51 protein-coding genes and 1 pseudogene (1 of these 52 only partly in view) are annotated in these 56,481 nt (G+C 60.7%); 27 read left to right on the top strand and 25 right to left on the bottom strand.

Annotated features, from left to right (window positions below):
• Positions 1–55: 55 nt before the first annotated feature.
• From ACP7CJ_RS09040 to gap, 3 genes are all read right to left on the bottom strand, one after another.
• Positions 56–1,024, bottom strand: coding sequence for a FecR family protein (locus tag ACP7CJ_RS09040; RefSeq protein ID WP_276194658.1), 969 nt, complete (start codon positions 1,022–1,024; stop codon positions 56–58).
• 74 nt (positions 1,025–1,098) lie between these two features.
• Positions 1,099–1,617 (bottom strand): RNA polymerase sigma factor, encoded by a 519-nt coding sequence (locus ACP7CJ_RS09035; RefSeq protein WP_247406377.1) that lies wholly within the window; start codon positions 1,615–1,617, stop codon positions 1,099–1,101.
• A gap of 144 nt (positions 1,618–1,761) precedes the next feature.
• The gene (gene gap / locus ACP7CJ_RS09030; protein ID WP_046490029.1) at positions 1,762–2,763 is read right to left on the bottom strand and encodes a type I glyceraldehyde-3-phosphate dehydrogenase; all 1,002 of its coding nucleotides are present in this window, start codon (positions 2,761–2,763) and stop codon (positions 1,762–1,764) included.
• Between the two features lie 221 nt (positions 2,764–2,984).
• Here gap and edd point away from each other — a divergent pair, with 221 nt between their 5' ends.
• The 4 genes from edd to ACP7CJ_RS09010 all read left to right on the top strand — a co-directional run bounded on the left by edd (position 2,985) and on the right by ACP7CJ_RS09010 (position 8,084).
• Entirely contained in the window at positions 2,985–4,811 is a 1,827-nt protein-coding gene (gene edd / locus ACP7CJ_RS09025) for a phosphogluconate dehydratase (RefSeq protein ID WP_426100152.1), read from the top strand.
• Positions 4,808–5,767 (top strand): glucokinase, encoded by a 960-nt coding sequence (locus ACP7CJ_RS09020; protein WP_426100151.1) that lies wholly within the window; start codon positions 4,808–4,810, stop codon positions 5,765–5,767. The genes edd and ACP7CJ_RS09020 overlap by 4 nt, the downstream gene beginning before the upstream one ends.
• A gap of 123 nt (positions 5,768–5,890) precedes the next feature.
• The gene (locus ACP7CJ_RS09015; protein ID WP_253398529.1) at positions 5,891–6,625 is read left to right on the top strand and encodes a response regulator; all 735 of its coding nucleotides are present in this window, start codon (positions 5,891–5,893) and stop codon (positions 6,623–6,625) included.
• 31 nt (positions 6,626–6,656) lie between these two features.
• On the top strand, positions 6,657–8,084 hold the full coding sequence (locus ACP7CJ_RS09010) for an ATP-binding protein (protein ID WP_276197992.1): 1,428 nt from the start codon (positions 6,657–6,659) through the stop codon (positions 8,082–8,084).
• 138 nt (positions 8,085–8,222) lie between these two features.
• Here the strand turns inward: ACP7CJ_RS09010 and ACP7CJ_RS09005 are convergent, their stop codons facing one another.
• Complete coding sequence (locus ACP7CJ_RS09005) at positions 8,223–9,152, bottom strand: AraC family transcriptional regulator (protein ID WP_426100150.1); 930 nt, start codon at positions 9,150–9,152, stop codon at positions 8,223–8,225.
• Positions 9,153–9,479: 327 nt separating this feature from the next.
• Between ACP7CJ_RS09005 and ACP7CJ_RS09000 the strand changes: the two genes are divergently transcribed.
• A complete protein-coding gene (locus tag ACP7CJ_RS09000; protein ID WP_253398525.1) occupies positions 9,480–9,821 on the top strand; it encodes an antibiotic biosynthesis monooxygenase family protein in 342 nt (113 codons plus the stop codon).
• A 41-nt stretch (positions 9,822–9,862) separates the two neighbouring features.
• Positions 9,863–10,108: a hypothetical protein gene (locus tag ACP7CJ_RS08995; RefSeq protein ID WP_426100149.1), complete on the top strand. Its 246-nt coding sequence runs from the start codon at positions 9,863–9,865 to the stop codon at positions 10,106–10,108.
• A 63-nt stretch (positions 10,109–10,171) separates the two neighbouring features.
• Here the strand turns inward: ACP7CJ_RS08995 and ACP7CJ_RS08990 are convergent, their stop codons facing one another.
• Positions 10,172–10,804, bottom strand: a complete 633-nt coding sequence (locus ACP7CJ_RS08990) for a flavin reductase family protein (RefSeq protein WP_426100148.1) — start codon at positions 10,802–10,804, stop codon at positions 10,172–10,174.
• A gap of 193 nt (positions 10,805–10,997) precedes the next feature.
• On the opposite strand from ACP7CJ_RS08990, the gene ACP7CJ_RS08985 reads away from it, so the two are divergent.
• Positions 10,998–11,753 carry a COG4705 family protein gene (locus ACP7CJ_RS08985; protein WP_276194651.1) on the top strand — a complete coding sequence of 252 codons (756 nt, stop codon included), beginning with the start codon at positions 10,998–11,000 and terminating at the stop codon, positions 11,751–11,753.
• Positions 11,754–11,869: 116 nt separating this feature from the next.
• Here ACP7CJ_RS08985 and ACP7CJ_RS08980 read toward each other — a convergent pair whose 3' ends face one another.
• The 4 genes from ACP7CJ_RS08980 to ACP7CJ_RS08965 form a co-directional block, all read right to left on the bottom strand.
• Positions 11,870–13,189 (bottom strand): MFS transporter, encoded by a 1,320-nt coding sequence (locus ACP7CJ_RS08980; RefSeq protein ID WP_276194650.1) that lies wholly within the window; start codon positions 13,187–13,189, stop codon positions 11,870–11,872.
• 216 nt (positions 13,190–13,405) lie between these two features.
• On the bottom strand, positions 13,406–14,731 hold the full coding sequence (locus ACP7CJ_RS08975) for a sigma-54-dependent transcriptional regulator (protein ID WP_426100147.1): 1,326 nt from the start codon (positions 14,729–14,731) through the stop codon (positions 13,406–13,408).
• Positions 14,725–16,491 (bottom strand): ATP-binding protein, encoded by a 1,767-nt coding sequence (locus ACP7CJ_RS08970; RefSeq protein ID WP_426100146.1) that lies wholly within the window; start codon positions 16,489–16,491, stop codon positions 14,725–14,727. Before ACP7CJ_RS08970 ends, ACP7CJ_RS08975 begins: the two co-directional genes overlap by 7 nt.
• A 104-nt stretch (positions 16,492–16,595) precedes the next feature.
• Positions 16,596–18,119, bottom strand: coding sequence for a fumarate hydratase (locus tag ACP7CJ_RS08965; protein WP_276194647.1), 1,524 nt, complete (start codon positions 18,117–18,119; stop codon positions 16,596–16,598).
• 217 nt (positions 18,120–18,336) lie between these two features.
• Here ACP7CJ_RS08965 and ACP7CJ_RS08960 point away from each other — a divergent pair, with 217 nt between their 5' ends.
• Positions 18,337–19,281 (top strand): iron-sulfur-binding ferredoxin reductase, encoded by a 945-nt coding sequence (locus ACP7CJ_RS08960; protein ID WP_426100145.1) that lies wholly within the window; start codon positions 18,337–18,339, stop codon positions 19,279–19,281.
• A 92-nt stretch (positions 19,282–19,373) separates the two neighbouring features.
• Here ACP7CJ_RS08960 and pyk read toward each other — a convergent pair whose 3' ends face one another.
• Positions 19,374–20,825: a pyruvate kinase gene (gene pyk, locus ACP7CJ_RS08955; protein ID WP_253398501.1), complete on the bottom strand. Its 1,452-nt coding sequence runs from the start codon at positions 20,823–20,825 to the stop codon at positions 19,374–19,376.
• 172 nt (positions 20,826–20,997) lie between these two features.
• Here pyk and ACP7CJ_RS08950 point away from each other — a divergent pair, with 172 nt between their 5' ends.
• Both ACP7CJ_RS08950 and ACP7CJ_RS08945 read left to right on the top strand, forming a co-directional pair.
• Positions 20,998–21,372, top strand: coding sequence for a tetratricopeptide repeat protein (locus ACP7CJ_RS08950; RefSeq protein ID WP_276194644.1), 375 nt, complete (start codon positions 20,998–21,000; stop codon positions 21,370–21,372).
• Positions 21,373–21,599: 227 nt separating this feature from the next.
• Positions 21,600–21,959 carry a PilZ domain-containing protein gene (locus tag ACP7CJ_RS08945; protein WP_276197991.1) on the top strand — a complete coding sequence of 120 codons (360 nt, stop codon included), beginning with the start codon at positions 21,600–21,602 and terminating at the stop codon, positions 21,957–21,959.
• Between the two features lie 60 nt (positions 21,960–22,019).
• Here ACP7CJ_RS08945 and ACP7CJ_RS08940 read toward each other — a convergent pair whose 3' ends face one another.
• From ACP7CJ_RS08940 to ACP7CJ_RS08915, 6 genes are read right to left on the bottom strand one after another with little or no spacing between them, the layout of a single operon-like run.
• Positions 22,020–23,351: a DUF58 domain-containing protein gene (locus ACP7CJ_RS08940; RefSeq protein WP_426100144.1), complete on the bottom strand. Its 1,332-nt coding sequence runs from the start codon at positions 23,349–23,351 to the stop codon at positions 22,020–22,022.
• A 7-nt stretch (positions 23,352–23,358) separates the two neighbouring features.
• On the bottom strand, positions 23,359–24,354 hold the full coding sequence (locus tag ACP7CJ_RS08935; protein ID WP_276194642.1) for an AAA family ATPase: 996 nt from the start codon (positions 24,352–24,354) through the stop codon (positions 23,359–23,361).
• Positions 24,351–25,508 (bottom strand): DUF4350 domain-containing protein, encoded by a 1,158-nt coding sequence (locus tag ACP7CJ_RS08930; protein ID WP_426100143.1) that lies wholly within the window; start codon positions 25,506–25,508, stop codon positions 24,351–24,353. Before ACP7CJ_RS08930 ends, ACP7CJ_RS08935 begins: the two co-directional genes overlap by 4 nt.
• The gene (locus tag ACP7CJ_RS08925) at positions 25,505–27,034 is read right to left on the bottom strand and encodes a DUF4129 domain-containing protein (RefSeq protein ID WP_426100142.1); all 1,530 of its coding nucleotides are present in this window, start codon (positions 27,032–27,034) and stop codon (positions 25,505–25,507) included. Before ACP7CJ_RS08925 ends, ACP7CJ_RS08930 begins: the two co-directional genes overlap by 4 nt.
• Positions 27,021–28,001: a stage II sporulation protein M gene (locus ACP7CJ_RS08920; protein WP_276194638.1), complete on the bottom strand. Its 981-nt coding sequence runs from the start codon at positions 27,999–28,001 to the stop codon at positions 27,021–27,023. The genes ACP7CJ_RS08925 and ACP7CJ_RS08920 overlap by 14 nt, the downstream gene beginning before the upstream one ends.
• On the bottom strand, positions 27,998–28,690 hold the full coding sequence (locus ACP7CJ_RS08915) for an RDD family protein (protein ID WP_276194636.1): 693 nt from the start codon (positions 28,688–28,690) through the stop codon (positions 27,998–28,000). The genes ACP7CJ_RS08920 and ACP7CJ_RS08915 overlap by 4 nt, the downstream gene beginning before the upstream one ends.
• A 167-nt stretch (positions 28,691–28,857) precedes the next feature.
• Between ACP7CJ_RS08915 and sbcB the strand changes: the two genes are divergently transcribed.
• Positions 28,858–30,285, top strand: a complete 1,428-nt coding sequence (sbcB, locus tag ACP7CJ_RS08910; protein WP_426100141.1) for an exodeoxyribonuclease I — start codon at positions 28,858–28,860, stop codon at positions 30,283–30,285.
• A gap of 90 nt (positions 30,286–30,375) precedes the next feature.
• On the opposite strand, the gene mvaT is transcribed toward sbcB, so the two are convergent.
• Positions 30,376–30,750, bottom strand: coding sequence for a histone-like nucleoid-structuring protein MvaT (gene mvaT / locus ACP7CJ_RS08905; RefSeq protein WP_005790963.1), 375 nt, complete (start codon positions 30,748–30,750; stop codon positions 30,376–30,378).
• A gap of 348 nt (positions 30,751–31,098) precedes the next feature.
• Here mvaT and purU point away from each other — a divergent pair, with 348 nt between their 5' ends.
• The gene (purU, locus tag ACP7CJ_RS08900; RefSeq protein WP_247399654.1) at positions 31,099–31,947 is read left to right on the top strand and encodes a formyltetrahydrofolate deformylase; all 849 of its coding nucleotides are present in this window, start codon (positions 31,099–31,101) and stop codon (positions 31,945–31,947) included.
• A 479-nt stretch (positions 31,948–32,426) separates the two neighbouring features.
• Here purU and ACP7CJ_RS08895 read toward each other — a convergent pair whose 3' ends face one another.
• Positions 32,427–33,191: a methyl-accepting chemotaxis protein gene (locus ACP7CJ_RS08895; RefSeq protein ID WP_426100280.1), complete on the bottom strand. Its 765-nt coding sequence runs from the start codon at positions 33,189–33,191 to the stop codon at positions 32,427–32,429.
• 93 nt (positions 33,192–33,284) lie between these two features.
• A pseudogene (locus ACP7CJ_RS08890) lies at positions 33,285–34,316 on the bottom strand (HAMP domain-containing protein); the annotation flags it as partial.
• Between the two features lie 204 nt (positions 34,317–34,520).
• On the opposite strand from ACP7CJ_RS08890, the gene ACP7CJ_RS08885 reads away from it, so the two are divergent.
• Positions 34,521–35,999 (top strand): helicase HerA-like domain-containing protein, encoded by a 1,479-nt coding sequence (locus tag ACP7CJ_RS08885; RefSeq protein ID WP_426100278.1) that lies wholly within the window; start codon positions 34,521–34,523, stop codon positions 35,997–35,999.
• Between the two features lie 4 nt (positions 36,000–36,003).
• Here the strand turns inward: ACP7CJ_RS08885 and ACP7CJ_RS08880 are convergent, their stop codons facing one another.
• Entirely contained in the window at positions 36,004–36,459 is a 456-nt protein-coding gene (locus ACP7CJ_RS08880) for a DUF721 domain-containing protein (RefSeq protein ID WP_017847108.1), read from the bottom strand.
• Between the two features lie 295 nt (positions 36,460–36,754).
• Here ACP7CJ_RS08880 and secA point away from each other — a divergent pair, with 295 nt between their 5' ends.
• The 3 genes from secA (at position 36,755) to ACP7CJ_RS08865 (ending at position 41,796) form a co-directional block, all read left to right on the top strand.
• Positions 36,755–39,490: a preprotein translocase subunit SecA gene (gene secA, locus ACP7CJ_RS08875; RefSeq protein ID WP_276194631.1), complete on the top strand. Its 2,736-nt coding sequence runs from the start codon at positions 36,755–36,757 to the stop codon at positions 39,488–39,490.
• 124 nt (positions 39,491–39,614) lie between these two features.
• Positions 39,615–40,832, top strand: coding sequence for a bifunctional glutamate N-acetyltransferase/amino-acid acetyltransferase ArgJ (gene argJ, locus ACP7CJ_RS08870; protein WP_276194630.1), 1,218 nt, complete (start codon positions 39,615–39,617; stop codon positions 40,830–40,832).
• Positions 40,833–40,851: 19 nt separating this feature from the next.
• Entirely contained in the window at positions 40,852–41,796 is a 945-nt protein-coding gene (locus tag ACP7CJ_RS08865; RefSeq protein ID WP_426100140.1) for a Nudix family hydrolase, read from the top strand.
• 120 nt (positions 41,797–41,916) lie between these two features.
• On the opposite strand, the gene ACP7CJ_RS08860 is transcribed toward ACP7CJ_RS08865, so the two are convergent.
• From ACP7CJ_RS08860 to ACP7CJ_RS08850, 3 genes are read right to left on the bottom strand one after another with little or no spacing between them, the layout of a single operon-like run.
• Complete coding sequence (locus tag ACP7CJ_RS08860) at positions 41,917–42,495, bottom strand: cob(I)yrinic acid a,c-diamide adenosyltransferase (protein ID WP_247401633.1); 579 nt, start codon at positions 42,493–42,495, stop codon at positions 41,917–41,919.
• A gap of 2 nt (positions 42,496–42,497) precedes the next feature.
• Complete coding sequence (locus tag ACP7CJ_RS08855; protein ID WP_276194628.1) at positions 42,498–44,534, bottom strand: sensor histidine kinase; 2,037 nt, start codon at positions 44,532–44,534, stop codon at positions 42,498–42,500.
• A gap of 46 nt (positions 44,535–44,580) precedes the next feature.
• Positions 44,581–45,498 (bottom strand): putative 2-dehydropantoate 2-reductase, encoded by a 918-nt coding sequence (locus ACP7CJ_RS08850; RefSeq protein WP_276194627.1) that lies wholly within the window; start codon positions 45,496–45,498, stop codon positions 44,581–44,583.
• A gap of 123 nt (positions 45,499–45,621) precedes the next feature.
• Here ACP7CJ_RS08850 and ACP7CJ_RS08845 point away from each other — a divergent pair, with 123 nt between their 5' ends.
• Together ACP7CJ_RS08845 and ACP7CJ_RS08840 are read left to right on the top strand one after the other, a co-directional pair.
• On the top strand, positions 45,622–46,107 hold the full coding sequence (locus ACP7CJ_RS08845; protein ID WP_247401629.1) for a YajQ family cyclic di-GMP-binding protein: 486 nt from the start codon (positions 45,622–45,624) through the stop codon (positions 46,105–46,107).
• Between the two features lie 135 nt (positions 46,108–46,242).
• Positions 46,243–47,085: a mechanosensitive ion channel family protein gene (locus tag ACP7CJ_RS08840; RefSeq protein ID WP_276194626.1), complete on the top strand. Its 843-nt coding sequence runs from the start codon at positions 46,243–46,245 to the stop codon at positions 47,083–47,085.
• Positions 47,086–47,276: 191 nt separating this feature from the next.
• Here the strand turns inward: ACP7CJ_RS08840 and ACP7CJ_RS08835 are convergent, their stop codons facing one another.
• Positions 47,277–48,575 carry an OprD family porin gene (locus tag ACP7CJ_RS08835; RefSeq protein ID WP_426100139.1) on the bottom strand — a complete coding sequence of 433 codons (1,299 nt, stop codon included), beginning with the start codon at positions 48,573–48,575 and terminating at the stop codon, positions 47,277–47,279.
• A gap of 742 nt (positions 48,576–49,317) precedes the next feature.
• On the opposite strand from ACP7CJ_RS08835, the gene ACP7CJ_RS08830 reads away from it, so the two are divergent.
• Positions 49,318–49,743, top strand: coding sequence for an HIT domain-containing protein (locus tag ACP7CJ_RS08830; RefSeq protein WP_276194624.1), 426 nt, complete (start codon positions 49,318–49,320; stop codon positions 49,741–49,743).
• Positions 49,744–49,746: 3 nt separating this feature from the next.
• The gene (locus tag ACP7CJ_RS08825; RefSeq protein ID WP_247401620.1) at positions 49,747–49,953 is read left to right on the top strand and encodes a SlyX family protein; all 207 of its coding nucleotides are present in this window, start codon (positions 49,747–49,749) and stop codon (positions 49,951–49,953) included.
• A 71-nt stretch (positions 49,954–50,024) separates the two neighbouring features.
• Here the strand turns inward: ACP7CJ_RS08825 and ACP7CJ_RS08820 are convergent, their stop codons facing one another.
• Positions 50,025–50,627, bottom strand: a complete 603-nt coding sequence (locus ACP7CJ_RS08820; protein ID WP_276194623.1) for a cold-shock protein — start codon at positions 50,625–50,627, stop codon at positions 50,025–50,027.
• Positions 50,628–51,053: 426 nt separating this feature from the next.
• On the opposite strand from ACP7CJ_RS08820, the gene ACP7CJ_RS08815 reads away from it, so the two are divergent.
• From ACP7CJ_RS08815 to ruvA, 7 genes are all read left to right on the top strand, one after another.
• On the top strand, positions 51,054–51,527 hold the full coding sequence (locus ACP7CJ_RS08815; protein ID WP_104902566.1) for a Dps family protein: 474 nt from the start codon (positions 51,054–51,056) through the stop codon (positions 51,525–51,527).
• Between the two features lie 181 nt (positions 51,528–51,708).
• Entirely contained in the window at positions 51,709–52,050 is a 342-nt protein-coding gene (locus tag ACP7CJ_RS08810) for a ribbon-helix-helix domain-containing protein (RefSeq protein WP_247401619.1), read from the top strand.
• Positions 52,051–52,232: 182 nt separating this feature from the next.
• Complete coding sequence (locus ACP7CJ_RS08805) at positions 52,233–52,454, top strand: FmdB family zinc ribbon protein (RefSeq protein ID WP_100938824.1); 222 nt, start codon at positions 52,233–52,235, stop codon at positions 52,452–52,454.
• Positions 52,455–52,563: 109 nt separating this feature from the next.
• On the top strand, positions 52,564–54,339 hold the full coding sequence (gene aspS / locus ACP7CJ_RS08800) for an aspartate--tRNA ligase (RefSeq protein WP_276194622.1): 1,776 nt from the start codon (positions 52,564–52,566) through the stop codon (positions 54,337–54,339).
• Between the two features lie 135 nt (positions 54,340–54,474).
• On the top strand, positions 54,475–55,221 hold the full coding sequence (locus tag ACP7CJ_RS08795; RefSeq protein ID WP_276194621.1) for a YebC/PmpR family DNA-binding transcriptional regulator: 747 nt from the start codon (positions 54,475–54,477) through the stop codon (positions 55,219–55,221).
• Positions 55,222–55,378: 157 nt separating this feature from the next.
• The gene (ruvC, locus tag ACP7CJ_RS08790; protein WP_017847125.1) at positions 55,379–55,903 is read left to right on the top strand and encodes a crossover junction endodeoxyribonuclease RuvC; all 525 of its coding nucleotides are present in this window, start codon (positions 55,379–55,381) and stop codon (positions 55,901–55,903) included.
• Between the two features lie 67 nt (positions 55,904–55,970).
• Positions 55,971–56,481: the 5' portion of a Holliday junction branch migration protein RuvA gene (gene ruvA, locus ACP7CJ_RS08785; protein ID WP_247400514.1), read on the top strand. The gene runs 101 nt beyond the window's last position; the window shows 511 of its 612 coding nt (coding positions 1–511); the start codon lies at positions 55,971–55,973; the stop codon falls past the right edge of the window.

Below are 56,481 nucleotides of genomic sequence, written 5' to 3'. Positions count from 1 at the left end.
CATTGGCTAAGACGAGACGTACCGCCGATCACTATCGAGTAAAAATAATTCTCATTTAGTTCAAGATCACCAGTGCCGGGTATTCAGAGAGCTTGGCCGAGGTGATGTGGGCCAGGGAGCGCACCACGTCCAACGGCTGGTCGAGGCGGTAGTTGCCGGTGACGGCGACGCTGGCGAGTTGCTCGTTGGTGTTGAGGATCCAGCCGGGGTAATAGCGGCGTAGTTCGGCGAGCACTTCGCTCATCGGGCAGTTTTCGAAGATCAGCCGGCCCTGGACCCAGGCCAGGTCTTTGTTGGCGTCGAGTCTGGCGGGTTGGCCGAAGCCCTTGGGGCCGATGCGGATGCTTTGCCCGGCGCTCAGGCGCACGCGGGCATCGTCGAAGGTGTTGCTCAGGTCGACATCGCCGCGCTGCACCTGCACCTGGGCTTCGCCATTGAGGTAACGCACGGCGAACGCGGTGTCGCGCACGCTGGCGCGCACGGGGCCGGCGTCGACTTCCAGGGGCAGGCCGCGGTTGGGCATGACCTCGAAAAACGCTTCGCCCTGGTAGAGGCGGGCGATGCGCTGGTGGTCTTTGATGCTGCTGGAGAACGCCGAATCGGTGTTCAGCAAGACGTTCGAGCCCTCGTCCAATTGCAGGCGCTGGCGTTCACCCACCACGGTGAGGTGGTCGGCTTGCAGGCGTACCGGCAGGTTGCTGAAGCTGAACAGCCCGAGCATCAATACGGCGGCGGTGGCCAGTGGTTTCCAATGTGGCTTGATGCGGCGCCAGGCGCTGGGCTTGCGCGGTGCCGCCAGGGCGACGGCGGCGCTGTGGACGGGCGCACCACCCCAGGCCGCCTGGGCTTTGCCGAAGGCCTGGGCGCGCGCCGGATCGCCGGCCAGCCAGGCTTCGAACGCGGCCTGCTGCCCCGGTTGCGGGCACTGCAAGGCGATCAGCCAGTCGAGGGCCTGGTCCATCGCCGGGTCTTGCAGCACCTCATGAGCCAGCGCATGGGGGCGCAGTTTATTCGGGTCCGTCACGGTGTGCCTCGGGTCTTCGCGGCGTTCTATTTATCTTTCCTACAGCCTGGATCGACATTTCTGTCGGATGAAGCTTAAGGCTGATCCAGCCGTTCGGCCACACCTACACAGATGGCCATGATCAATTTCAGTTCCTTTTGCACCGTACTCAAGGACACTTCCAACTGATCGGCAATCTCCTGGTAGCTGCAACCGTGCAGGCGGCTGAGGATGAATATCTGCTGCTGGCGCGCGCTCAACTGGCCGAGGCTGATGCTCAGGTGCTCAAGCAGTTGCTCGGCCTGGGTCGCGTCTTCGGGCGTGCTGATGGGGGCGGCGACACTTTGCAGGACGTCCAGCGGGACATCTTCCTGCAGTGTGCGGGCCTGTATCCTGCGCGAACGCAAGTGATCCAGCGCGAGGTTGCGCGCGGTCTGGTAGACGAAGGGTTCGAGGTGATCGATCGGCCGCTCGCTCAGGGCCCGGGTAACGCGCAGGTAGGTTTCCTGCAACAGGTCTTCGGCGGTGCTGTGGTTGTTCACCATCCGCTGCAAGGTGCGTAGCAGAATCACCCGTTGGGTGAGAAAGACTTGGTTGAAGCGAGATTGGCTCACAGTAATACCGGACCGATTTGCAGTTAATGATAATGCGTATCATCAGCGCAAATGGCAAGCCGCTATTTCTCTGGGTCTATACAGATCAAATGTGGGAGGGAGCAAGTCGAACCGCTCCTCCCACAAAAGCCCTCCCGCAAGGGCTTATTCGGCGTTGCAGAGTGCCAGGCAGTTATCCAGCATGCGGTTGGAGAAGCCCCACTCGTTGTCGTACCAGGCCAGTACTTTCAGCAGTTTGCCGCTGGACTTGGTGTGGTTGGCGTCGAAGATCGACGACAGCGGGTTGTGGTTGAAGTCACTGGAAACCAGCGGCAGGGTGTTGTAGCCGAGGATTTTCGAGTGCTGGCTGGCTTCCTTGAGCAGCGCGTTGACTTCCTCGGCCGTGGCGTCTTTTTTCAACTGTACGGTGAGGTCCACCAGCGATACGTTGATCACCGGCACCCGCACGGCCATGCCGGTCAGCTTGCCCGCCAGTTCCGGCAGCACCAGGCCGACCGCTTCGGCGGCGCCGGTCTTGCTCGGGATCATGTTCTGGGTGGCCGAGCGCGCGCGGTAGGGGTCGGTGTGGTAGACGTCGGTCAGGTTCTGGTCGTTGGTGTAGGCATGGATGGTGGTCATCAGGCCGCTTTCGATGCCCAGCTCGCGGTGCAGCACCTGGGCCACCGGCGCCAGGCAGTTGGTGGTGCAGGAGGCGTTGGAGATGATCTGGTGGGATTGACGCAAAATGTCATGGTTTACCCCGTAGACCACGGTGGCATCCGCGCCTTTGGCCGGGGCGGAGATGATCACCTTGCGCGCGCCGGCGCTAATATGGGCGGCAGCCTTGGCACGGTCGGTGAACAGGCCGGTGCATTCGAACACCACGTCGATATTGTGCGCAGCCCAGGGCAGGTCGGCCGGGTTGCGAATGGCACTGACGGCGATCCGGTCACCATTGACGGTCAGGCTTTCCTGATCGTGGGCGACCTCTGCATCGAAAGTACCGTGGACGGTGTCATATTTGAGCAGGTGGGCATTGATCGAGCTGTCGCCCAAGTCATTGATGGCGACGATCTGCAAATCCTGGCGATAGCCTTGGGTATACAGTGCGCGCAAGACATTGCGGCCGATACGGCCAAAACCATTGATTGCGATTCGAAGAGTCATTGGAAGCTGCCTGTCGTCGATTTGTTGTAAGAATTACAAGATTATTCGCATAAAAATAGAAAACAAGCCTTTTTAATGGCAATATTTTGTTCAATCTACAACGAGTGACCTGAATCAACTGGTCCGATGATCCAAACGACTCCCTGCCATCCCATGTGCTGCGGGCGTTTGATCAGCATAGACGCTCAGGTCGCCACATCCGCTAGCCTGGAGTTCTACACATGCATCCCCGCGTTCTTGAGGTCACCGAACGGCTTATCGCCCGCAGTCGTGCTACCCGTGAGGCTTACCTTGCGCTCATTCGCGGCGCAGCCAGCGACGGCCCGATGCGCGGCAAGCTGCAATGCGCCAACTTTGCCCACGGCGTGGCCGGTTGCGGCACCGAAGATAAAAATAGCCTGCGCATGATGAACGCCGCCAACGTGGCAATTGTTTCGTCATATAACGACATGCTCTCGGCGCACCAGCCGTATGAACATTTCCCTGAACAGATCAAAAAGGCCCTGCGCGAAGTCGGTTCGGTCGGCCAGTTCGCCGGCGGCACGCCTGCCATGTGCGACGGCGTGACCCAGGGCGAACCGGGCATGGAGCTGAGCCTGCTCAGCCGTGAAGTCATTGCCATGTCCACGGCGGTAGCGCTGTCCCACAACATGTTCGATGCGGCGCTGATGCTGGGCATCTGCGACAAGATCGTCCCCGGACTGATGATGGGCGCCCTGCGCTACGGCCATCTGCCGATGATCTTTGTCCCCGGCGGGCCAATGCCCTCGGGCATCTCCAACAAGCAGAAGGCCGACGTGCGCCAGCGCTACGCCGAAGGCAAGGCCAGCCGCGAAGAGCTGCTGGAGTCGGAGATGAAGTCCTACCACAGCCCCGGCACCTGCACCTTCTATGGCACCGCCAATACCAACCAGTTGCTGATGGAAGTGATGGGCCTGCATTTGCCCGGCGCCTCGTTCGTCAACCCGTACACGCCGCTGCGTGACGCGCTGACCCGCGAAGCCGCGCATCAGGTCACGCGTCTGACCAAGGCCAACGGCAACTTCACGCCGATCGGCGAGATCGTCGACGAAAAATCCATTGTCAACGCCATCGTCGCGCTCAACGCCACCGGCGGGTCCACCAACCACACCCTGCACATGCCGGCTATCGCCATGTCGGCGGGTATCATCCTGACCTGGCAGGACATGGCCGACCTCTCTGCAGTGGTGCCGACCCTGTCGCACGTGTATCCAAACGGCAAGGCCGACATCAACCACTTCCAGGCGGCGGGCGGCATGTCGTTCCTGATCCGCGAAATGCTCGAAGCCGGCCTGCTGCACGAAGACGTCAACACTGTGGCCGGCAAGGGCCTGAGCCGCTACACGCAGGAACCGTTCCTGGTCGACGGCGAGCTGATCTGGCGCGAGGGCCCGATCGAAAGCCTCGACGAAACCATCCTGCGCCCCGTGGCCCGTGCGTTCTCGCCGGAAGGCGGCTTGCGCGTGATGGAAGGCAACCTCGGCCGTGGCGTGATGAAGGTCTCTGCCGTGGCCCCCGAGCACCAGATCGTCGAAGCCCCGGCGGTGGTGTTCCAGGACCAGCAAGATCTGGCCGATGCGTTCAAGGCCGGCCAGTTGGAAAAAGACTTTGTCGCGGTGATGCGCTTCCAGGGGCCGCGCTCCAACGGCATGCCCGAATTGCACAAGATGACCCCGTTCCTTGGCGTGTTGCAGGACCGTGGTTTCAACGTGGCGCTGGTGACAGACGGGCGGATGTCCGGCGCCTCGGGTAAGATCCCCGCCGCGATCCATGTCAACCCCGAAGCCCACAGCGGCGGTCCGCTGGCTCGCGTGCGCGATGGCGATATCATTCGCGTGGATGGCGTCAAAGGCACCTTGGAGCTTAAGGTGGACGCCGAAGAATTTGCAGCGCGCACACCTGCCACGGGCCTGTTGGGCAATAACGTGGGGGCCGGTCGCGAGCTGTTCGCATTTATGCGCTTGGCCGCAAGCTCCGCAGAGCAGGGCGCCAGCGCCTTTACCTGTGCCTTGGAGACGCTTAAGTGAAACTTGCGCTGGTCGGTGACATCGGCGGTACCAACGCCCGTTTTGCGTTGTGGCGGGATCAGGCACTGCATTCGATCCGGGTGCATGCCACCGCGGATCATAATTGCCCTGAGGACGCGATCAAGGTCTACCTCAAGGAAGAAGGCCTGGCGATCGGCGACATCGGCGCGGTGTGCCTGTCGGTGGCCGGGCCGGTGAGCGGTGATGAATTTAAATTCACCAACAACCACTGGCGCCTGAGCAAGACTGCGTTTTGCAACACCTTGCAAGTGGATGAACTGCTACTGGTGAATGACTTCTCGGCCATGGCCCTGGGCATGACCCGCTTGAAGCCCGACGAATTCCGTGTGGTCTGCCCTGGCACGCCGGAACCGTTGCGCCCGGCGGTGGTGATCGGTCCGGGCACCGGCCTGGGCGTCGGCACCTTGCTCGACCTGGGCGGCGGCCGTTGGGCCGCGTTGCCGGGGGAGGGCGGGCATGTCGACCTGCCCCTGAGCAGCCCACGGGAAGCCCAGCTGTGGCAGCACATTTACACTGAGATCGGCCATGTCAGCGCTGAAAGCGCCTTGAGTGGTGCAGGTTTGCCACGGGTGTATCGGGCGATCTGTGCGGTGGATGGTCACACGCCGGTGCTGGATACGCCGGAAGCGATCACGGCGGCAGGCTTGGCCGGCGACCCTGTCGCGATGGAAGTGTTGAACCAGTTCAGTATCTGGCTGGGCCGCGTAGCCGGTAACAACGTGCTGACCACCGGCGCACGGGGCGGTGTGTATATCGTCGGCGGGGTGATCCCGCGGTTTGCCGACTTCTTTATCCACAGCGATTTTGCCAAGAGCTTCAGTGACAAAGGCTGCATGAGCGACTACTTCAAGGGCATTCCGGTATGGCTGGTAACCGCGCCGTATTCCGGGTTGACCGGGGCTGGGGTGGCGCTCGAACAGGCATTCGCCCTGTAGGAGCGAGCTTGCTCGCGAAGAATGTTGACGATAACGAAGCGCATCAGGTGATACGCGGCAGCCTCAGGATTTTCGCGAGCAAGCTCGCTCCTACAGCATGGCCATAACAACAAGGAGGACCCCGTGAGCGTATTCAGTAAATCGATTCTCCTCGTCGACGACGACCAGGAAATCCGCGAATTGCTGCAAACCTACCTCAGTCGCGCCGGTTTCCAGGTACGTGGCGTGCCGGACGGTGCGGGGTTCCGTCAGGCGATGGACGAGGCTCCGTGCGACCTGGTCATCCTCGATGTGATGTTGCCGGACGAAGACGGCTTCAGCCTGTGTCGCTGGATTCGCCAGCACCCGCGCCAGGCGCAGGTGCCGATCATCATGCTCACCGCCAGTTCCGACGAAGCCGACCGCGTGATCGGCCTGGAACTGGGCGCCGATGACTATATCGGCAAGCCTTTCAGCCCCCGCGAGTTGCAGGCGCGGATCAAGGCCCTGTTGCGCCGCTGCCAGTTCGGCCAGGAGCGCAGCGGCAATGGCGACGTGTTGGCGTTCGATGAATGGCGCCTGGACACGATCAGCCACCGACTGTTTCACGTCGACGGCGAAGAGGTGATCCTCTCCGGGGCAGACTTTGCCCTGCTCAAGCTGTTTCTCGACCACCCGCAACAAATCCTCGACCGCGACACCATCGGCAACGCCACCCGTGGCCGCGACCTGATGCCGCTCGACCGGATTGTCGACATGGCCGTCAGCCGCCTGCGCCAACGCCTGCGCGACACGGAAAAACCGCCGAGGTTGATCCGCACCGTGCGCGGCAGCGGCTATCAACTGGCAGCCAGCGTGGTTGCCGGCAATGCCCACTGAACACCTGAGCGAACGGCGCCGCCGCTTGCCGGTGCCGCGCTCGCTGCTCGGGCGCATGCTGCTGCTGACGCTGCTCGCGGTGCTGTTCGCCCAGGCGCTGTCCAGCGTGATCTGGGTTTCGCAATTGCGCGCCACCCAGCTCGAAGGGCTGGTCACCAGCGCCCGTAGCCTGGCGCATTCGATGACGGCCAGCGTGAGCTATTTCCGCTCGTTGCCGGTGGCTTATCGCCCGTTGGTTCTCGACCAATTGCGCAGCATGGGCGGCACACGTTTTGTGGTGACGCTCAATGACCGCCCGCTGGACATGGCGATCTTGCCGCAGACCCCGCGCAAGCAAGCGGTGCTCAAAGCGGTCGATGAAGTGCTGCGCCAGACCTTGGGCGCCGATGTGCATATCTCGGTGGAATTTGTCAGCGCCGAAGACCTGCGCATCTTCAATGCCGGGTTGAAGCTCGATGAACTGCCACGTTCCTGGGCGCATTACGCGCTGACCCTGGAACCGGTGAACCCGCCAGTGCTGGTCACCCAGATCCAACTCGCTCCCGGCGAATGGCTGTACATCGCCTCGCTGTTGCCCGAGCCGTACACCAGTCTCGAGGAACAAGGCCTGCCCTCGCAGCAAGTGTGGTTTATCGTGCTGACCAGCGGCTTTTTGCTGCTGTTCATCGGTCTGTTGGTCCACTGGCAGAGCCGGCCGCTCAAGCGCCTGGCGCGGGCAGCGCGGGACATGTCGCTGGGCGCCGACGTGGAACCGGTGGCCGAAGGCGGCGGCAGTGAAGTGGTCGAAGTGGGGCGCGCATTCAATGCCATGCGCGAACGCATCAGCCGTTACCTCATTGAGCGCAGCCAGTTGTTCAGTGCGATCTCCCACGACTTGCGCACACCGATCACGCGCCTGCGCCTGCGGGTTGAATTGCTCGAAGATGAAAACCTGCAAAGCAAATTCGGCCGCGACCTGGACGAGTTGGAGTTGCTGGTCAAAGGCGCGCTGCAGTGCGTGAAAGACACCGACATCCACGAAAATATCGAACCGGTCGACCTCAACCATGTGCTCGACTGCCTGGTGGAGCCGTACCTGGCGCCCAACGGCAACGGCCGCGTGACCCAGCATGGGCGGGCCTTGGCGCCGTATCCGGGCAAGCCGCTGGCGCTCAAGCGCTGCATCGGCAACCTGATCGACAACGCATTGAAGTACGGGCAGAACGCCCATTTGCATATTGAGGACGATGGCGCGGAGTTCATCCTGCACGTCGACGACGAAGGCCCGGGGGTACCGGAACAGCGCCTGGAGCAGGTCTTCGAACCGCATTTCCGCCTCGCCGGCCAGCAGCAGGGCTACGGCCTGGGCCTGGGCATCGCACGTAACATTGCGCACAGCCATGGCGGCGAAGTGAGTTTGCAGAATTTGCGCGAGGGTGGCTTGCGGGTCACCTTGCAGCTCCCCCGAACCCTCGACTGAAGAACACCATTGGGCAAATGTGGGAGGGGGCTTGCTCCCGATTGCGGTGGTTCAGATAAAATAGCTGTGACTGACACGCCGCAATCGGGAGCAAGTCGAACCGTCGCACCACCCCTCCCACATCTGATCGGCAGTGAATCACACGCTCTGACGCAACCTGGCCAAATCCCTCAGCGGCGGCGCACCAAACAACCGGCTGTACTCGCGGCTGAACTGCGACGGGCTTTCATACCCCACCCGATACCCGGCCGCCGAGGCTTCCAGCCCTTCGGCGATCATCAGCCGACGCGCCTCCTGCAAGCGCAACTGCTTCTGGTATTGCAGCGGGCTCATGGCGGTGATGGCCTTGAAACGGTGGTGCAAGGTCGAGACGCTCAGGTTCACTTCCTTGGCCAGGTCATCGATGCGCAGCGACTGTTCGTAGTTGCCATTGAGCCATTTGATCGCCTGGCTGACCCGATGACTCTGACTGTTGGTCACGGCGATTTCATACAGCCGGTAACCCTGTGGCCCACGCAACAAGCGGTAGAGAATTTCGCGGCTGATTAACGGCGCCAGCATGGCGATGTCTTTGGGCGAATCGAGCAGGCGCGTCAAGCGCAGTACGGCGTCGAGCAGTTGGTTGTCGATGCGGTCGACGTACATCCCACGCGGGGTCGGGCGCGACGGCACGCCCATCGGCCCGGCTTCTGCGATCAGGGCCGTGAGCTGCGCCGGGTCGATGTTGATGCGGATCGACAGGTTAGGGTCTTGCGGGGTGGCATCGATGATCCGTCCGGCCACCGGCATCGACACTGAAAACACCAGGTAATTGAGCGGGTCATAGGCAAAGATTTCGTCGGCCAGGCGCACTTCCTTGCGGCCGTTGGCCAGGATGCATAGGGCGGGTTCCACCAGCACCGGGCTGAAGTCGCGCGGCGTGTTGTGGCGGTTCAGGAACAGTGACGTGATCGCCGTACCGTAGGAGCCGTCTTCCCAGGTATGCCGATGCACGATGCTGGCCAGTTCGGCGCGCTGTTTTTCCATCTCGGCCTCGAGGGGCTCGGACTTAGGTTCGGGCGACGACATGGGACGTCCTCTGCAGGCTTTTTTGATGGGCTCAGCTTAGCGGCGGCTGTTCAAACCGTGGTATGTCGATTCTGCACAATCCTTGCCTGATCCTGCGGAACATCATGAATCAGGCAAGCAGGAGAGCTGTCATCGCCCTGAAACATGAAGTCTGCCTGTGGAATAAAACCGGCGGGCAAGCGTCCTGTCTACGCTTTTCGCAGGATTGTGCAATAAGCCGGCAGGAATCGACTAACCGCGCCTCGACCTGCGCCGTTATCTTTGATCCTGTGGCAACACGCCCTCACCGTGCTTGCCGAGCATCACTTCTCAACGGGAGAGTCGAACATGTCCACCCCCATTCCCGCGAGCCATATGGCCTTTATCCGCGCCCGCAGCGGTTGCAGCACCGAACTCGGTGCTCGCTTGAGCAGTTTGATCGAACCGGGCCGTCAGGCTCAGGGTTGCCTGCAATTTTCGTTGCAGCATTCCCAGGTCGATCCTGATGTCTGGCTGGTCTCGGGCTTCTGGAGCAGCGAACAGGCGATGAGTGCCTACTTCAACTCGCCGGCCCTGATGATCTTCTCCGAGCTGTTGAACGACATGGTCGTGCGCAGCATGGACTTCCAGACCTTCACCGATGCATCCGCCGCTAATGCCTACGGCGAGTACCTGCAACTCGCCGGTTAGGGTTTAGAATGGCCGACTTTCCATTGGCCAGGACCTGCAACATGGCACGTAAACAATTTGCTCACCACGAAGCCGTTTCCGCCGTAGTACCGGGCGAAGAGGGCTACAGCGCCGCCGTCGCCGTCAAGGCGCTGGATGGCATGGGCGCACCGCAGTTTCACAAGATCCTGGATGGACAGACGTTCAAGACGGCGTCCGATGCCGACGATGCGGCAACGCTGCAACTTGAGTTGTTGACTGACGTCGATGCAGAAGGTCAGTTGACCTGGGCAACTGCCACAAATTGACGCACGCCGTCGATCCAGTGTGGGAGGGGGCTTGCCCCCTCCCACATTTTTTCTGCATTGCAGTCAGGGTTTGGTGGCGCCTGGGCGATACATTTTGAACAGCGCCTCAGGGCCCACTTGGAAGTAATCCCCCGGGCCACCGCCACGCAGGATCGGTTCGGCGGCGGCGGTGTCGTAGATCCCATCCTTGAGCAGCCACTTGGCAATATGCACCGCGACCACCTCGCCCAGCACCAGCCAACTGGGTACCAGCACCTGGTCGGCACGCTGCAGTTGGATGATCTGCGTGACCTTGCACTCGAACGACACCGGGCTCTCGCCCACCCGCGGCACGCCGACGATCTTCGAGGCCACTGGCGTCAGGCCGGACAACTCGAACTCATTCACCTCTGGTGGTACGGCGGCACAGCTCTGGTTCATCTGCTCGGCCAACGGGCGAGTGGCCAGGTTCCACACAAACTCGCCGGTCTGTTCGATATTGTTCAGGCTGTCTTTGCGCCCGACACTGGAAAACCCAATGATCGGCGGAATGTAGTTGAACGCATTGAAGAAACTGTAGGGCGCCAGGTTCAGGCGACCTTCGCGGTCGTGAGACGAAATCCAACCGATCGGCCGTGGGCCGACGATGGCATTGAACGGGTCATGGGGCAGGCCGTGGCCCTTGGCGGGTTCATAGTAATAGCTGTCGTCAGACATGGCCGGGGTTCCTGCTGTGCTTTTCTGGGGGCCGTCATAGTGCAAGCCATGGCGGCGAATTTCCATCGGCCCTATGGAATTTTCATTCAGCGCCCACCTATTTTTCACAGCGCCCCGTTCAGTCTGCGCGCCAGGTCGACACCCCCCTATAAGTCGGCCCATTGATAGATTGAGCTTCGGAGCCTTGCACTGCATGAACAAACTTCCTCAGATCACCCTGGCGTTCTGGGTCATGAAAATCTGCGCGACGACCCTGGGCGAAACCGCCGGGGACTTGCTGTCGATGACCCTGAACGTCGGTTATGCCATCAGCTCGATGATCCTGATCAGCGTGTTCCTGGTCACCCTGGTGACGCAACTCTGGTCGAAAGCCTACAACCCGGTGCTGTACTGGATCGTGATCCTGTCCACCAGCACCGCCGGCACCACCATGTCCGACTTCATGGACCGCAGCCTCGGCCTGGGCTACGCCACGGGGTCGATGATCCTGATCGTGATCCTGATGATCATCTTCGCGTTGTGGCACCTCAGCGGTGATTCGCTGAACGTGAACAAGGTGCAAACCTTTCGCGGCGAGTTGTTCTACTGGATGGCGATCCTGTTCTCCAACACCTTGGGCACTGCTCTGGGCGACTTCCTTGCCGACGATTCGGGGCTCGGCTTCGCCGGTGGCGCCTTGTTGATCGGCTCGACTATCGCGGCGGTGGTGGCGCTCAAGTACTTCACGCGGATTTCGTCGGTGTTGCTGTTCTGGGTGGCGTTCGTATTGACCCGCCCATTTGGCGCGACCCTGGGCGACTTCCTGACCAAACCCCATGAAAAGGGCGGGCTGGACTTCGGCACCATCGGCTCGTCGGCGGTGTTGGCGGCGGTGTTGCTGGTGATGATTGTCGGGGCTTTGTATGTTCAGCGGCGCTATGTGCGGCGCGAAGTGGCAGAGTTGTCCTGATTGCACATGTGGGAGGGGGCTTGCTCCCGATGGCAGTGGGTCAGCTTGAGATAAGTTGACTGATACACCGCGATCGGGAGCAAGCCCCCTCCCACATTGGTTACTGCGTTCAGCGGTTAGTTCGTGGTGATCCGCGAATGCTTGCGGGTGTCCTTCATGGTCACGTAGACCACCAACGACACCGCGATACACGCGGTCACGTACCAGTAGTAGCCGGTTTCCATGCCGATGCTCTTGAACCACAGTGCGATGTATTCAGCGGTGCCGCCGAAGATCGATACGGTCAGCGCATACGGCAGGCCCACGCCCAGCGCACGGATTTCGGTGGGGAACAGCTCAGCCTTCACCACCGCGTTGATCGAGGTGTAGCCGCTGACAATGATCAGCGCCGCCATGATCAGGAAGAACGCGCCCCACCAGCTCTGGATGGTGTGCAGGGTGGTGAGGATCGGCACGGTGAACAGCGTGCCGAGGATGCCGAAGGCGATCAGGATCGGCCGCCGGCCGACCTTGTCCGACAGCGCGCCGACCAGGGGTTGCAGGCACATGAACAGAAACAGCGTCGCTGCCGAGATGGTGGTGGAGTCGGAAATGCTCATGCCGACGGTGTTCACCAGGTACTTCTGCATGTAGGTGGTGTAGGTGTAGAAGGCCAGGGTGCCGCCCATGGTCAGGCCGACCACGGTCATCAGTTCCTTGGGGTGGCGCATCAAGGTGCGCATCGCGCTTTCCTTGGCTTTTTCCTTCTTGGTGAACGACTCGGTTTCTTCCATGCCGCGACGCAGGTACAACGCGACCACTGCACACAGGGCGCCGATGGCGAACGGGATACGCCAGCCCCAATCGTACAGTTGCTCGGTGGTGAGGGTCTGTTGCAGCACGATCAGCACCGCCAGGGCAATGAGCTGGCCGGAGATCAGGGTCACGTACTGGAAGCTGGAGAAGAAACCGCGACGTTCCTTGGTCGCCATTTCACTCAGGTAAGTGGCCGAGGTGCCGTATTCGCCACCCACCGACAAGCCTTGCAGCAGGCGGGCGAACACCAGCAGGATCGGCGCACCGACGCCGATGGTTTCATAGCCCGGGCTCAGGGCGATGATCAGCGAGCCGAAGCACATCAACAGTACCGAGGCCATCAAGGCGGCTTTACGACCGGCGCGGTCGGCGTACAGGCCCATCAGCCAGCCGCCGATTGGGCGCATCAGGAAGCCCACGGCGAAGATCGCAGCGGTGTTGAGCAGTTGGGCGGTGGTGTCGCCTTTGGGGAAGAAGGCTTTGGCGAAGTACAGCGAGAACGCCGCGTAGACGTACCAGTCGTACCACTCGACCATGTTGCCGACCGATCCGCTGAAGATCGATTTGATGCGGCTGGAGGTGGTGCGTTCTTTCGCCGGCGCAGCCGCCGACCCCAGAGGCAGGGTATTGGAGTTATCCATTGAAGGATCCTTCAGATAGTTGTTTTTATGGAGCGTGCCTGGGCACAGCCTGATTGGGGCTATAGCAGGAGCTGTGCCAGGCGGGGGAAGGCGCGGTCTAGAAGGGTTTGCAGGTTTTTTTGAGCGGAAAGTCGCTGATGGTTTTGGGCTGGGTGAGCGGAAATCCGCTTATGGCTTGCCTGCGCTGGCGTCTTTGGAAGTAACCCAGGGCATGGCCTAGAGAAACATCTCCCGCACCAACCCATGCCGCTGCATTTTCTCATTGAAGGTGCGCCGGGGCAGTTGCAGTTCGGCCAGCACCGCCTTGATATCGCCTTTGTGTCGGGTCAGTGCGGCTTTCAGGCAGTGGGCCTCGAAGGCTTCCTGTTGTGCCGCCAATGATTGCCCGGCCTCGATGCCTTCGGGCTCTGGCTCGCCAAGCCCCAACACCTGGCGTTCGGCGACGTTGGCGAGTTCGCGCACGTTGCCCGGCCAGTCATGGCTGAGCAGGCGCCCCAATTGCGCGCCACTCAGCGGTTCAACGTGGCGGCCCAGGCGTTCGGCGGCGCTTTGCGCAAAGTGATCGAACAGCAGCGGTATATCTTCACGACGCTCGCGCAGGGGCGGCAGGCGCAGTTGGGCGACGTTCAGCCGATAGGCCAGGTCTTCGCGAAAACGCCCGGCGCGGGCCTCGTCCAACAGGTCCGGCTTGGTCGCGGCAATGATGCGCAGGTCGACGTGGATACTTTGGTTGGAGCCCAGTCGCTCCAACTTTTGCTCCTGCAACACGCGCAGCAATTTGACTTGCTGGGCCAGGGGCATGCTTTCGATTTCATCCAGAAACAGCGTGCCACCGTGGGCGTATTCCAGCTTGCCGATACGCTTGCCCTGGGCCCCCGTAAACGCGCCGCTCTCGTGGCCGAACAGCTCGGCTTCAAACAGTTGCTCGGGGATCGCCGCGCAATTGAGCGCGACAAAGGCTTTTTTCGCCCGCGGGCCGAAGTCGTGCAGGCAGCGGGCGACCAGTTCCTTGCCGCTGCCGGTCTCGCCGCGGATCAGCACGTTGACTGGGAGCGTCGCCAGGTCCAGCACCTGGCGGCGCAGGTTCTGCAAACTGCGGGACACGCCCAGCAGGCTGTTTTCCAATTGTGTCCGATGATCGGCCTGTTGATGCAGGCGGAGGTTTTCCAGGATCAGCCCACGTTTATCGAGGGCGCGGCGCAGGCTGTTGAGCAGGGCTTCGGGGCTGAAGGGTTTTTCCAGGAAGTCGTAGGCCCCGTCGCGCATGGCTTCGACGGCCATCGGCACATCGCCATGGCCGGTCAGCAGGATCACCGGCAAGTCGGCATCGCGCCGCCGCACTTCGGCCAGCAGCTCCAGGCCGCTGAGGCCGGGCATGCGCACGTCGCTCAAAATCACCCCGGGAAAGTCCTTGGGCAGTTGCGCGAGACAGGCCTCAGCGCGACTGAACAACTGCACTTCAAATCCCGACAGGCTCAACCATTGCTCGACGGCCGTGCGAATGCTGGCTTCGTCATCGATCACAATCACCGCGTTCAACATAGCTCCGGCGTCTCCAGCGCGATAGGCAGCGTCAGGGTAAACACCGCGCCGTCGTCACGGTTACCGGCGCTCAGGCGCCCACCCAGTTCGTGCACGATAGCGTAGGACACCGCCAGCCCCAAGCCGAGCCCATCGCCCACGGGCTTGGTGGTGAAGAAGGGGTCGAACACGTTGTTCAAATGTTCCTCGGCGATGCCGCCACCGCTGTCGCTGACGGTCAACTGCCACAGTTGCTCATCGGCGTGCAGGCGGATTTCCAGGCGTTTGCGCGGTTTGTTGGCCATGGCGTCGAGGGCATTGCGCAGCAGGTTGATCAGTACCTGTTCCAGGCGGATCGCGTCGCCACGGACCCAGGCGGGGCGGGTCAGGTCCAGCACGGTGCCGATGCCTTCATCGCGCAGGCGTGCGTCGAGCAACTCCAGGGATTGGTCGACCACCGTGGCCAGGTCCAGGCGTTCGCGCAGGCCGCTGGGGCTCTTGCGGGCGAAGGTCTTGAGATGGCCGGTTAGCGCGGCCATGCGCGTGAGCATGTCGTCCAGTGGTGTGAGCGCCTTGTAGGCATCGCCCACGCGGCCATGGTCCAGCAGCAGACGTAGGGTCGCCAATTGCATGCGCTGCGCGGTGAGTGGTTGGTTGATTTCATGGGCGAGGGCGGCGGACATCTGCCCCAGCGCCGCCAGCTTGGCCGATTGCACCAAACCATCCTGGGCCGTGCGCAGCGCCTGGGTGCGCTCCTCGACAAGCTGTTCGAGCTCTTCGCGGCTGCGCTGGCGCATGCGGGCCAGACGCCAGCGTTGGGTCAGAAACAGCACCAGGAACACCAACGCCAGCCACGAACCGGCGGCAGCGAGGCCGGCGTTGCGTTGGTCTTCGAAGGGGAACTGAGGTTTGCGCAGCAGGTGCAAGGTCCAGCCTTCGGCCTTGAGCGGCAGGGATTCCCAGATGTAATTGGCGTTGCCATCGGGTCCGTTGACGCGCATCAGGTGGCTGTTTTCGTCGAAACGTTGCAGGGCCTGGGTCTCCAGCGGCTGCAATTGTTTCTTGTCGTATTGGCGGGTGGCCTGTAGTTCGGCCAGATCGCTAGCCGACAGCGGGCGCAGGTTGCGATAACGCCAGCCCGGCTGGTTGGCGATAAACACGATACCGCGCGCGTCGCTGACCAGCAGCAGGTCATTGCCTTGGGCCCACTCACGCTCGAGCTCGGGGAATTCCAGCTTGACCACCATGGCGCCGAGGAACTGCTCGTGTTCATCGAGCACCGCGCTGGAAAGGAAATACCCCGGCACGCCGGTGGTCACCCCGACCGCAAAAAAGCGCCCGGTGCCCTGGCTCAACGTCTGCCTGAAATACGGCCGGAACGCGTAGTTATGCCCGACGTAACTGCTCGGCAGGTTCCAGTTGCTGGCGGCCACGGCCAGGCCGGTGCGGTCCATCAGTTCCAATGTGGAGGACTGCGCGGCGCCGTTGATACGTTCCAGTTTACGGTTGAGCACGCCCTGGGTCGCGGCATCCAGCGGGCCTTTCAGCGCGCTGATCATTTCCGAATCCAGCGCCAGCACAGCGGGCAGCGCACGGTAGCGTTCGATCAGGGTGTGCAACGAGTTGCCATATAGCGTGAGCTGCTGATTGGCGCGGGCGGCATCGTCTACCAGGGCCTGGCGTTCAGCGTGGCGTGTGGCCAAGGCGGCGGCCAGCACCGCACCGGCGATGATCAATAGGGAGTAGACGGTCAGGCGCAGGGGACGGGTGATCGCGATCATACGAAGATGAACAGTTGCAATTAGGGGGGGCACCATAGCATGCGCCATAAAAAAGGCGACTGGGCCGTGTAGCCGCAGTCGCCTTTATCGGTACGAAGAAGTGTTTACTGCACTTCTATCGCCAGGCTTTCACTGATCTTTTTCTGCCAGATGGCAGGACCGGTGATGTGGACGGATTCGCCCTTGCTGTCCACCGCAACGGTGACTGGCATGTCTTTGACCTCGAACTCGTAGATCGCTTCCATGCCCAGCTCGGCGAAAGCGACAACGCGCGACTTCTTGATGGCTTGCGCCACCAGGTAAGCAGCGCCGCCCACGGCCATCAGGTACACGGCCTTGTAGTCCTTGATCGCTTCGATGGCGGTCGGGCCACGCTCGGATTTGCCGATCATGCCCAAAAGGCCGGTTTGCTCGAGGATCTGGCGGGTGAACTTGTCCATCCGCGTCGCGGTGGTCGGGCCAGCCGGGCCAACCACTTCATCGCGCACCGGATCAACCGGGCCGACGTAGTAGATGAAGCGCCCCTTGAGGTCCACCGGCAGGGTTTCGCCCCTGTTCAGCATCTCGACCATGCGCTTGTGCGCGGCGTCGCGACCGGTGAGCATCTTGCCGTTGAGCAACACGGTTTCGCCCGGCTTCCAGCTCTGCACGTCTTCCGGGGTCAGGGTGTCGAGGTTGACGCGACGGGCCGACGGGCCGGCTTCCCAGACGATTTCCGGGTAGGCGTCCAGCGATGGTGCTTCCAGCGATGCCGGGCCCGAACCGTCGAGCACGAAGTGCGCATGACGGGTGGCGGCGCAGTTGGGGATCATGCACACCGGCAGCGAGGCGGCGTGGGTCGGATAGTCCATGATCTTCACGTCGAGCACGGTGGTCAGGCCACCCAGGCCCTGGGCGCCGATACCCAGTTGGTTGACCTTCTCGAACAGCTCCAGGCGCATCTCTTCGATACGGTTGGAGGGGCCGCGCTTTTTCAGCTCGTGGATGTCGATGGATTCCATCAACACTTGCTTGGCCATCACGGCAGCTTTCTCGGCGGTGCCGCCGATGCCGATGCCGAGCATGCCCGGTGGGCACCAGCCGGCGCCCATGGTCGGAACGGTCTTGAGCACCCAGTCGACGATCGAGTCGGACGGGTTGAGCATGGCCATTTTCGACTTGTTCTCGGAACCACCGCCCTTGGCGGCCACATCCACTTCCACGGTGTTACCCGGGACGATGGAGTAGTGGATCACCGCCGGGGTGTTGTCCTTGGTGTTTTTGCGCGCGCCCGCCGGATCGGCGAGGATCGAAGCACGCAGGACGTTTTCCGGCAGGTTGTAGGCGCGACGCACGCCTTCGTTGATCATGTCGTCCAGGCCCATGGTGGCGCCGTCCCAACGCACGTCCATGCCTACGCGCACGAACACGGTGACGATACCGGTGTCCTGGCAAATCGGGCGGTGGCCGGTGGCGCACATGCGCGAGTTGATCAGGATCTGGGCGATGGAGTCACGGGCTGCTGGCGATTCTTCGCGCAGGTAGGCTTCGTGCATTGCCTGGATGAAGTCAACGGGATGGTAGTAGGAAATGAATTGCAGGGCGTCGGCAACGCTCTGAATCAGGTCGTCTTGCTTGATCACGGTCATGAGTCGCGCTCCTCTATAAGGGAACATTCAATAAAGGCGGCTTCAGAGGGGTGTATCGGTCGGCTGAAACCACCTTTCCAAGGCACGCCGAGTGATGCTGGCGCGACGCTAAAAAGGCGCTGCAGTATAACCCGGCACGGTGGCCGATACACCCGACTATGGTCAAACTCTGCCGGGCGTGATTCCCTGTGTACGCTTTTTTGATCAGAGACCTTGTATGCCTGAACTGCACGTCGGCGAACGCCACTGGTCGGTCTCCACCGGCAGCAACCTGTTGGATGCCCTGAACCAGGCCGGCGTCGCTGTGCCCTACAGTTGCCGCGCCGGCAGTTGCCATGCGTGCCTGGTACGTTGCCGGGGCGAGGTCGAGGACCAGCAGCCCGACGCCCTCAGCCCGGCGCAACGCGAGGACGGCTGGCGCCTCGCCTGCCAGTGCCGGGTGACGGCGGACCTGCAGGTCGAAGCGTTTGACCCGAGCCGCGACGGCGTGTCGGCCGAGGTGGTGGGCGTGGATTGGTTGAGCGCGCAGGTGTTGCGCCTGCGCCTGCAACCGGAGCGCGGCCTGCGCTATCTGGCCGGGCAGCATCTGGTGTTGTGGGCGGGGCCGGTGGCGCGCCCGTACTCCCTGGCCAGCCTGCCCCAGGAAGATCCGTTCCTGGAGTTTCATCTCGATTGCCGTCAGCCCGGCGCATTCAGCGATGCCGCTCGACAGTTGCGCGTCGGTGACCGCCTGCGCCTGGGCGAACTGCGCGGCGGCGCGCTGCAATACGACCCCGACTGGCAATCCCGGCCGATGTGGCTGTTGGCGTCCGGCACCGGCCTGGGCCCGTTGTGGGGGGTGTTGCGCGAGGCATTGCGTCAGGATCATCAAGGCGCGATCCGCGTGATTCACCTGGCCCACGATGCCAGCGGTCACTACTTGGCCGAGCCCCTGGCAGCGCTGGCCGCCCGCCATCCGAACTTGACGGTGGAGCTGTGGACGGCGGCGGAGTTGACCCCGGCATTGGCGCAACTGCGGCTGGTTTCCCGGCAAACGCTGGCCTTGCTCTGCGGGCATCCGGCCAGCGTCGAGGCGTTTTCCAAGCGCCTGTTCCTGGCGGGGCTGCCGCGCAATCAACTGCTGGCCGATGTGTTCCTGTCCCGCTCGACTGCCGGGCGCTGATGACGCCATCGCAGGCAAGCCCATCACCGTGAGCTGCAAAGCAAAAAGCCCCGCCATTCACAGGGCGGGGCTTTCGTTTTTCAGCGGATCACTCAGACCATTGGGTCGCCAACGTGCAGGATCTTCATGCCGTTGGTGCCGCCGATGGTGTGGTAGCTGTCGCCCTTGGTCAGGATGACCCAGTCGCCTTTCTCCACTACGCCACGCTTGAGCAGTTCGTCGATGGCAGCCTGGCTGACTTGCTCAGGCGGCAACGACGCAGGGTCGAACGGTACGGTGTAGACACCACGGAACAAAGCCGCGCGGGCCTGGGTTTCGCGGTGCGGGGAGAACGCGTAGATCGGCACCGAGGAACGGATACGGGACATGATCAACGGCGTGTAGCCACTTTCGGTCAGGGCGATGATCGCTTTGACGCCAGGGAAGTGGTTGGCGGTGTACATGGCGGCCAGGGCGATGCTCTGGTCACAGCTTTCGAACACTTTGCCGATGCGGTGGCTGGAGGTCTTGCTGGTCGGGTGCTTTTCGGCACCGATGCAGATACGCGCCATGGCCTGAACAGCTTCCAGCGGGTACGGGCCAGCGGCACTTTCAGCCGAGAGCATCACGGCGTCGGTGTAGTCGAGCACGGCGTTGGCCACGTCGGACACTTCGGCGCGGGTCGGCATCGGGTTCTGGATCATCGACTCCATCATCTGGGTCGCCACGATCACCGCTTTATTGTGGCGGCGTGCGTGTAAGATGATTTTTTTCTGGATACCGATCAGTTCGGCATCACCGATTTCCACGCCCAGGTCGCCACGGGCAACCATCACGGCGTCGGACGCCATGATCAGGCCGTCGAGGGTTTCGTCATCGGCCACGGCTTCGGCGCGTTCGATCTTCGCCACCAGCCAGGCAGTGCCGCCAGCTTCGTCGCGTAGCTTGCGGGCGTATTCCATGTCGGCGGCGTCGCGAGGGAAGGACACCGCGAGGTAATCCACTTCCATTTCGGCGGCGAGCTTGATGTCGGCCTTGTCTTTTTCAGTCAGGGCCGGCGCCGTCAGGCCACCACCGCGACGGTTGATGCCTTTGTGATCCGACAGCGGGCCGCCGATGATCACGGTGCAGTTCAGTTCGGTGACGCTGGCGGTGTCGACTCGCATGACCACGCGGCCGTCGTCCAGCAGCAGTTCGTCGCCGACGCCGCAATCCTTGACCAAGTCCGGGTAGTCGATACCCACGATTTGCTGGTTGCCTTCGGTCAGCGGGTGGCTGGTGGAGAAGGTGAACGTGTCACCGATCTTCAGCTCGATCCGCTTGTCGGTGAATTTGGCGATACGGATTTTCGGGCCTTGCAGGTCACCCAGCAGTGCGACGAAGCGACCGTGCTTGGCGGCCAGGTCACGCACCAGCTTGGCGCGAGCCTTGTGCTCGTCCGGGGTGCCGTGGGAGAAGTTCAGACGGGCAACGTCCAAACCAGCCAGAATCAGCTGTTCGAGGACTTCCGGCGAGTTACTGGCCGGGCCAAGGGTGGCGACGATTTTGGTGCGACGGACGGACATGCACAGACTCCTGAGTTCAAGCGCTGAGGAAGGCTACTATGCTCTTTGGTTGTAGTCATTGTTCGTTTGCACTACTTATCGGCGATTCGCTTTTCGCTATGATTGATTAGATGAACATCCTTGAAGATTTTTGACGAGGGGTCGATACACTGCACGAGACAGGAGAACCCTCATGCGAATTTTGCTCATTGCTGCCCTGGCCGTCAGTGTTGTCGGCTGTACCCGTTGGTCGATGGACCACCATTTGAACGACGCCTACCGTGCGTATGGGGCCGGTGACTGCGAGCGCGTTACCCTGGAATTGTCCCAGGTCGACCGTGAAAGTCGCACTCGGCGCTATGTGCAGCCGGAGGTCTCGATGTTGCGCGGGCAGTGCCTGGAGCGGCAGAAGCTGTTCGTCGACGCGGTGCAAACCTATCAGTTCATCATCAACCAGTATCCGTCCAGCGAGTACGCCTACCGAGCCCGCGCGCGCCTCGACACCCTGCAGCAACTGGGGCATTACCCCGGTGCGAGCGTTGCGCAGCCACGTCCTGCGTCGTTGTGATGATATTTGTCATGCTATAGCTGGCTCGTCACCAGTCTTGGGCTATTCTTTGAGCGTTCGTTTGTACAAGTTTGTGTTCGAGCGGATGGAATACTTGGAGTTGGCAAGCGGTAGAGTGGCAAAGCGCTAGCTGTTGTCGCACCGATCTCCAGGGAGAGCGGGGGTGTTAGGCCCGTTCCGAATCACTGGCGCGGCCAGAGTTATGGCCAATGGATGGCGATATCAACATGTTTACCAACCGACGAATTGAGCGGCATCAATTGTCTCGTTTCCTACAAGTGTTCAACCGGCTTACGGACAAGCCCATTGGTTACTTGGGTAACGTCTCTGCAGAAGGGCTGATGTTGATCAGTCAATTGCCGATGATGGTCGACGTGGAGTTCGAGCTGCGCTTGAAGATTCCCACGGCTGGCGGCGATTTCCATGCAGTTGATTTCACGGCGAGCTGTTTATGGAGTCATGAGGACATCAATCCCCAGCATTACGACTCAGGCTTCAGTGTGGTTGAGGCGCCTGCCGAATACGGTCAACTGATCAATGCCTTGCTGCGGTACTTCAGTTTTGACCCCTTGCAGGCGTCTGCTTAGGTATTGCGCGCAGTCGCCCCGACTTGGGTGTGGCGAACCACAGCCTGGAGTTTGCTGCTTTCATAGTACGCCGGCTTTTTTCCAGCCCAGGTAGCGTGTCACCAGGGCGGCGCCCAATTCCGAGGGCGGCGTATCCAGTACCGACAACCCGTGAGCGCTCAGGCGGTCATGCAGTTCGTCGCGTTGATTGAGGTAGTCGACGGCGCCGCTATAGGCCAGCGCTTCGGGCAGGGTTTGCACGGGCGACAGGCGCAGTTGGTCGAGTACTTCTTCACGCAAGCTGGCGACCAGTACCCGGTGTTGCCGGCTGATGCGTTTGACCGCCGTCAGTAACGCCTCATCGTCCTCATCCCGCAGGTTGCTCACCACGATCACCAGCGCCCGGCGTTTCTGCCGAGCCAGCAGTTGGCTGGCTGCGGCCTCGTAGTCGGCCGCGCGTCGGGTGGTGTCAAGGTCGTAGACGGTGTTGAGCAACAGGTTCAACTGCCCGGTGCCCTTGACGGGCGCCAGGTAGCGCGGCTGGTCACAGGCGAAGGTGCATAGCCCGACCGCATCGCCCTGGCGCAACGCGACGTAACTGAGCAGCAGGCAGGCGTTGAGGGCGTGATCGAAGTGGGAAAGTTCGGCATCCTGGCTGCGCATGCGCCGACCACAATCGAGCATGAACACGATCTGCTGGTCGCGTTCGTCCTGGTATTCCCGGGCGATCGGCGTGCGTTGGCGCGCGGTGGCTTTCCAGTCGATCTGCCGCAGGCTGTCGCCCTCCCGAAACTCGCGCAGTTGATGAAACTCCAGTCCCAACCCCCGTCGTTGGCGCTGACGCACGCCCAACTGGCTCAACCAGTTATCCACACCCAATAGCTGTGCGCCATACAGACGGGCGAAATCCGGATAGACCCGGGTTGCATCGCTGACCTCAACAACGCGCCGCGCGGACCACAACCCCAAGGGGCTGGGCAGGTGAAGCTCGCAACGACTGAAGCAGAAGTGGCCACGCCGCAAGGGGCGCAGCCGATAGCCAAGTTCGCTGCGCTCACCGGGGCGCAGTTCGATGGACTGCGGCATGTTTTCCATGCTCAGGCCGTCGGGGACGTGATCGAACACCTGTACAGTCATTGGCTGTGGGTAATCGTGTTCAAGCGTCAGGCGTACTTCGCCCCAGCGAGCCAGTGCCAGGCTGCCGGGCATCTGCCGTTGTACCCGTGGGGACGGACGGCGGCGAAGACGCATGGCGTCCAATAGCGCCAGCAGGAACAGGGCCAGCAGCAGGCCCCAGGCTACCGAATGCAGGCTTTCGGGCACCCCTAGCTGCAACGCCTGTGCAGTGCCCAGGAGGATATTCAGGCCCAGCAGCACGCCGAGCCAGGTCAACAGCAGACGGGTCGGCTTCATGGAGGGTTCATTGCCGAGGTGCCGGAATCTGGTCCAGCAGTTGTTGGAGTACCTGATCCACTTCCAGTCCGTCGATATCCAGTTCGGGGGCGATGCGAACCCGATGACGCAGCACCGCAAGGGCGCAGCCCTTGATGTCGTCCGGGGTGACGAATTCGCCCCCGCGCAGCAAGGCTCGGGCTCGGGCGCCGCGCACCAAGGCGATGGAGGCACGTGGGCCGGCACCGATGGTCAGCCCCGGCCAACTGCGGGTGGCTCGTGCCAGGCGCACGGCGTAATCGAGCACTTGCTCATCCAGCGCCAGTTCGCTGGCGATCTGTTGCAGTTGCAGCACGTCCTCGGCTTGCAGCACGGTGCGCAGCGGCTGTACGTCGAGCATGTCGGCCCGGGATGAGCGCGTGACTTCGCGCACCATCTCCAGCTCTTGCTGGGAATCAGGGTAGTCCATGCGCACCTTGAGCATGAAACGGTCCAGCTCTGCCTCGGGTAGCGGGTAGGTGCCTTCCTGCTCAATAGGGTTCTGGGTGGCCAGCACCATGAACGGTTGGCCGATGGGCAGCGCTTCACCCTCAAGGGTGACTTGGCGCTCCTGCATGGCTTCGAGCAAGGCGGCCTGGGTCTTGGCCGGCGCTCGATTGATCTCGTCCGCCAGCAACAGGTGGGTAAACAACGGCCCCTTGCGCAGCTTGAACTGTTCGGTGTGCAGGTCGTACACCGCGTGGCCGGTGACATCGCTGGGCATTAGGTCCGGGGTGAACTGGATGCGCGCAAAGTCGCCGCCAAAGCAACGGGCCAGGGCCCGTACCAGCAAGGTCTTGCCCAGGCCGGGTACGCCTTCGAGCAGCACGTGGCCGCCGGCGATCAAGGCGGTGAGTACGTCATCGATCACCTGGTCCTGGCCAATCACTGCCTTGCGCAGTTCAACGCGCAAGGCCTGGGCTTGGCGGCTGGCGTGTTGCAGGGTTTCGGTGGTCAGGGCAGTGGCCGTTGGAAGTTCGCTCATAGGGCATTCCTGAGAGTTTGCAGGCACGCCACCTGGCGGCTGAAATCGGCGCTGGAAAGCCGTTTTGCCGCAAGTGGGCCGAGGGCCTGGCTGATCACGTGAGAGGGTTGGCGCGTCAGGTGTTCAAGCACCTGCCACTGTTCTGCGGTGTCGAGGTGTTCAAAGCCTGGGTGGCGCCGCCGGGCAGCGCGCAGGATATCGCGCTGCAAGGCGTGTAACAGGGGGGCCTGGCCGCTGCGGCGCAGCAGGAAGTCGGCGCTGGCCTCCAAGTGTTCCTGCAGTTGCCGGCGTGCTCTGGGCGCTGGCGCCTGGAGCGGGCCTTGGCGCATGCCGGCCTGCCAGAGCGCCAGGGCGATCAGCGCGGCGAGTGCCGCCAGCGCCTGGGGGAAATAGCGCATCAACAAGGTGAACAGATCGTCCACGTCGCTGTTGAACAACAGGGTCACGTGCGTGCCTTGGTTCAGGTACCACAGCAGCCAGGCGTTATCGTGTTTGCCGATGCCTGGGGTTTTCCACAAGTCGCTGTCGGTGACTACTGTCACACTGCCTTGCCCGAGATTGAGTTGCATCAGGTGGCTGGACTTGGCGCTGTTGGCCGAAAACTGGGCCAGATGCTTGGGATCGGTGAGGTTGAAGTCGGTATCGAAGCTGAAGTACGCCGGGGCCGTTTCATTGTCGACATAGAGTTTGGTCAGGTCTGGCCCTTTCTTTTTGCGTGCTGGGGCGAGTTGGTCGGGTTCGTCGCTCAAGGTTTGGTGGATGTACAGGCGATCGAGCAGCAGGTCGCCGCTTTTATCTGTTGCTTCATCCCACAGTGCTTCGGCCACCACCAACAGGTGGCCACCGGACTTTGCCCAGTCCAGCAGTTGATCCACCTGGCGCGGGGTCATGTTGCCGCGTTCGCCCAGCAGCAATAGGCTGCGATCTTTCGGGGGCAGATCGGACAGTCGTTCAAGGCCGTTGGCGTGGTCCACCACCAGGCCTTGCTCGCGCAGAAAGTGTTCGGCCGCCAGGTAGGGATTGCCCAACGCCTCCGGTGAAGGGCCGCGATCCACTACTTCGTCATAAGGAATTGCCTTGTGCCACACGTACAGGCCACCCGCACCCAGCAGGCATGCGAGCAACAACCCCACCCACAACAATGGCCGGTTCATCGGGCTGCTCCCGGGTTGAACAGGGCGCGCCAATCGCTGCACAGTTGCTGCTGCACCACTGCGGGAGGAAGGCGGTGCCCGTAGGCGAGGTTTTGCCAGTGCCGGGTCAGTTCATCGCTGAATGCCTGCAGTTGCGGTTGTTGCAAGCGCTGAACGCGTTCCAGTACCTGGCCTTCGGTGTCGGCGTTTTTCAGTGGCAGGTTGAAGTCGTGCAGCAACCGGCTGAGCAGCCCGCGATACAACAGGCCCAAGGCTTCCCTGGGGTGCGTGGGCCATAGTTGCTCGGCGGTGCTGGCAATGTCAGCGGGCAGGGTTTCGGCGCCCAGTTCCAGGCCGAACAATTGCGTGGGTACCGGTTTGGCGAGCTTGGGTTTGCGTGGCCCGCGCCGGCTGACAAAGGTGTGCAGCCACTCGCGATAACGCCAGATCAACAGGGCCACGCCGCCCGCCAGCAAACTCCACAACAGCAACTCCAGGCCTTGGGCGAGGTGCTTGAAGGTGTTGCTGTTGAAGTTGTCCAGGAGTGTTTGCAGCCAGGCCGGTAGCTTGCCATCACCGTGTGCCTTGGGCTTAATGTTGGTTTTTTCGTCACCGAAGCGATAGCGGGTCACGGTTTCCGGATTTTTGAATGGCGGCTTGTCCAACAGCGCCTTGATCGATTGGCTGGCGGATTGGGGGGTGACTTGCCGGATGGGGGGCGAGTCATCGGCCATAGCGGGCCGGCCCAGCGGCAGCAGTATCAGCCCGATCACCAACAGTACCAGTGGGGTCACGCTGCTCAATCGCTGACGCAGGCGGCGAAATGCCAGCTCCAGGTCCCACGCTTCCAGCACGGTGCGGCGGTTGAGGTACAGGCTGAAACCGCAGGCGACGTAGATCGGTTCCCAAAACACCAGGACCAGCGCGTAGAAGGCGTTGCTCAGGTGTTCCAGCCACAGCCCCTCCGGGCCTGTCGCCAGCGCCAGCCGCTGCCAGTCCCAAGCCAGTTCAACCTGCTGGGGGATGAATAGATAGAACAGTGCCATGCAGCCGAACCACAGGCCGATCTCCAGGTGTACACCGAGGGTGGTCAACCAGCGCGCCGCGCCGGCGCTGTGTTGCTGCAGCACGCCCAGGCGTTTTTGGCGCGCCTTGCCATCCAGGCCTTCGAGTTGGCTGACCGGCATCAAAAAACTGCGGCTCAGGCTCAGTCGCCGCCAGGTCAGGCTGGCCAGGAGTTGGCCTTTGAGCAGGCGCGGCCAGTGACGCACGGCCTGCTTGAGGCTAGGCGTCTCGCCAAACAGGGCCTTGGATAGGATATACAGGGGCAAACGGTCGAAGGCCGGCTTCAACCACCAGAATACGAACATGGCGGTGGACGGGTATTGCCATAACAGAACACTAAGCACGATGAATATCGGCAGGCTCACCAACGCCCAACTGGCCATCAGCAGCAGTCGATGTTCCTGGGCCATTAACACGCCCAAGTCCATGGCTTCCCATGACGTTCGAGGGCGAATCACCACGCTGGAATCACTCAGGCGCATGGCGAGTCCGTCCGGCAAAGGTCAGGTAGGTGGCCACCAGTAGCCAGAGTCCGGCGCCCACCAGGTATTTGACCCAAGGCGCGATCGCGGTGGTGGAGGACCAATAGGCTTCGATAAAAGCGGCGATCAGCAGGAACAGCATGACACCGCAGAGCATCTGTACGCTTTTACGTGCCGCCAGCCGTAGCGACTCCCCTCGTGTCAGGTGCCCCGGAGCGATCAACGCCCAGCCCAACTGCAAGCCTGCCGCGCCAGCCAGCGCAATCGCGCTGAGTTCGAAGGCGCCATGGCCGATGACAAACGACCAGAAGGTCTGGCCGTAGCCGATTTCAGTGAGATGCCCGGAAATCGCGCCGATGATCAGACCGTTGAAAATCAGAAAGAACGCGCTGCCCAGGCCAAACAGCAAGCCGGCGGCAAAGGTCTGGAAGGCGATGCCAATGTTGTGCATCACGTAGTAGCCGAACATCATCCAGTCTTCACTGGATGCACGTTCGGCGACGCGGCCCAGGCGACTGGCGTCGGGGTCATACATGCTCTGCATCTCGGCCACCTGCTGGGGGCTGACGATGCTGTAGATCAGTTCGGGAAACAGGTACACCAGCAGCGCAATACCCACCAGGCTGCCGAAGAACAGCAGGCTGGCGATCAACACGAAGCGCCACTGTTCACGTACCAGCCGGGGGAAATCGGCCAGCAGGAAACTCAATACGTTCGCCGCCAATTGGCTACGGTGGCGATACAGCTGTTGGTGGCCGCGCAGGGCCAGTTGTTGCAGCGGGTCGACCAGGTAACTGCTATAGCCGCGCTCCTGAGCCAGGGCCAAGTGCTGGCACAGGCGCCGATAGTGATGAGGGAAATCAGCCAGCTCACCGGCCTTGGTCTTGCCCTGTTCCAACTGTGTCAGTTGTTCGGCGAATGCTTGCCATTGGGGCTGATGACGGCTTTCGAACAGGCTCTGTTTCATGTAGGCCCCAGCAAACCACGGGCCACGCCGTTGAGCTGCTCGACGGCGCGAGCCGGGGACACCTGCAGTGGCGTGGCGAGGATCGAGGCCAGTTCCTGCACTCGCTCGGCGGACAGTTCGCCCTGGCGCTCGGCGAAATTGAGAATGGCGCGCTGTTCGCTCAGGTCCAGGGCAAATGGCAGGCGCAGGGCAGGGGTCTGCGGCACCTTGGGGCGTGCCAATGGTAGTTCGCGGTAGACCACCAGCGTGCCGGCCGCCAGATCGCCGAGCCGTTTGAAGTTAGGATGCTGCAGGCAACTGATGGCGCCGAGAAAGTAGCCGAAAGGCAGCATGTCGACAAAGCGCAGCAGGTTGCGGATGAGTGAGGCTGACCAGCCGATGGGTGTGCCGTCATCCTGTACCACGCGCAAGCCCATGACTTGCTTGCCCGGCGAGCAGCCCTGATTGAGTACTTCAAACAGCACCATGTACCACCAACTGACCAGGAACAGCAGTAATGAGCCCAGCCCTATGCCGATATTACCGAGCAGGGCCAACGGAACCAGCAGGATGCCCATGAGCAGCCCGCGCACGCCCAGATCGAAGGCGAAGGCCAGCGCGCGTGGTAGCAGGCCGGCCGGGCGCAAGGGTAGGTCGATGCCCTCCGGGGTCTCGATCTGGTAACGGGTATCCAATGGAGCTGATGGCATCGCGATCCTTGGCAGCGCAGGGCGGTTGGAAGACACGGATGCTAGCAGTGTCGGCGATGGAAGCAACCATTCAAGGTTTTGCTGGATATTTATACAGTTAATATGGCTCTGGCCTCGGGCACCTTCCAGCGCCTAGACTTCGTCGATCTTCAGCACAGGAATAGACCGTGACCACTCTTTTTTGGTACGACTATGAAACCACCGGCATCAACCCGCGCAGCGATCGCCCCCTCCAGGTCGCCGGTATTCGCACCGACGTCGACCTCAACGAGGTTGGCCCGCCGGTCAACCTGTATTGCCATCCCAGCGACGATATCCTGCCCCATCCGGCAGCCTGTGCGATCACCGGCATCACCCCGCGCATACTGGCGGAAAAGGGCTTGGCCGAAGCCGATTTCATGACGCGGGTACATGCCGAACTGGCGGTTCCCGGTACCTGTGGGGTGGGTTACAACACCCTGCGGTTTGACGATGAAATGACCCGTTACAGTCTTTATCGAAATTTCTTCGACCCTTATGCGCGTGAATGGCAGGGCGGTAACAGCCGCTGGGACTTGATCGATGTGGTGCGTACCGCCTACGCGCTGCGTCCGGAGGGGATCGTCTGGCCCGAGCAGGATGGGCGTGTGACGCTCAAGCTGGAGCGTTTGACCGACGCCAACGGTATCGCCCATGGCCAGGCCCACGATGCGTTGTCCGACGTGCGCGCGACCATTGCCTTGGCCAGATTGGTCCGTGAAAAACAGCCCAAGCTTTACGACTGGCTATTCCAGTTGCGCAGCAAGCAACGGGTGATGGATCAGGTGCGGCTGTTGCAACCGATGGTGCATATATCCGGGCGTTTTTCTGCAGAGCGCCATTACCTGGGTGTCGTACTGCCCCTGGCCTGGCACCCGCGCAATCGCAACGCATTGATCGTCTGTGATCTGGGCCTTGATCCGCAGGGGCTGCTGGATCTCGATGCCGATACCTTGCGTCAGCGCCTCTACACCCGTCGTGATGATCTGGCCGAAGGCGAGTTGCCGGTACCGCTCAAATTGTTGCATATCAACCGCTGCCCGGTGGTGGCCCCATTGAATGTGCTGCGGGCGCAAGACCGTGAACGGCTGCAATTGGATATGGATGCTTATCAGGCACGGGCGCTGCGGCTAACTGACGCACAGGAAGTTTGGCGCGACAAGTTGGCCGCGATTTATGCCGAGGAAGATTTTGCGCCGAGTTCGGACCCGGAGCAGCAGCTCTATGATGGTTTTATCGGTGATCGCGACCGTCGTTTATGCGAACAAGTCCGCGCGGCAGAGCCGACGCAATTGGCGCTGCAGCAGTGGCCCTTTGATGATCAGCGTTTGCCCGAATTGTTATTTCGCTACCGGGCGCGCAACTTTCCTGAAACCTTGAATAGCGAGGAGCAACAACGCTGGAAACTGTTCTGTCAACAACGCTTGTCAGATGGCGACTGGGGCGCCCCCAATACCTTGGAAGCATTTAAACGGGCGCGTAATGAGTTGGCTGTTAGTGCCACACCGTTTCAGTCTCAGGTGCTGGATCAATGGCAGGAGTATGCCGACTCTTTAGCCGCTCGGCTGAATCTGTAACCGGATAATTTCAGACTATTCAGACAATAAAAAACGCCAGCAAGCTGGCGTTTTTTGTATATCGCGTATCAGGCGAGAGCCTGGCGAGGCTTAGCCCAGCAGGGTAGCCCAGCCTTCAACCACGTCACCGCCCCACTTGGCTTTCCACTCTTTCAGAGTCTTGTGGTTGCCGCCTTTGGTTTCAATCACTTCGCCGTTGTGCGGGTTTTTGTATTGCTTGACCTTGCGCGCACGCTTGGTGCCGGTAGTTTTTACGGCGCCGCGCGGTGCTTTAACTTTCGACTCTGGGTCCAGCAGCGCGATGATGTCACGCAGGGATTTGGAGTATTCGCCCATCAGGGTGCGCAGTTTGCCTTCGAATTCCAGCTCGGTTTGCAGTTTGTCGTCTTGGGACAGATTCTTCAAACGGGCTTGCAGCTCTTTGATAGCTTCTTCGGTGGCACGGTATTCGTTGATCAGGGACATGTGGACTACCTTATGTAGAGCGCAGATTGGCAGGGATAGTGGCCCAATAATAGTCAGGCTATTTCCCCAAGTAAACATTTAAGGGAATATTTATGTGAATTACTTTGAATGTTTGTGGCAAATCTATGCAAACGAGTTAATTGGTGGGGGGATGGCTAAAGATAACCTGCTTAATTTTCGGTAATTGCTTGAGCTTGCCGATGCGCATGCATATAGCGGTGGTAAAACCTTACGCCATTAAGGGGGGGGTGGCCAAGGCAAGGGCAGAATAAGCGTCAACGGATACTGCAGTTTTTCTGCGTAATCGCTAGAATGGCAACCTTTGCGAAGTTCTGGAGTTTTCCCCTAATGCGCACTTTTCGGCTGGTGATTGCTTGCCCGGACCGGGTTGGCATCGTTGCCAAAGTCAGTAACTTTCTGGCCTCCCACAACGGCTGGATCACCGAGGCGAGCCATCACTCGGACAATCTCAGTGGTTGGTTCTTCATGCGCCACGAAATCCGTGCCGATACGCTGCCCTTTGGTCTTGAGGCCTTTCGCGAGGCGTTTGCGCCGATCGCCGAAGAGTTTTCGATGATCTGGCACATCAGCGATACCGAGCAGAAAAAACGTGTGGTATTGATGGCCAGCCGTGAATCCCACTGCCTGGCCGACTTGCTGCACCGTTGGCACAGCGATGAGCTGGACTGTGAGATCGCCTGCGTGATTTCCAACCACGACGACCTGCGCAGTATGGTCGAGTGGCATGGCATCCCGTACTACCATGTGCCGGTCAACCCGCAGGACAAGGAACCGGCGTTCGCCGAGGTGTCCCGCCTGGTCAAACAGCACGAAACCGACGTCGTGGTGCTGGCTCGCTACATGCAAATCCTGCCGCCGGAATTGTGTCGCGAATACGCCGGCAAGGTGATCAATATTCACCACAGCTTCCTGCCGTCGTTTGTCGGTGCCAAACCGTACCACCAGGCTTCCCTGCGTGGTGTGAAGTTGATTGGCGCAACGTGCCATTACGTCACTGAAGAGCTGGACGCCGGCCCGATCATCGAGCAGGACGTGGTGCGTGTGAGCCACAGCGACAGCATTGAAGACATGGTGCGTTTCGGCCGTGATGTCGAGAAGATGGTTCTGGCCCGTGGTCTGCGCTATCACTTGGAAGACCGCGTGCTGGTACACGGCAATAAGACTGTGGTGTTCTGATCAACGCGTTTTGATTGAAGAATGAAGGGCCTGGGCGTTAAATCGTTCCAGGCCTTTTTTCATTGATCTGCCATCAGGACAAGCCCATGACCGACCCACTCGATAAAGCTACATCCAGGGCGCCGGCTACGTTGGGCGAGGGGTGTCTGAGTCGCTATGATCCGGATGCGCTGGAGGCTGAGGACGGTACTGACTTTCCTGGGGCGGCCCAATTGTGGGATGAGTTGCAGAAACGGCCTGCTTCCCCTGAAACAGACGCTTGAGCTGCGGCTTGCCGGCCAGTAGATAGAAGCGTCACCGCCCGCCAGATCAAAATCGCTGCCGCTGCGTTGGATTTCCAGCACAGGAGAACCATGCCGGACATCAGCGACGGCTGGAAAAGGCTTGGGGGCGAAGCGTCCCCACAAAGTGGGCGACTGCCGGGTAGTCGAACGGGAGCAAGCTCCCTCGTCACGGTGAGCGCGCTCCTGCAAGGGTTGTCAGATGCGGAAACTGCCCACCAGATGCTTCAGTCGTGCCGCCTGCTGTTCCAGGTCGGCGCAGGCGCGCAGGGTCGACTGCAGGTTTTCCACGCCTTCCTGATTGAGCGTGTTGATCTCGGTAATGTCCATGTTGATCGACTCCACCACCGAGGTTTGCTCCTCGGTGGCGGTGGCGACCGACTGGTTCATGCCATCGATCTCGCCGATGCGTTGGGTCACGCTGCTCAAACGTTCGCCGGCCAGGTTGGCGATTTCCACGCTGTCGAGGCTGTGGCGCTGGCTTTCGCTCATGGTGCTGACCGAATCCCTGGCGCCGACTTGCAGTTCCTCGATCATCTTTTGCACCTGTTGTGCCGACTCCTGGGTGCGATGCGCCAGGTTGCGCACTTCATCGGCCACCACCGCAAACCCGCGTCCGGCTTCCCCGGCCCGTGCGGCCTCGATGGCGGCGTTGAGCGCGAGCAGGTTGGTTTGCTGGGAAATACTGGTAATCACCTCAAGGATCTGACCGATATTCACCGTTTTGCTGTTAAGTGCTTCGATATTGCTGCTGGACGCGCTGATCATCGCGGACAACTGGGTCATCGCCTTGATATTGCGTTCAACCACCTGCTGACCTTCTTCGGCCAAGTGCCGCGCATCGCTGGCCTGGTTGGAGGCTTGTGCGGCGTTACGCGCGATTTCCTGGGCGGCTGCCCCCAATTGGTTGATGGCGGCGGCGACACTGTTGGTGCGGTTGGCCTGCTCGTCGGAGTTGATCATCGACGAGTTGGAAGCGCTGACCACCCGCAGGGCTACTTCATTGACTTGCCCGGTGGCCGAGGACACTTCGCGGATCGACGTATGAATCCGCTCTACGAAGCGGTTGAACGCATTACCCAGGATGCCGAATTCGTCGTGATTCTGGATGGTCAGGCGGCGAGTCAGGTCACCCTCGCCATCGGCGATGTCCTGCATGGCTCGGGTCATCACGTGCAGCGGTTGCATCAGCACTCGGATCAGCATGCCCAGGAGCGCGATGATGATCACCACGGCGATGATCGTGGCAATGATCGCTGAGGTCCGGAATTCGCTGAGCATGGCAAAGGATGTGGCTTTATCCACGGAAATACCGAGGTACCAGTTCACCGACGGCAGGCCCTTGATTGGTGTAAAGGTCACGATGTTGTCTTTGCCGTTGGCCTCGACTTCGCTGAAGTCGCTGCTGATCTTCGGCGTGTGTTTCGGGTAAACGTCAGCCAGGGTCTTCATCACCAGGTTTTTGTCCGGGTGTACCAGCACCTTGCCGTCGGCGCTGACCAGGAACGCATAGCCCATGCCGCCGAAGTTCAGCGCGCCGATGTTGTCGACCAGGGTTTGCAGGCTCAGGTCGCCGCCGACCACGCCGATGCTCTGGCTGCCCTTGGCGCTGGGTGTGGCGATGGAAATGATCAATTGCCCCGTCGCGGCATCGATATAGGGTTCGGTCAGGGTTGAACCATTGTTGCTCTGGGCGCCTTTGTACCAAGGGCGAACGCGTGGATCGAAACCGTCCGGCATCTTGGTGTCGGGGCGAATAGTGAACGCGCCCTGGCTGTCGCCCACGTAGGTTGCCATGAACGAGGAGGTCAGGGTTTTCTGTTCCAGCAGGCTGGCAACCACCTTCGGTTCGGGGTTGATCGCGATATTTTGTGCAGCGTTTTCAACCAGTGCAATGCGCCCGGTGAGCCAGGTTTGAATATTACTTGCAGTGACATCACCCATTTCATGCAGGTAGTTGTTGAGGTCTTCGCGAATTGCGTTGCGTTGCAGGTAGTCATTATAAAGGGTGAACAATGCGAATGCGGCGATGACGATCAGGGAGGCCGCAAGCAGGATTTTGTGGCTGAATCGCAGATTTTTATTCATGGTTTTATGGGTCCGCTAAGGTCTTAATATCCAAAGCGCGTCCTTATGGGATGCGCAAAATGGTAGCGCCAAAAAAGGTGTGCTACTTCTGGCGATAGCTCTATGGGTCCCTGTAAGAACTATCTGACCTATTTTTAGACTTTGTCGGTCTTACATTTATCTATATCGACCTGGCGGCATGAAAGATTAACCATGGGTGACGAAATGCCTGACTCCACGCAACTCCTTATCGGCGCCGGCCTCGACGGCCAGCCCATCGCCCAGGCCATGCGCCTGGCCAATCGTCACGGGTTGATTGCCGGTGCCACGGGCACCGGCAAGACCGTCACCTTGCAACGCCTGGCGGAAGCCTTCAGCGATGCGGGCGTGGCGGTATTCGCCGCAGATATCAAGGGCGACCTTTGTGGCCTCGGCGCTGCCGCCAACCCTCAGGGCAAGGTGGCCGAGCGCATCGCCGGCATGCCCTTCCTGAATTACGCAGCCAAGGCGTATCCGGTCACGCTGTGGGATATCCACGGTCAGTCCGGTCATCCATTGCGCACCACGATCAGTGAAATGGGCCCGTTGTTGCTCGGTAGCCTGTTGGAACTCACCGACAGCCAGCAGTCAGCGCTCTATGCCACGTTTAAGGTTGCGGACCGTGAAGGCCTGTTGCTGCTGGATCTCAAGGATCTCAAGGCGCTGCTCAACCACTTGCGCTATAACCCGGAGCTGCTGGGTGAAGATGCGGCGCTGATGACCACCGGCTCCAGCCAGGCGCTGTTGCGGCGCCTTGCGGTGCTGGAACAGCAGGGCGCCGAAGCGTTGTTCGGCGAGCCGGCGCTGCAGCTTGAGGATATTTTGCAACCTGCCAGTGATGGTCGTGGGCGTATCCACTTGCTTGACGCCAGCCGCCTGGTACACGAAGCGCCCAAGGTGTACGCAACCTTCCTTTTATGGCTGCTGGCAGAACTGTTCGAGCAGTTGCCCGAGCGCGGCGATGCAGACAAACCGCTGCTGGCGCTGTTTTTCGACGAAGCGCATTTGTTGTTTGCCGATACGCCCAAGGCCTTGCAGGACCGCCTGGAACAGGTGGTGCGATTGATTCGCTCGAAAGGCGTGGGCGTGTATTTCGTCACGCAATCTCCGGGGGACTTACCTGACAGCGTACTGGCGCAACTTGGCTTGCGTGTCCAGCATGGCCTGCGCGCATTCACCACCAAAGAGCAGAAATCACTGCGCGCGGTGGCAGACGGTTTTCGGCCCAACCCGACATTTGATGCCTTGTCGGTCCTGACAGAACTGGGCACCGGTGAAGCACTGGTGGGCACTTTGCAGGAAAAGGGCACGCCGGAAGTCGTCCAGCGCGTGCTGGTCGCACCTCCGCAATCGCGGATCGGGCCGCTCAGCGACGCCGAACGGGTCGCGCTGGTCGCCAGTTCGCCGTTGCAGGGTCGCTATGACAAACCGGTTGACCGGGAGTCGGCCTATGAAGTGCTGATGGCGCGCAAGGCGTTGGGCCCGGCCGAAGAAGCCCAGCCTGTGAGCGATGAGCCGAGTTTTACCGACAGGGCCGGGGCGTTTCTCGGGACTGCGGCCGGCAAGGCGCTCAAGTCAGCCATGCAACAAGCCGCCAATCAGATGGGGCGCCAATTAGTGCGCGGCTTGCTGGGGTCGTTGCTGGGCGGCAGCAAGCGCAAATAGGGGGTCAGGCTTTTGGCTTGGCATGGGCGGCCAGCCGCTCCAGCGCCGCGCGCAAACCCGGATCGCTGATACCGTCGGCCGTTGCCTGGATGGTTTCGGCCGCGTTCGCCGATAAGTCCATGGTGTGCCCCGCTGCGCCTTGCGGAACGGTCGGCGGTTGTACCTTGAACTGGATGCGCGTCAGGCTGGCGAACTCGTCAAATGCCATCAACTGCCGCTGCAAGCGTTTTTGCTGATAGCGCAAGCGTGTTGCCCAATGGCCGTCTGTGACAATAAGCAGCAGGTTGCCCTCGCGCCACGAAGCGACATGGCAGTGTTCCCGTGCCGCCGGTTGCAATTGGCTTTCTACCAGGCGTTGCAGATGGCCCAAGCGTTGCGCATGGCTGAAGATGGCTTTCAACGGCTTGGCTTCGCGAAGCAACACGCTGGGCGCGCGGGCTGTAAGAGGGCGAAACGCCATGGTCAGACACCTTAAGTAACAGAGCCGCCATCTTAGCAGAAACCACCTGTGGACCCCCAGGCAATGCATTTGCGGGGCTTTGCCTACGAAATCAATGTCCCTCCATGGGTTGAAGTTCCGGTAAAAGCCCATATTTTAAACAAGCCCTCTCACGGGCTCATGCCTGCATTGGGGAACAACGCCACTTTCCTCACCCACGATTCCGGGTAGAATGCGCGTTCGCATGCGCCCGTGAGGGCTGCTCGGGCCACTCACGGTGCGCCCTCCATCCCTATGTGTGGAAGAACCTGCCGATATGTTTGCGCCTTTGTTAAAGAAACTTTTTGGAAGCAAGAATGAGCGCGAAGTTAAACGCATGCTCAAGACGGTGCAGCTGGTCAATGCCTTCGAAGAGCAGATGGTTGCCCTTTCGGACGAGCAATTGCGCGCCAAGACCCAAGAGTTCAAGGCCCGCATAGCCAAAGGTGAAACCCTCGACCAGCTGCTTCCCGAAGCCTTTGCGGTCGCCCGTGAAGCCGGTAAGCGCGTAATGGGCATGCGCCACTTCGACGTGCAGTTGATCGGCGGCATGACCTTGCATGAAGGCATGATCGCCGAAATGCGCACCGGCGAAGGCAAGACTTTGGTCGCAACCCTGGGTGTTTACCTCAATGCACTGTCCGGCAAGGGCGTGCATGTGGTGACGGTGAACGACTACCTGGCCCGCCGGGACGCCAACTGGATGCGCCCGCTGTATGAATTCCTCGGCCTGACCGTCGGCGTCGTGACGCCGTTCCAGCCGCCGGAAGAGAAGCGCGCAGCCTACGCTGCCGACATCACCTACGGCACCAACAACGAATTCGGTTTCGACTACCTGCGCGACAACATGGCGTTCAGCATGGAAGAAAAATTCCAGCGCGAACTCAACTTTGCCGTGATCGACGAAGTCGACTCCATCCTCATCGACGAAGCCCGTACCCCGCTGATCATCTCCGGCCAGGCCGAAGACAGCTCGCGCCTGTACACCGAGATCAACAAGTTGATCCCGCGCCTTGAGCAGCACATCGAGGAAGTGGAAGGCGTGGTGACCAAAGAAGGTCACTTCACCATCGACGAGAAGACCCGTCAGGTCGAACTCAACGAAGCCGGTCACCAGTTCGTCGAAGACATGCTGGCCCAGATCGGCCTGCTGGCCGAGGGCGAAAGCCTGTACTCGGCACACAACCTGGGCCTGCTGACCCACGTGTATGCCGGCCTGCGCGCGCACAAGCTGTTCCATCGCAACGTCGAATACATCGTCCAGGACGGCCAGGTTGTCCTGGTTGACGAACACACCGGTCGTACCATGCCGGGTCGTCGTCTGTCCGAAGGCCTGCACCAGGCCATCGAAGCCAAGGAAGTGCTCAACATCCAGGCCGAAAGCCAGACGTTGGCGTCCACCACCTTCCAGAACTACTTCCGTCTGTATAACAAGCTGTCCGGCATGACCGGTACGGCCGACACCGAAGCGTTCGAATTCCACCAGATCTACGGTCTGTCGGTGATGGTTATCCCGCCGAACAAGCCGCTGGCGCGAAAAGACTTCAACGACCTGGTGTTCCTGACCGCCGACGAGAAATACGCGGCCATCGTCGCCGACATCAAGGAGTGCATGACCCAGGGCCGTCCGGTGTTGGTGGGTACTGCCACCATCGAAACGTCCGAGCACATGTCCAGCTTGCTGAACAAGGAAGGCATCGAGCACAAGGTTCTCAACGCCAAGTTCCACGAAAAAGAAGCCGAGATCATTGCCCAGGCCGGTCGGCCAGGCGCGCTGACCATCGCCACCAACATGGCCGGTCGTGGTACCGACATCCTGTTGGGCGGCAACTGGGAAGTGGAAGTGGCGTCTCTGGACAATCCGACACCTGAGCAGATCGCCCAGATCAAGGCCGACTGGCAGAAACGTCACCAGGCCGTGCTGGAATCCGGCGGTTTGCAGGTGATCGCGTCCGAGCGTCACGAATCGCGCCGTATCGACAACCAACTGCGTGGTCGTGCCGGTCGTCAGGGTGACGCCGGTTCCAGCCGTTTCTACCTGTCCCTGGAAGACAGCCTGATGCGCATCTTCGCCTCGGATCGGGTGAAGAACTTCATGAAGGCGCTGGGCATGCAGTCCGGTGAAGCGATTGAGCACCGCATGGTGACCAACGCCATCGAGAAGGCCCAGCGCAAGGTCGAAGGCCGTAACTTCGACATTCGTAAGCAACTGCTCGAGTTCGATGACGTCAACAACGAACAGCGTAAAGTGATCTATCACATGCGTAACACGTTGCTGGCCGCCGACAACATTGGCGAGACCATCGCCGATTTCCGTCAGGACGTGCTCAACGCGACAGTCAGCGCGCACATTCCGCCGCAGTCCCTGCCAGAGCAGTGGGATGTTGCCGGCCTGGAAGCTGCGTTGAAGAGCGACTTCGGTGTCGACTTGCCGGTTCAGCAGTGGCTGGACGAAGACGATCACCTCTACGAAGAGACGCTGCGTGAGAAGTTGATGGCCGAATTGCTGGCCGCGTACAACGAGAAAGAAGAGCAGGCGAGTGCCGAAGCGCTGCGCACCTTCGAGAAACAAATCGTGCTGCGCGTGCTGGACGACCTGTGGAAAGACCACCTGTCGACCATGGACCACCTGCGTCACGGTATCCACCTGCGTGGCTACGCCCAGAAAAACCCGAAGCAGGAGTACAAGCGCGAGTCGTTCACGCTGTTCTCCGAACTGCTGGATTCGATCAAGCGCGATTCGATTCGCGTGCTGTCCCATGTTCAGGTGCGTCGCGAAGACCCAGTCGAGGAAGAAGCGCGCCTGCGTGAGGAAGCCGAGGCACTGGCGGCGCGCATGCAGTTCCAGCATGACGAAGCGCCAGGTCTTGAGGCACCTGAGGAATTGGGCGAAGAGGTCGATGTGGCCCTGGCTCAGACTCCGGTGCGCAACGAACAGAAGTTGGGCCGTAACGAGCTGTGCTGGTGCGGCTCGGGCAAGAAGTTCAAACACTGCCACGGCGAAATCAACTAAGATTTTCGCCTGACGCTGCAACACCCCGCGCCGCGACCGGCATCAGCCGTCGCGGCGTTTTGCCATTAATTCCCACCGTCGAACGCGACGGCACAGACATCATCTATTTTTAAGGAGCGCATTCATGGCTGTTGGTCTTGGTCCTTTGCCCACATTGCACCCGGTTGCCGGTTTTGAACTCGGTATCGCTTCGGCCGGCATCAAACGCCCGGGGCGCAAAGATGTCGTGGTGATGCGCTGTGCTGAAGGCTCGACCGTCGCCGGTGTGTTCACCCTCAACGCCTTCTGCGCAGCGCCGGTGATCCTGGCCAAACAGCGCGTGGCCGGCCCGATTCGTTACCTGCTGACCAACACCGGTAATGCCAACGCTGGCACCGGCGAGCCGGGCCTGGTCGCCGCCGCGCGTACCTGCGCCAAACTGGCGCAACTGGCCGGCGTGGACGCCAACCAGGTGCTGCCGTACTCCACCGGTGTGATCGGTGAGCCGCTGCCTGTGGAAAAAATCGAAGGTGCCCTGCAAGCCGCGCTGGATGACCTGTCTGTGGATAACTGGGCGGCCGCCGCCACTGGCATCATGACCACCGACACCCTGCCAAAAGGCGCGAGCCGCCAGTTCGTGCACGACGGCGTCACCGTCACCGTGACCGGTATCAGCAAGGGCGCGGGCATGATCCGTCCGAACATGGCCACCATGCTCGGCTATATCGCTACCGACGCCAAAGTCTCCCGCGATGTGCTGCACAGCCTGATCCTGGACGGCGCCAACAAGTCGTTCAACCGCATCACCATCGATGGCGACACCTCGACCAACGACTGCTGCATGCTGATCGCCACCGGCCAGGCCAACCTGCCCGAAATCACTGAGGCCCGCGGCCCGCTGTTCGCCGCGTTGAAGCAAGCGGTGTTCGAAGTGTGCATGGACGTGGCCCAGGCCATCGTGCGTGACGGTGAGGGCGCCACCAAGTTCGTCACGGTTGAAGTCAACGGCGGCGGCAACCACCAGGAATGCCTGGATGTCGGTTACACCGTGGCTCACTCGCCGCTGATCAAGACCGCGCTGTTCGCCTCCGACCCGAACTGGGGCCGTATCCTCGCCGCCGTCGGCCGTGCCGGCGTGCCGGACCTGGACGTGAGCAAGATCGACGTGTTCCTCGGTGACGTGTGCATCGCCAGCCGTGGCGCCCGCGCCGAGAGCTACACCGAAGCCCAGGGTTCGGCGGTGATGCAGCAGGAAGAAATCACCATCCGCATCGAGTTGGGTCGTGGCGAGTGCAGCGAAACCATCTGGACCACGGACCTGTCCCACGAGTACGTGAAGATCAATGCGGAATACCGTACCTGAAGCCCGGAGGATAAGCGCGGTGAAACGAGTGCATGTAGCAGCAGCGGTGATCCGCGGCGTCGACGGCAGAATCCTGCTCGCGCGCCGTGCCGATACCCAGCATCAGGGCGGCCTCTGGGAATTTCCCGGCGGCAAGGTGGAGGCCGAAGAGTCGGTCGCCACGGCGCTGTCCCGCGAGTTGCAGGAAGAGCTGGGCATCCAGGTCACCATGGCGCGGCCGCTGATCAAGGTGCAGCATGACTATCCGGACAAGCAGGTGTTGCTGGATGTCTGGGAAGTATCGGCCTTTACCGGCGAGCCCCATGGTGCCGAAGGGCAGCCGCTGGAGTGGGTGGCCGCTCGGGACTTGCTCAACTATGAGTTCCCAGCAGCCAATGCGCCGATCGTTGCCGCCGCACGGTTGCCCGGTGACTACCTGATCACGCCGGGTGAGCTGGAAACCGCGCCGCTGTTGTGCGGTATCCGGAAAGCCATCGCGGGCGGTATCAAACTGGTTCAACTGCGCGCGCCCAACGGTTACGACCCCAAGTACCGTGACCTGGCGGTAGACGCCGTGGGCCTGTGTGCTGGCAAGGCGCAGTTGATGCTCAAGGGCCCGTTCGAATGGCTGGGGGATTTTCCTGCAGCCGGTTGGCACATGACGTCGGCGCAACTGCGCAAATACGCAAGCAAGGGCCGACCGCTGCCGAAGGATCGCTGGTTGGCGGCGTCTTGCCATAACGCGGAGGAACTGGCGCTGGCGGAAATGATGGACGTGGATTTTGTCACGCTGTCGCCGGTGCAGCCGACCCAGACCCATCCCGATGCCCAGCCGTTGGGTTGGGAGCAGGCGGCGGCGTTGATCCGTGGGTTCAGCAAGCCGGTGTATCTGTTGGGTGGGGTTGGGCCGGCTGAGCGCGAGCAGGCGTGGGAAGCTGGGGCTCAAGGCGTGGCAGGGATTCGGGCGTTTTGGCCGCAAGATTGAGGTAGCGTTTGCTGGCCTCATCGCGGGCAAGCCCCCTCCCACATTGGAAGGTGTTCACAAATCCAAATGTGGGAGTGGGCTTGCCCGCGATGGCGCCAGACCAGACACCTAATAATCAGTTCAGTGGGGTTTGGCCGCCGCCTGCCACAACACCTCCGCCACCCCCTGGCGCTTGGCAATCACCCGCGCCGCCACAAACAGCAAATCCGATAGCCGGTTGATATACGCCAAACCCACCCCTTCCAACGGTTCAACCGCATTCAGGTGCTGGCAGCGTCGCTCCGCACTGCGCGCCGCGCTACGGCATACGTGGGCCTGGGCGATCAGCGCTGAGCCACCGGGCAAGATGAAATTCTCCAGGGGGCCGACCTCTTCGTTCCAGCGATCAATCGCCGCCTCCAGCCGATTCACCTCCGCCGCATTCAGCGCCTTGTAAACCGGCATCGCCAGCTCCCCGCCCAGGTCGAACAGACGATGCTGGCAAGGCGTCAGCACTTCGATCACATCCTTCAGGTGCGGATGCTTGCCGCTTTGCTCTTCAAGGCCGGCCAGCAGCAAACCCAGCTGACTGTTCAGGGTGTCGACTTCGCCGATGGCCTCCACCCGTGGGTGGTCCTTGGGCACGCGGCGGCCGTCGCCGAGGCCGGTTTCACCCTGGTCGCCGGTACGGGTGTAAATCTTCGACAGGCGAAAGCCCATGGTCAGTGCTCCAGTTGGGTAAGTTCAGCGGGGGACAATTGGCTGCCGGCCAGGGGCAGGCGCAAGGTAAAGCAGGTGCCTTGGCCCAGGGTGGAATGCACTTCCATCTGCCCTTTGTGGTTGTTGGTGATGATGAAGTACGACACCGACAGCCCCAGCCCGGTGCCCTGGCCGATTTCCTTGGTGGTGAAGAATGGCTCGAAGGTACGTTTACGCACGTTCTCGCTCATGCCGATGCCGTTGTCTTCGACTTGTATCTCCGCCCAGGGCGGGTTGAGGCGGGTGCGCAGGATGATGCGCCCCGGCTCGCGGTCGTCTTCGCGCTGATGAATGGCCTGCGCCGCATTTTTCAGCAGGTTGAGCAGCACTTGTTCCAACTCGTTGGCGGTGCCCGGCACCGGGCCGAGCTGCGGGTCGAACTGGCGGATGATCGCCTGGCCCCTGAAGTCAAAACCGATGGCCAGGTCAAAGTCGTTGCCGGCGATTTCCACCGCCTGGTCGATCAGCGCCGGCAAATCACAAGGGGCCATCTGTCGATTGCTGAGGCGACTGAAACTGAGCATGTGGGTGACGATTTTCGCCGCCCGCGCGCCGGCCTGCTGGATACCGTCAAGCAATTGCGGGACTTCGCGGCTTTGCAGGTAGCGGTTGACCGTCTGCAGTTCGATGCCCACCTGTTCGGCGTGTTCCTGGTTCTTGGGCAGGTCGGGGGACAGGCGGCGGCGGATGTTCTGCACGTTATGCAGGATCGCCCCCAACGGGTTATTGATTTCATGGGCCATGCCTGCGGCAAGGCCGCCGACGGAGAGCATTTTCTCCGACTGCACCATCATTTCTTCCAGGGACAGGCGCTGGGTGATGTCATCGATCCGGATCACCACACCGCGCCCGGCGCCGCCCATCAGTGGATAGAACGTCAGGGCGTAATGCTTGGGCTCATCGTCCTTGACCCAGGTGACGCGCTCGATGCGCTCCACCGTGTGTTGCTCGACCGTGGCCTTGATCTGCGGCAGGTAGGGCTTGAGCGGTTGGAAGGCGAGGAAGATCGGCTGGTTCAGCGCTTCATCCAGCCGCGTGCCGGAAAGCGCAGTGGCTTCCTGGTTCCACTGGGTGACGTAGAGTTGTTCATCCAGGGCGATCAGCGCCGAGGGCATCGAGTCGATAATGCTGTTCAGATAGTTCTGGAAACCGGTGAGTTTCTTCTCGATCTTGCTGCGAACCTGGACTTCCAGCTCCAGCTTGCGGTTGGTATGGCGCGTTTCTTCGGCCAGGCCCTGTGCCTGGTCGTAAGCCGCCTGAGCCTCATCGCGCGCCCGCTTGAGTTGCTGCTCGCGGGCCTCGATACGCGACAACATGGTGTTGAAGGCCTCTGCCAGGCTGCCGATTTCGTCACGATTTCCACGGCCGGCGCGCAGGGCGTAGTTCTCTTCGCGGGTGACCTGGCGCGAGAGCTCTTCCAGCTCATGGATCGGCCGGGTGATCAGGCGTTTGATCTGCCGGGCGATGACCAGCCACAGCAGAACGCTGAAAATCAGGATGCCCAGGCTGGCCGTCAGCGTGCCGGTATAGAACGCCATCGGCAGCTCACTGCTGGCGACCAGCAATAAATGCCCGGAAGGCTGGCCGGGGCGGGGCAGGGTGATGACCTGGTTGCTGCGAAACTCGGTGACGCGCCAGGCCTCGATATGCCGGTAGTTGTCCGGCAGATGCAGGCGGTCGCCGTGTTGCATCTGCGCCAGGCGGTTGCCCTCGGCGTCGTACAGCGCGGCGGCGCGCAGCGGTGAATAGCTGGTCAGCTCATTGAGCAGGGCGTCGGCCTTGTCGGGCGACTCAAGGGCTTCGGCGGCGAGCGCCGGGTTGGACACCAGTCGACCAATCGCCTGCAGCGCCTGGGGCGCCATGCTCTCCTGGGAGATCCAGTAGGCGGCACTGATAAAAGTCAGGTTGGCCACCAGCAAGACGGTGGTTAGCAGCACCAACAGGGCGGCCAGCAGTTTCTGCCCTACCGGTAGGTTTTCAAGACGCTGGCGCAGTGGCATCAGGGGTTTCACAGGTAATAGGCGAGTGGGCAGGGTAGCGCGTGCCTCAGTCGCTGGGCAATCCGCGTGCAATCAGTTGGTCGACGAGGCGCGTCTGCACCTCTTGCAGATGCGGCAGCGTCAACCGGTGCCGAGCGGCGGCCTGGCAGGCATAGCCCAGCAGGTAGCTGATTTCGGTGCGCCGCGCACTGGCCACGTCTTGGTACATCGAGGAGTAATTGGCCGCCGTGGCCTGGATCACCCGTTCCACTTCCGTGTGCAGGTCCTGCGCCGCTGCTGGTTGGCCGCAGCATTCCAGCAACTCGGCCAGTTCGGCGCATAGGGTCGCGACTTCACACTGATGGGCTTGCAGGCCACCATTGCGGCATTCGTACAGCACGGTCAGCGGGTTGATGGCGCAATTGAGTGCGAGCTTGCGCCACAGGCGCGTAAGAATGTCGCTGCTCCATTCGTGAGGAATACCTGCGGCGCACAAGTCGTCCAGCCACAGCGGGGCAGTGGGGTGACTGGCGTCCCCCAGCCAGGTGTAGCCATGGCCGGCAAACACCACGCGCCAATCGCCGTCGCGAAACGCGCCTTCGGTGCTGGAGGCAAAAATGCAGCGGGCCTGGGGTAGCTGCGCGGCGACGGCGTCCTGGCTGCCCAGGCCGTTTTGCAGGAGGATCAATTCGGCGTCCGGCGCGAGACGCGGTTGCAGTTGTGCGACTGCGCTTTGGGCGTCGTAGGCTTTGCACGCTACCAGTAAGCGATGAATCGGCTCGGGGCTGTCGGGCGTTTCGCCGAGTACCGGGTAAGTGTGCGCTACGCCGTGCTCCACCAGGGTCAGCCCGCTGGCCGTCTGATAGCTGGCCAGGCGTGCCGCATCACGCAGGATCAGCTTCACCGGCACGCCGGCACGCGCAAGGCGGGTGGCCCACAACGTGCCAAGGCTGCCGGCGCCGAGAATATGCCAGGTGGTCGACATCAGTTTGTGCTCCGTAGGGTCGCTCACAGCGAATAGGGCGAAAGAACCGCTATAATGCTCCCGCATTTTAGCTTGGGCGCGCTCCATCTCTACTGAGCCCGCCCCTTATATTGGAGAAATGACATGCCTTCGTTCGACGTGGTATCCGAACTGGACAAACACGAAGTCACCAACGCCGTCGAAAACGCCGTCAAGGAGCTGGACCGTCGCTATGACTTGAAAGGCAAGGGCAGTTTCGAATTCAAGGAAAAGGAACTGACCGTCAACCTGACCGCTGAAGCCGATTTCCAACTGGAAGCGATGATCGAGATCCTCAAGCTGGCCCTGGTCAAGCGCAAAATCGACGCACAGTGCCTTGAAGTCAAGGACGCCTACGCTTCCGGCAAGTTGATGAAGCAGGAGGCCGTCCTCAAGGAAGGCATCGACAAGGAGCTGGCGAAGAAAATCGTGGCGCATATCAAGGATGCCAAGCTGAAAGTCCAGGCCGCCATCCAGGGTGAACAGGTGCGCGTCACCGGCAAGAAGCGTGATGACCTGCAAGAGGCCATCGCGTCCCTGCGCGCCAAGACCTTCGACATGCCGCTGCAGTTCAATAACTTCCGCGACTGATGGCATTTTGGGGAACCTGAGGACGTTTTTGACGTCCCACGCCCCAGAAACCGTGCCTCACATTGAGCCCTTCCGGGCTCAATTGCGTAATGGGCACTCAATAACGCCGCACACCCGGTAAACAGGAGCTTGTAGATGGATTTGAACGCTGAAGTGGATCACCTGATCAAGACCTCCCAGTCGTGGATCCCGATGATCATGGAGTATGGCAGCCGGGTATTGCTGGCAATGATTACACTGGCTGTCGGTTGGTGGCTGATCAACCGACTGACCCACCGAGTGGGGCGCTTGCTGGCCATCCGTAATGCGGACCTGGCGCTGCAGCACTTCATCACCAGCCTGGCGAACATCGTGCTGAAAGTCATGCTGATCGTCAGCGTGGCCTCGATGATCGGCGTGGAAACCACCTCGTTCGTCGCCGCTATCGGTGCCGCAACCCTGGCCATCGGCTTGGCCTTGCAAGGCAGCCTCGCCAACTTCGCCGGCGGCGTGCTGATTCTTTTGTTCCGTCCGTTCCGCATCGGTGACTGGATCGAAGCCCAGGGTACCTCCGGTACGGTCGACAGCATCCAGATCTTCCACACCGTGCTGCGTACCGGTGACAACAAGACAGTGATTGTGCCCAACGGCATCTTGTCCAACGGCATCATTACCAACACCAACCGTCAGCCGACCCGCAAGGTAGTGTTTGATGTGGGTGTGGACTACGAGGCTGATCTGCAGAAAGCCCGCGAAGTGCTGTTGGAACTGGCGAAAGATCCACGGGTGTTGGCTGACCCGGCTGCGGTGTCGGTGGTTTCGACCCTGGGCGACAGTTCGATCACAGTGTCTTTGCGCTGCTGGACCAAGACAGCGGATTATTGGGATGTCGTGTTCATGCTCAATGAACTGGCGCGGGATCGCTTGAAAGCGTCGGGGATCGATATTCCATTTCCGCAGCGGGTTATTCGCGTGATGCAGGAAACAGCGGCGAAGTAATGAAAGGCATTTGCACTTAGCTTGGCTGATAGGTCAGGTTAAGTGCGAGAGCGTTACTGTCGTTAGTTAGCTTGCTAGTTATTTCACTGCTGAAATAATACTGCAATAAAAAAGCCGCTCCCTTGCATGCAAGGGAGCGGCTTTTTATTTAAGGCCGAAGCCTTAAGTCATCGTTGTAATCGAACGGGCAATTACAAGATGTTCAGCGGGTATTGCGCGATCAGACGCAGTTCGTCGATGGACGCCGAACCGTAGTACACGCCGTCAGACGAACGATAGGTGGCTTGACGGACGCGCAGGCTCAGGTCTTTCGCTGGGCCGCTCTGGATCACGTATTTGGCTTCAATGTCGCGTTCCCACTCTTTGCCGTTCGACGTGGTGGCGGTGTTGGCGCCGCTACCGTTGACGTAACGAGTCATGAAGCTCAGGCCTGGCACGCCGAAGGTGGCCATGTTCAGGTCGTAGCGAGCTTGCCAGGATTTCTCGTCTTCAGCGTTGAAGTCGGAACGGGCGATGGAGTTGGCCAGGAAAATCGTGCCGCCGCCGTCGATGCCGTAGCCGTAGTCACCGTCACCGCTGACTTTCTGGTAGGCGAGGGTAAAGGTGTGAGCCTGGTAGGTGTAAGCGCCTTGCAAGCTGTAGGCGCGGTTATCCAGTTTGGTGGTGTTGTCTTTTTCTGCGCGTTGCAGGCCGGCACCGTCGCTTTTGGTGCTGTAGATGTTGAAGTCTACGGCCAAGGACTGATCGGCGCTCAGCGCATGGGTCCAGTTCACGTTGGCATAGAGCTTCTTCCAGTAGTCTTCCACTTTCGAGTAGTAGAGGCTGGTGGTGAACTCTGGAGTCCAGGAGTAGACGCCGCCGACAAAGTTTGCTTCTTTCAGGCCTACGTTTCCGACGTTACTGCTGTCGCTGATGCTGTCTTTATAGGTCTGGGATTGAGCAACGATCGAGGTGAAGTGACCGGCTTCAAGCTTCAGGTCCTTGATCTCGTTGCTGGTGATCGAGACACCTTGCGGCAACTCAGGCAGCAAGCGGCTGTCATCGGAGGCGAATACAGGCGCTGTGGTGTATTGATCGCCGATTTTCAGCACGGTATTGGAGAGGCGGAATTTAACTGCGGCGCCGCCTTTGGAGTAGTCGTCTTGCGAGCGACCATCCGAACCTGTTGGGAACAGACCGGTGCCAGCACGGCCCTTGCCGCTGTCGAGCTTGAGGCCCAGCAGGCCGATGGCGTCGACGCCGACACCGATGGTGCCTTGGGTGAAGCCCGACTGGTAGAGACCGTTGAAACCAAGACCGGTTTCTTCGCTGCGGCTTTGGCCGGAGTCATTGTTGCGTTTGTCGCGGCTGAAATACAGCGCACGGGTATTGATGCTGAAAGTGCTGTCTTCAACAAAGCCCTTGGCATCGTCTTGGGCAGACGCCATTGCGAACTGCGAGGTGCCTGCTGAAACAGCGAGGGCGATCATGCTCCACTTCATCACGCGCATCGTGATTTGCTCCTTTGGTTTTAGGAAGAGTACTGCCGTCCCACCTGTATTTTTATCTGGGCGGCTCTTTCTTTTTTGTGTCAGCGCAAAGTTATATCACGCTGACTCTAATGACGATACTTACCCATCTTTCCTTTCAGCTTCTTTACGAGGCTGTCGTAAATTGCTAGATCCGTGTCGCAAATTCACAGTCCGAATGCAACCGGACTGACAACTTCAATGCTCTTTTCAAACCCCTTTCATAGTTTGAATGCGTCCTTGTTCCGCATTGACCCGCTGCTGTTCTTATCGCGAAACACCCGCTTCCTGAAGGGTGCCGTTGCCGACGATGTGGGTGTGAATGCAACAAGCGCGCCCAAACCGGTAACTGAATGTCATTTTTTCGTGAAAAACCTTGCTGCACTGTAAAAAGCGCATAAGCACGGGCTTCTTACGCCGTTTGGTTTGCTCTTGACGGCCATGCATTCCCTTGCTCCTGTGGTGCATGAATCCTGTACCTGAGAGAAACGTTACCGATTCACCCTCATGAGTGGGTACTTGGCGGATCTATTTGATGCACGGGTGGGTCATTTTGGTGCATCCCGGTGAGGCCCGAGTTAGCGTAGCTCAATTATTCGCCTGCCTCGAAAAAGGGCAGGTTTTTTATCGGGATGCGCGCTGGCTTCTGCATTCGAAGTGAAGCCGCAAGCGTTCGAAGGTATGCTGGGCCCCAGAATCTGACCTGCCGAACGGAGTGCCCGCGGTGTTCGCCTTAGATCAACGCCTGCAACAAGACACACTGGCCATCGGGGACTTCCCGTTGTGCCGCCTGCTGCTGTCCAATGACTCGAATTACCCCTGGTACATTCTGGTGCCGCGTATCAACGGTATCAGCGAAGTGTTTCAACTGGGTGTCGCAGATCAACAGAAGCTGTGGGAAGAAACCACGGCCCTGGCGCAATTGCTCAACGAAGGCTTAGTGGCCGATAAGATGAACATCGGCGCGCTGGGGAATGTTGTCAGTCAGTTGCATGTGCATGTGATCGTGCGCAAACGCGACGACATTGCCTGGCCTGCGCCAGTCTGGGGCAAGCACCCGGCGCGGCCGTATACAGAAGAACAAGTGGCTGCCATTCGTGCGCGGTTGCGCGAGCTATTGCCTGCCGACTTCATCTTTACCCAGGACTGAACCATGGATCTGCAAGACCGCGTGACCGACCTGGAAAGCCGCCTGGCCTTTCAGGACGACACCATCGAAACCCTCAACGATATTCTGGTCACCCAGCAGCGGGCGGTCGAACGCCTGCAACTGCAGATGACTGCGCTGCTCAAGCGCCAGGAAGAAATGGGCAGCCAGTTCGAGTCGTCCGAAGAAGAAGCGCCGCCGCCTCACTATTAATAGCCGCGCCATAAAAAAACCGCGATCCAGCCTACGCCGGATCGCGGTTTTTTTTACTGCTTAGCCTGGAATCAGCGACGCGGCAAGGCGGCGATCACGTCTTCGGCTTGCAGGCCTTTGTCGCGGTTCATGACGGAGAATTCCACACGCTGGCCTTCGACCAGAACGCGATGGCCTTCGCCACGGATGGCCCGGAAGTGGACGAAGATATCGTCGCCCGAATCGCGGGAAATAAAGCCGAAGCCTTTGGACGTGTTGAACCACTTGACGGTCCCGGTATCCCGATTGGTCATGTCGTAGTTTTGCGACGCGGCCGTAGGGGACGAACGGTAGAAGCTGATGGCCAGGTGAAGAACGATGGCGACCAGCGCAATCACCAGGCTGAGCAGGATGGCCGGGTGGCCACCGACTTCAGGCATGGGTGCCAGGAGGGTGAGGGTTTGTACGACAACAGTCAGCACCAGCAGCGCGCTGACCAGGTTTTGCAGTTGATGACGCGTGCCTTTGTTCCAGTAAGGAATCACTGGCGCCAGCGTCAGGTTGAGAAGGCCGAACAAGGCCAGGTACAGAGCGTCATGTTGTTGCAGGTAAGGCAGGCTTTCAGGCTGCAGGCTCGGGATAAAGGACAGCAGCAAAGCTGCAACGCCCGTTAGCAGGTGGACGATTTTCAACATTTTGATTAACTCACGTTAAGACGGATCACAAGGAAGAGCTGACTGGCACGGTTCGCTTCTGAACAATGGGAGGCGTTGAGCACGTGCGCGGGTATCAGCCTATGCGCTGGACGAAGAAAATAACGACAGCGACACGCTGCCTATTTAACAGCAAAGGCTGTGCCTACTCAAATCAAGCATTTCCGGGGGGTTGCGAGGGGAGGGGCATTTCTGCGTCAAACGCTTGTCCTAGACAGTTGCAGGTGTTTTGCCTGCTGTCGGGAAACTTCCTACAGCGCCCAAAGCCCTCACCGTCGCGGGCCAGCGAGGCCTAGCAGGGCGATTTGCCGCGCGTGCCTCGGCGTGTTGAGCTGCACACGCTGGTTACTCTTGCTAGAGTGGTCCGGCACCTGGTCAATGAATGCTGTTCAATTGAAGGGGATAAACATGGCAATCGATATCGGTATCAGTGAAGAAGATCGCAAATCCATCGTCGATGGGCTTTCGCGTCTGCTTTCCGATACCTATGTACTGTACCTGAAGACCCACAACTTCCACTGGAACGTCACGGGCCCCATGTTTCGCACGCTGCACTTGATGTTCGAAGAGCAGTACAACGAGCTGGCGCTGGCGGTTGACCTGATTGCCGAGCGAATTCGTGCCTTGGGCTTCCCGGCGCCGGGGGCCTATTCGATCTATGCGCGACTGTCTTCGATCAAGGAAGAAGAGGGCGTGCCCAGCGCTGAAGAGATGATCAAGCAGTTGGTGGCGGGGCAGGAGGCGGTTACGCGCACCGCGCGCGGCATTTTCCCACTGCTCGACAAGGTCAGCGATGAACCGACGGCCGACCTGCTGACCCAGCGTATGCAAGTTCACGAAAAAACTGCGTGGATGCTGCGTTCCCTGCTCGAAAGCAAGTAGACGTCGACCCCGGGTGGCGCCGTCCTGGCGCCGCTCGCTTGTTTCTCCGTGTTTCCTGGCGTTGTCCTACGACTATCAACTCCCCGTCTTCTGGCTGCCCCCGTCTTCCTGCTGTTTGATAGGTCCACCGTCCAATGGGAGAAACCCATGGACCGCTGTTTGGCAATGGAGTGTCAGGTGTATGTCACGTGGAGTGGGTAGTAGAGTGATGGAGACCTGTGGTTTTCAAAAGATAAACGTCGATCCCTTTGTCAAAGGGTTCGATATGGGGCTGGCGCGGCCGCTGTCCCGATCGGTAAGGCTCAATGGGTTTTCGACTTGCTTGCGGCTGGAACAGATCTACTGGAATATCCTCACGGAAATAGCCAGGCTCAATGCCTGTTCAGTCAGTGCATTGTTGTCTTATGTCGATCGGGAAGTGCATTTGCGCTATGGCGGCGTGAAGAACTTCAGCGGGCTGGTCCGGGTAGTTTGCGTGGTTCACGTATTGAAAGGCCGTGCTTGCCTCTCAAACCCTGAGTAGTCCGGTGGTTCCGGGGCCGGCCCAACGTGCAGGCGGGCCGGGCCTCGGGCAGAAAGCCGGCTGCGCTGCCTCGATTTACCAGATATAATCCCGCGCTTTGCTGCTGCCAGCGCTTTCTGCGCGGTGCCCTCTGTTCGGAGGCAGGCGCGGCACAGTAACGATCTGATCGCCGAGACATCTCCATGCCCATGTACGACTATCAATGTGCTTCCTGTGGTCATCAGTTGGAAGCCATCCAGAAGATCAGTGACGCGCCGCTGGTCGATTGCCCAGCCTGCCAGGCGCCGCAGCTTAAAAAGATGTTGTCCATGCCGGGCTTCCGCCTGAGCGGCAGCGGCTGGTACGAGACCGACTTCAAGACCGGCTCGAAGAAGAATCTGGCGGGCGGCGACAAAGCAGACTGAGTTGAACTCTACGCGCAGGCTCCTGCATTATCCGTCCCCTGACTTATGTGCGGTGACTGAGGCCAAGCCTGCCACCGAATTTCGAATTACGAGAAGTGAAACCACTACCATGATGCGCAGCCATTATTGCGGCCAACTGAACGAGACCCTGGAAGGTCAGGAAATCACCCTTTGCGGATGGGTTCACCGTCGCCGCGACCACGGCGGGGTGATCTTCCTCGATATCCGTGATCGTGATGGTCTGGCCCAGGTGGTGTTCGACCCGGACCGCGCCGAGAGCTTCGCCGCGGCCGACCGCGTGCGCAGCGAATACGTGGTGAAGATCACCGGCAAGGTACGCCTGCGTCCGGCCGGTGCGGTGAACCCGAACATGGCTTCTGGCGCGATCGAAGTGCTGGGCTACGAACTGGAAGTGCTGAACGAGTCGGAAACTCCGCCGTTCCCACTGAACGAATACTCCGATGTTGGCGAAGAAACCCGCCTGCGCTATCGCTTCCTGGACCTGCGCCGCCCGGAAATGGCCGAGAAGCTGCGTCTGCGTTCGCGCATGACCACCAGCATCCGCCGCTTCCTCGATGAAAACGGCTTCCTCGACGTCGAAACCCCGATCCTCACCCGTGCCACTCCGGAAGGCGCGCGTGACTATCTGGTGCCGAGCCGTACCCACGCCGGCAGCTTCTTTGCCCTGCCGCAATCGCCGCAGTTGTTCAAGCAACTGCTGATGGTGGCCGGCTTCGACCGTTACTACCAGATCGCCAAGTGCTTCCGTGACGAAGACCTGCGTGCTGATCGCCAGCCTGAATTCACCCAGATCGACATCGAGACCAGCTTCCTCGATGAAAAAGAGATCATGGGCATCACCGAACAAATGATCCGCAATCTGTTCAAGGAAGTGCTGGACCTGGAATTCGGCGAATTCCCGCACATGACCTTCGAAGAAGCCATGCGCCGCTACGGTTCCGACAAGCCAGACCTGCGTAACCCGCTGGAACTGGTGGACGTGGCCGACCAGCTCAAGGATGTCGACTTCAAGGTGTTCAGCGGCCCGGCCAACGACCCGAAATGCCGCATCGCCGCCCTGCGCGTGCCTGGCGGCGCGAGCATGCCGCGCAAGCAGATCGACGACTACACCAAGTTCGTCGGCATCTACGGTGCCAAGGGCCTGGCGTACATCAAGGTCAACGAACGCGCCAAGGGCGTTGAAGGCCTGCAGTCGCCGATCGTGAAAAACATCCCGGAAGCCAACCTCAATGTGATCCTGGATCGCGTGGGCGCGGTCGACGGTGACATCGTGTTCTTCGGCGCCGACAAGGCCAAGATCGTCAGCGAAGCCTTGGGCGCGCTGCGGATCAAGCTGGGCCACGACCTGGATCTGCTGACCTGCAAGTGGGCGCCGATGTGGGTCGTCGACTTCCCGATGTTCGAAGAGAGCGACGACGGCAGCTTCAGCGCCTTGCACCACCCGTTCACCGCGCCGAAGTGCTCGCCTGAAGAGCTCGAAGCCAACCCTGCGGGCGCTCTGTCCCGGGCCTACGACATGGTCTTGAACGGCACCGAGCTGGGTGGCGGTTCGATCCGTATCCACCGCAAGGAAATGCAGCAAGCGGTATTCCGTCTGCTGGGCATCAACGAAGCGGAACAGGAAGAGAAATTCGGCTTCCTGCTCGACGCCCTGAAATACGGCGCACCGCCCCACGGCGGCCTGGCCTTCGGCCTGGACCGTCTGGTGATGCTGATGACCGGCGCCCAGTCGATCCGTGAAGTGATTGCCTTCCCGAAAACCCAGAGCGCTGCGGACGTCATGACCCAGGCCCCGGGTGTCGTGGATGCCAAGGCACTGCGCGAGCTGCATATCCGCCTGCGCGAGGCGCCGAAGGCTGAGTAAGGCCGCTGCGTGAAAGCGCGATAGGGTTTTACGCAGTCAAAAAGGCGCATCTTCGGATGCGCCTTTGCGTTACAAGGGTTGTATCCCGCCGGGTGCGGGGTTGATAAGGTTTTTAGAGAATTTCGGAGTTGTGTTATGGCTGGCCATTCCAAGTGGGCGAACATCAAGCACCGCAAAGAGCGTCAGGATGCCAAGAAAGGCAAGATTTTCACCAAGTGGATTCGCGAGCTGACCGTCGCCGCCCGCCAAGGCGGCGGTGATCCGGGCTCCAACCCGCGTCTGCGCCTGGCGCTGGACAAAGCCCTCGGCGCGAACATGAGTCGCGACATCATCGACCGCGCCGTGGCCCGTGGTGCCGGTGCGGCCGATACCGACGACATGGTCGAGCTGACCTACGAAGGCTACGGCCCGGGCGGCGTGGCGGTGATGGTCGAGTGCATGACCGATAACCGCAACCGTACCGCCGCGGCCGTGCGCCATGCGTTCAGCAAGTGCGGTGGCAATCTCGGCACGGATGGCTCGGTGGCCTACCTGTTCGAGCGCAAGGGCCAGATTTCCTTCGCGCCGGGTGTGGATGAAGACGCGTTGATGGAAGCCGCGATGGAGGCGGATGCCGACGACGTGGTGACCAACGAGGACGCTTCCATCGACGTGTTCACCTCGTTCGCCGGGTTCTATGCGGTGCGTAACGCGCTGGAAACCGCCGGTTTCAAAGGCACCGACGCGGAAATCGTGATGCTGCCGACCACCAGCGCCGAACTGGACCTGGACGGCGCGCAGAAAGTGCTGAAGATGCTGGATATGCTTGAGGACCTGGATGACGTGCAGAACGTCTACTCGAACGCTGACATTCCAGAATCGGTAGCCGAGCAGCTAGGCTGAAGGGCGATGTGGATCAACATGTGAGAGGGGGCTTGCTCCCGATGGCGGTGTGTCAGTCATTTATAAATCGACTGAATCACCGCCATCGGGAGCAAGCCCCCTCCCACATTGGATCTTCCCTGTATCAAAAACTGTGTTTACCCGACCTGCAGGCGTTATGACTTTAATCCTAGGTATCGACCCCGGTTCGCGCATCACCGGCTTTGGCGTGGTGCAACACACCCCGCGCGGCTGCGTGTATGTCGCCTCGGGCTGCATCCGCACTGGCGCGGGCGAGTTGGCCGAGCGCCTGCAGATCGTCTATCGCGGTGTGCGTGAAGTGATCCAGACCTACAAACCGGTGACGATGGGGATCGAAAAGGTGTTCATGGCGAAAAACGCCGACTCGGCCCTCAAGCTTGGCCAGGCCCGTGGCGCCGCGATCGTAGCCGGTGCCGAAGAGGCCATGGAAATCGCCGAGTACACCGCCACCCAGGTCAAGCAGGCCGTGGTCGGCACCGGTGCAGCCAATAAAGAACAGGTGCAGATGATGGTCATGCACATGCTCAAGCTCACCTCCAAGCCGCAGATCGACGCCTCCGACGCCCTGGCCATCGCCATTTGCCACGCGCACACCCGTTCCAGCCTGCTGCCTCACGGCCTGGGTGCGGCGCGCAGTCGTGGCGGGCGGCTGCGTCTCTGATAGCATCGGCGCAATCGTTATTTCCGGTCAGGCCTCGATCTGACCCCAAGCCTTAAGGATCTGAACCGTGATTGGACGCTTGCGCGGCACCCTGGCTGAGAAACAGCCGCCGCACCTGATTCTGGATGTCAACGGGCTGGGGTATGAGCTGGAAGTGCCCATGACCACCCTGTACCGCCTTCCGTCGGTTGGCGAGCCACTGACCCTGCATACTCACCTTGTGGTGAGAGAAGATGCGCAACTGCTCTATGGTTTCATTGGCAAGCGTGACCGTGACTTCTTCCGCGAGCTGATTCGCCTCAATGGCGTAGGGCCTAAACTGGCCCTGGCGCTGATGTCGAGTCTGGAAGTGGATGAACTGGTGCGTGCCGTTTCGGCCCAGGACACCTCGGCGCTGACCAAGGTGCCGGGGGTCGGCAAGAAAACCGCCGAACGCCTGCTGGTGGAGCTCAAGGACCGCTTCAAGGCCTGGGAAGTCGCCCCGAGCATGTTCGCGCTGGTGCCGAACCAGCCGGATCTGCCGGCGGGCCAGGTGGCGAGTGCCGAAAGCGATGCGGTCAGCGCGCTGATCTCCCTGG

The sequence above is a fragment of the Pseudomonas sp. PSPC3-2 genome (assembly GCF_049897085.1).
GTDB classification, from domain to species: domain Bacteria; phylum Pseudomonadota; class Gammaproteobacteria; order Pseudomonadales; family Pseudomonadaceae; genus Aquipseudomonas; species Aquipseudomonas paraveronii.
This window is presented reverse-complemented; position numbering and strand designations above follow the sequence as displayed.

Excerpts from the sequence above, each read along its gene's own strand:
- gap (WP_046490029.1), bottom strand. The coding sequence starts at position 2,763 with ATGACTCTTCGAATCGCAATCAATGGTTTTGGCCGTATCGGCCGCAAT.
- edd (WP_426100152.1), top strand. The coding sequence starts at position 2,985 with ATGCATCCCCGCGTTCTTGAGGTCACCGAACGGCTTATCGCCCGCAGT.
- ACP7CJ_RS09005 (WP_426100150.1), bottom strand. The coding sequence starts at position 9,152 with ATGTCGTCGCCCGAACCTAAGTCCGAGCCCCTCGAGGCCGAGATGGAA.
- ACP7CJ_RS09000 (WP_253398525.1), top strand. The coding sequence starts at position 9,480 with ATGTCCACCCCCATTCCCGCGAGCCATATGGCCTTTATCCGCGCCCGC.
- ACP7CJ_RS08995 (WP_426100149.1), top strand. The coding sequence starts at position 9,863 with ATGGCACGTAAACAATTTGCTCACCACGAAGCCGTTTCCGCCGTAGTA.
- ACP7CJ_RS08990 (WP_426100148.1), bottom strand. The coding sequence starts at position 10,804 with ATGTCTGACGACAGCTATTACTATGAACCCGCCAAGGGCCACGGCCTG.
- ACP7CJ_RS08985 (WP_276194651.1), top strand. The coding sequence starts at position 10,998 with ATGAACAAACTTCCTCAGATCACCCTGGCGTTCTGGGTCATGAAAATC.
- ACP7CJ_RS08980 (WP_276194650.1), bottom strand. The coding sequence starts at position 13,189 with ATGGATAACTCCAATACCCTGCCTCTGGGGTCGGCGGCTGCGCCGGCG.
- ACP7CJ_RS08975 (WP_426100147.1), bottom strand. The coding sequence starts at position 14,731 with ATGTTGAACGCGGTGATTGTGATCGATGACGAAGCCAGCATTCGCACG.
- ACP7CJ_RS08970 (WP_426100146.1), bottom strand. The coding sequence starts at position 16,491 with ATGATCGCGATCACCCGTCCCCTGCGCCTGACCGTCTACTCCCTATTG.
- ACP7CJ_RS08965 (WP_276194647.1), bottom strand. The coding sequence starts at position 18,119 with ATGACCGTGATCAAGCAAGACGACCTGATTCAGAGCGTTGCCGACGCC.
- ACP7CJ_RS08960 (WP_426100145.1), top strand. The coding sequence starts at position 18,337 with ATGCCTGAACTGCACGTCGGCGAACGCCACTGGTCGGTCTCCACCGGC.
- pyk (WP_253398501.1), bottom strand. The coding sequence starts at position 20,825 with ATGTCCGTCCGTCGCACCAAAATCGTCGCCACCCTTGGCCCGGCCAGT.
- ACP7CJ_RS08950 (WP_276194644.1), top strand. The coding sequence starts at position 20,998 with ATGCGAATTTTGCTCATTGCTGCCCTGGCCGTCAGTGTTGTCGGCTGT.
- ACP7CJ_RS08945 (WP_276197991.1), top strand. The coding sequence starts at position 21,600 with ATGTTTACCAACCGACGAATTGAGCGGCATCAATTGTCTCGTTTCCTA.
- ACP7CJ_RS08940 (WP_426100144.1), bottom strand. The coding sequence starts at position 23,351 with ATGAAGCCGACCCGTCTGCTGTTGACCTGGCTCGGCGTGCTGCTGGGC.
- ACP7CJ_RS08935 (WP_276194642.1), bottom strand. The coding sequence starts at position 24,354 with ATGAGCGAACTTCCAACGGCCACTGCCCTGACCACCGAAACCCTGCAA.
- ACP7CJ_RS08930 (WP_426100143.1), bottom strand. The coding sequence starts at position 25,508 with ATGAACCGGCCATTGTTGTGGGTGGGGTTGTTGCTCGCATGCCTGCTG.
- ACP7CJ_RS08925 (WP_426100142.1), bottom strand. The coding sequence starts at position 27,034 with ATGCGCCTGAGTGATTCCAGCGTGGTGATTCGCCCTCGAACGTCATGG.
- ACP7CJ_RS08920 (WP_276194638.1), bottom strand. The coding sequence starts at position 28,001 with ATGAAACAGAGCCTGTTCGAAAGCCGTCATCAGCCCCAATGGCAAGCA.
- ACP7CJ_RS08915 (WP_276194636.1), bottom strand. The coding sequence starts at position 28,690 with ATGCCATCAGCTCCATTGGATACCCGTTACCAGATCGAGACCCCGGAG.
- mvaT (WP_005790963.1), bottom strand. The coding sequence starts at position 30,750 with ATGTCCCTGATCAACGAATACCGTGCCACCGAAGAAGCTATCAAAGAG.
- purU (WP_247399654.1), top strand. The coding sequence starts at position 31,099 with ATGCGCACTTTTCGGCTGGTGATTGCTTGCCCGGACCGGGTTGGCATC.
- ACP7CJ_RS08895 (WP_426100280.1), bottom strand. The coding sequence starts at position 33,191 with ATGATCAACTCCGACGAGCAGGCCAACCGCACCAACAGTGTCGCCGCC.
- ACP7CJ_RS08885 (WP_426100278.1), top strand. The coding sequence starts at position 34,521 with ATGCCTGACTCCACGCAACTCCTTATCGGCGCCGGCCTCGACGGCCAG.
- ACP7CJ_RS08880 (WP_017847108.1), bottom strand. The coding sequence starts at position 36,459 with ATGGCGTTTCGCCCTCTTACAGCCCGCGCGCCCAGCGTGTTGCTTCGC.
- secA (WP_276194631.1), top strand. The coding sequence starts at position 36,755 with ATGTTTGCGCCTTTGTTAAAGAAACTTTTTGGAAGCAAGAATGAGCGC.
- argJ (WP_276194630.1), top strand. The coding sequence starts at position 39,615 with ATGGCTGTTGGTCTTGGTCCTTTGCCCACATTGCACCCGGTTGCCGGT.
- ACP7CJ_RS08860 (WP_247401633.1), bottom strand. The coding sequence starts at position 42,495 with ATGGGCTTTCGCCTGTCGAAGATTTACACCCGTACCGGCGACCAGGGT.
- ACP7CJ_RS08855 (WP_276194628.1), bottom strand. The coding sequence starts at position 44,534 with ATGCCACTGCGCCAGCGTCTTGAAAACCTACCGGTAGGGCAGAAACTG.
- ACP7CJ_RS08850 (WP_276194627.1), bottom strand. The coding sequence starts at position 45,498 with ATGTCGACCACCTGGCATATTCTCGGCGCCGGCAGCCTTGGCACGTTG.
- ACP7CJ_RS08845 (WP_247401629.1), top strand. The coding sequence starts at position 45,622 with ATGCCTTCGTTCGACGTGGTATCCGAACTGGACAAACACGAAGTCACC.
- ACP7CJ_RS08840 (WP_276194626.1), top strand. The coding sequence starts at position 46,243 with ATGGATTTGAACGCTGAAGTGGATCACCTGATCAAGACCTCCCAGTCG.
- ACP7CJ_RS08835 (WP_426100139.1), bottom strand. The coding sequence starts at position 48,575 with ATGCGCGTGATGAAGTGGAGCATGATCGCCCTCGCTGTTTCAGCAGGC.
- ACP7CJ_RS08825 (WP_247401620.1), top strand. The coding sequence starts at position 49,747 with ATGGATCTGCAAGACCGCGTGACCGACCTGGAAAGCCGCCTGGCCTTT.
- ACP7CJ_RS08820 (WP_276194623.1), bottom strand. The coding sequence starts at position 50,627 with ATGTTGAAAATCGTCCACCTGCTAACGGGCGTTGCAGCTTTGCTGCTG.
- ACP7CJ_RS08815 (WP_104902566.1), top strand. The coding sequence starts at position 51,054 with ATGGCAATCGATATCGGTATCAGTGAAGAAGATCGCAAATCCATCGTC.
- ACP7CJ_RS08810 (WP_247401619.1), top strand. The coding sequence starts at position 51,709 with ATGTCACGTGGAGTGGGTAGTAGAGTGATGGAGACCTGTGGTTTTCAA.
- ACP7CJ_RS08805 (WP_100938824.1), top strand. The coding sequence starts at position 52,233 with ATGCCCATGTACGACTATCAATGTGCTTCCTGTGGTCATCAGTTGGAA.
- aspS (WP_276194622.1), top strand. The coding sequence starts at position 52,564 with ATGATGCGCAGCCATTATTGCGGCCAACTGAACGAGACCCTGGAAGGT.
- ACP7CJ_RS08795 (WP_276194621.1), top strand. The coding sequence starts at position 54,475 with ATGGCTGGCCATTCCAAGTGGGCGAACATCAAGCACCGCAAAGAGCGT.
- ruvC (WP_017847125.1), top strand. The coding sequence starts at position 55,379 with ATGACTTTAATCCTAGGTATCGACCCCGGTTCGCGCATCACCGGCTTT.